Here is a 57,399-nt window from a genome sequence, read left to right as displayed (position 1 = left end):
GCGGGCGCTTCGCGGACACGCTCGCGGTCGGCGGGCTGACGCTGCGCCACGAGCCGGTGCCGGGGGGCGCCCCCGGCGAGGTCGCGGGCCACCTCCACCCGGTCGGCAAGGTGGCGATGCGCGGGCGCGCCGTGCGCCGCCGTTGCTTCGTCGGCGATGCGGGCCGCCTCGTGATGCCGGCCTTCGGCGCCTACACGGGTGGCCTCAACGTGCGCAGCCCGGCCTTCGACGCGCTGTTCCCGGACGGGCTGACCGCCCATCTCCTCGGCGACGGTCGCCTGTTCGCGATCGGGCGCGCGATGCTGGCGCGGGATTAGGACCTCGGTCCGGGCGCAGGCGTCTTGTCCGGATAGCGGCACAGATCCGCGATCACGCAGCGCCAGCATTCGGGCTTGCGCGCCTTGCAGACGTAGCGGCCGTGCAGGATCAGCCAGTGGTGGGCGTTGAGCCGGTAGGGTTCCGGCACGACCGTCTCCAGGCCCGCCTGCACCGCGTCGGTGGTGCGGCCGGGGGCGAGCGGGATGCGGTTCGAGACCCGGAAGATGTGGGTGTCGACCGCGATGGTCGGCTCGCCGAACGCGACGTTGAGCACCACGCTCGCGGTCTTGCGGCCGACGCCGGGCAGCACCTCGAGGTGCGCGCGCTCGCGCGGCACTTCGCCGCCGTGATCCGCGATCAGGAGGCGCGAGAGCGCGATGACGTTCTTCGCCTTGGTGTTGAACAGCCCGATGGTGCGGATGTGGTGGCGCACCACCTCCTCGCCGAGCGCCAGCATCGCGGCCGGGTGGTCGGCCTTGGCGAAGAGGTCGCGCGTCGCGAGGTTCACGCTCCGGTCGGTCGCCTGCGCGGACAGGACAACGGCGACGAGCAGCGTGTAGGGGTTGATGTACTCCAGGTCCGAGCGCGGCGCCGGGTTGGCGGCGGACAGCCGCGCGAAGATCTCGGCGAGCGTCGCCGGATCGACCGGGTCGGGAATCGGCTGCACCGTGCTCGGACGCAGGGGCGCGACGAGCGAGCCCCCGGCCTTGGTCTTCACGTTCGCGGGAGCTGCCGGCTTACGTTGCTTCATGCAGGCCTTATATTGTGCGCATGCAGAGCGACAAGGCACCGGACGACCGTCCCGCACGCCATCCCTACGGGCGCGATCCCGATGCCATCGAGCGCCCGGTCTTCTCGGCGGTGATCCGGCCGCATTGCTCGCTCGGCCGCACCGGCTTCCGGGTGGTGATGGGCCTGTGCTGCCTCGTCTCGCTGGTGACGAGCCTCGTCTTCCTCCAGAAGGGTTTCTGGCCGGTCGCCGGCTTCTTCGGCCTCGACATGCTGGCGCTGTGGCTGGCGCTGCGGGTCAGCTTCCGGCGCGGGCGCTCCTTCGAGGAGGTGATGATCAGCCAGATCGAGATCCTGCTGGCCCGCGTGAGCCCGACGGGCCAGCGTGCGGAATGGCGCTTCAACCCGCTCTGGAGCCGCCTGCACAAGGTCGAGGACGACGAGTACGGCCTGCAATCGCTGGCCATCGTCTCCCGCGGTCAGCGTGTGCTCGTGGCGCGCGATGCCTCCCCGCCGGAGCGCCAGACCATCGCGGAGGGCATGACCCGCGCGCTGGCCGAGGTGAAGAAGGGGTTCTGAGGTCGCGCGCAGCCCGCCGCAGCCGGGATCCGGGTCTCAGGATGTGGGCGTGACGTGGTAGGTCGCCGGCGTCTCGCCACGGCGCAGGATGATCGACGCCTGATGGCCGTCGTTCAGAAAATAGATGTGGGCCGATACACCGTCCACCTCGACGCCGCCGTAGATCGGCATGCCATCGGGATAGCCGAAATCCAGTGCCCACGGCTCGAACTGCCCGATGTGCCAGTTCTTCTTGATCTCCACCGCCTCGAAATCCTTGACGTTGACCGCCTCGCCGACTTGCGCCTGGGTGAGCGTCTCGCCGTCCTCGGGCTTCTTCATGGTTACTTCCATCCGGTGTGTTCGACGTCTCGTCGAACGTGCTGAGATGATGGCGCGGCATGCCCGCGGACGGCGCGGCGCAAGGTCCAGGTCTCCTCGCACGCGGCTGCGCTACGCGTGAGCGGCGAATCCGCCTGCGAATCCGTTGAGGATGCAGACGCGGGCCATGCATCGAACCGGTGGGCAACAAGGACACGAAATCGACGCCACGTAAATAGAAATCGCAAGTCTCCGGTAAACAGTTTTCCATTTGTAACGAAGCATAAATGGCGCGATTCCTTCTGTAAATCCGGAAAACAGAGCATAAAGCCGTACCCAGATGTAGATTTTCTGCTTGATCGATCTCTTCCGTCTGGCTACGACCGCAAGCGCTGAAATCAATCGGCGCCGAATTCTGCGCATCGCCGATTAAGTCGGCAAATCATAATGTCAGAAGATCTGTCGTCTGTCGCCTCACATGCGGTCTTGTCCACGAGGAGAACGTCATGGCCGTCCTGAAGAATGCGATCAACGCCCTCGATCCCTCGCCGGATAAGAAGAAGGACATCACGCTCCTGTTGAGCCTGCTGTCCGAACTGTGTGAGCAGAAGGTCGATTCCTTCACGAAGGCGATCGAGCTGGAACTGCGCACGGCCGGCTCGGTCGAGAACAAGACGATCCCGGTCACCGAGATCCTCGCGCGACACAAGGAATACCGAGCCTACATCAAGCAGGACTCGGGCAAGATCGCCGGCGAGGTGGCGGGCGCCATCAAGAAGTTCGTGGCGGGCAGCGCCGATTCGATCATCGACGGGATCGCCTCCCTGGTCACGACGGGCGTGGAAGCGATCATCGGGGCCGGCAGCGGGACGCAGCAGGAGCTGAGCAGCTACTACATCGTCGTGCAGAAGTACGGCATCATCCGGTTCGATCTGCGCCTGTGGAGCCGGCAGATCGAGGCACAGGGCATCACCTCGCAGATCGAGCAGGCCTTCTCCATCGTCGCCTTCAAGTCGAGCGTCGACGTCTCGAAAATATCCCTGAACACGTTTCTGATCGCGTATCAGGATCAGCTCTCGAAGATCGGCATACCCGAGGACAAGTGGAACGACTACCTCACCACGGCCGAGAAATTGTACGAGAAGCTGAAGGGCCAGGGTGGAAATCCCGTGCGGGCGGAGGCGGCCTACGCCCTGAGTGGCGCGTCCGAGGTGGCCATCGTCCACGGCCCGGCGACGCTGCGAGGCACGCTGTGGGACGATCTCGGTAACCGGATCGACGTGGAGTGAGGCGAACGGCGCCCCGGCCCGGCAGACCCCGGACGCCGGGGCGCGCGGGAGGCGGCCCGACCGGGCGGGTGGCGGGACGAGCCGCACTTGGCCCCCGCTACCGGATCACGCCCTGGCTCAGCCACTCCCGCAGCTTGGTGAAGCGCGGCCGCATCGCGCCGCCGCGCACCGCGATCCCGACCGCGCGGCTCTGCGCCACCAGCACCACGAGGCGCTTGCCGCGGGTCACGCCCGTGTAGAGCAGGTTGCGCGCCAGCATCGTGTAGTGCTGGAGCGCCACCGGGATCACCACGGCCGGGTATTCCGACCCTTGCGCCTTGTGGATGGTGATGGCGTAGGCCGGCGCGAGGGCGTCGAGCTCGTCGAACGGCCACGTCACCTCGCGCCCGTCGAAGCCGGCGACCAGGGCGCCCTCCTCCGGGTCGATCCGCAGCACCACGCCGAGGTCGCCGTTGAACACCTCGCGGTCGTAGTCGTTCTGGCCCACGATCACGCGGTCGCCGGGCGCGAAGCGCCAGCCGAAGCGCTCGACCGAGGCCGCGGGCTGCGGGTTGAGCACCTGCTGGAGCGCGTGATTGAGGTTGCGGCTGCCGAGCGCCCCGCGGGTCATCGGGCAGAGCACCTGCACGTCGCGCACTGGATCGAGGCCGAAGCGGCGGGGAATGCGCCGCGTCACGATCTCCACGAGCTTCTCCGCCCCCGCATCGGGATCGTCGATCCCGACCACGAAGAAGTCGCCGGACGGGTCCGGACTGCCCTGCGGCATCCGGCCTTCCTTGATCCGGTGGGCGTTGACGATGATCCGGCTCTCGGCGGCTTGGCGAAACACCTCCGTCAGGCGGGCGACGGCCACGCGGCCGGAGGCGATGACGTCGGCGAGCACCTGCCCCGGACCGACCGAGGGCAGCTGGTCGACGTCGCCGACGAGCCAGAGCGCGGCGTGGCGCGGCAGGGCGCGCGTGAGCGCGTTCATCAGCGGCACGTCGATCATCGAGGCCTCGTCCACCACGAGGAGGTCGCAGGAGAGCGGGTTGTGCTCGCTGCGCTGGAAGCCGCCCCGCGACGGGTCGACCTCCAGCAGGCGGTGGAGCGTCTTCGCCTCGCGCCCGGTCTGCTCGCTCATCCGCTTGGCGGCCCGGCCGGTGGGTGCGGCGAGGAGCACCTGCGCCTCGACGGTGTCGAGCACCCGCAGCAGCGCGTCGAGCGTGCTGGTCTTGCCGACGCCCGGACCGCCGGTGATGACCGCGACCTTGGCGCAGAGCACCGTGTGCACGGCCTGCGCCTGCGAGGGCGACAGCGTCTTGCCGGTCTCCGCCGCGATCGCCGCCAGGGCCGGCCCGGCCGCGATCTCGCCCCAGGGCAGCGGCGCCTCGTCGAGCGCGATCAGCCGCTCGGCGATGGCTCGCTCGGCCGCGTGCAGGCCGCGCAGGAAGACATGGGTCTCGCCGCCGATCGCATCCGCCACCACCGTGTCGCCGCCGAGTTCCTCCACCAGCGCCGTGCGGGCGAGGCCCGGCTCCACGCCCAGGAGGTCGGCCGCGCGGGTCACGAGGTCGGGCACCGGCAGGGCGCAGTGGCCGTCATCCATCGCCGCCTGCAGCGCGTAGGCGATGCCCGCCCGAAGCCGCGCCGGCGCGGTCGGCGGCAGGCCGAGCTTGGTGGCGATGGCGTCGGCGGTGCGGAAGCCGATGCCGCGTACGTCGCGGGCGAGACGGTAGGGGTCCTCCGTCATCACGGCGACCGACTCCGCCCCGTAGGTCTTGTAGATGCGCACCGCCCGCGCCGTGCCGACCCCGTGCGCATGCAGGAAGATCATGATCTCGCGCACCACCCGGTGCTCGGCCCAGGCCGCCACGAGGCGCGCGGCGCGGGTCGGGCCGATACCCGGGACCTCGGTGAGCCGGTGCGGCTCGGCTTCGATCACCGCGAAGGTGTCGGCCCCGAAGGCGCGCACGAGGCGCCGGGCGATCTCCGGGCCGATGCCGCGCATCTGGCCGGAGGCGAGGTAGCGCGCGATGCCCTCCTCGCCCGTGGGCGGCGTGCAGGCGAGCGTGTCGGCGCGGAACTGCAGGCCGTGCGTGCGGTCGCTCACCCAGGCGCCCGTGGCGGTGATCCACTCGCCGGCCGCCACCGCCGGCGCGTGCCCGACCAGCGCCACGAGGTCGCGCTTGCCCCGCGCCTTGATCTTGAGGACGCAGAAGCCGGTCTCGGGACTGTGGAAGGTGACGCGTTCGACCGAGCCCGCGAGCGCTTCGCGCGGGGGCGCGCCGGGATCGCGTTCGGCGCTGCGGCGTGTCGTGGCGGCGGGCATCGGACGATACGGGAGAGATCGGGTCCCGGCCCGCCTGCCGCAAGGCCGGGCCTACCAGCCCTCGGGGATGTCCGCAGGCGGCCGCGGCGGGCCGAAGCGGGGGCGCGGCGGTCCGTCCTCGTCCGCGCCCCAGCCGGGGCCGCGCCAGCGCGGCGGGCCGTCAAGGACCGGCCCCTCGTCGCAGACTCTGACGCGTCGCACCACCTCCTCGCCGTATGGATCGATGCGTCGCTTCACGAAGACCCGGCAGGTTTCGGCGGGGCGCACGACCCGGGGCGGCACCCAGCCCGGGCGGGAGTCGAAGCGCGGCGGAGGCGGCGGCTCGTCGACATCCGCGGCGAGGACCGGCGCGGACAGGACCAGCGCCGCGGCTGCGGCGGCCGCGAGGCGAAGAGGGCGTGACATCGGTTCGAGGCTCCGGGCGGGCACCGGCCCGCCGATGAGCGATCCTCGGTCCGTCCGCTTGAACCGCGACTGAAGCCGGCGTTGCCGGGCGTACAGGTACGGCGGTCAGCCGAGTTCCGCCCGCTCCTTGGCGATCCCGAGCTCGCCCACCAGCCAGCGCGCGAAGGTGCGCAGCGGCGCGCGGGGCCGGCTGCCCGCCGGAAAGACGAGGTGGTGGCCGACATAGGTCACGTCGCGCGCGACCCCCCGCAGCGGGGCGACGAGGCGCCCGCTCGCGAGCTCGCGCTCGGCGAGCAGCGTCGATTCGAGGGCGACGCCGAGCCCGTCCGCGGCGGCCGCGATGGCGAGGAAGCTGCGGTCGAAGCGCACGCCGAGCGGCCGGGGCGCCGGCAGGTCGTTCTGCGCGAACCAGAGCGGCCAGCGCACCAGCTTGTTGTCGCTCTGGATCAGCACGTGGGCGAGGAGGTCCTCGGGTTTGCGGATGCGGGCCGCCCGGACGGGATCGCAGAGCGGCGTCACGGTCTCGGTGCAGAGGGGCACCACCACCAGCCCCTCCCCGCGCGGCGGGCCGTACACGATATCGGCGTCGAACTCGTCGGTGGTGAAGCGCGCATAGTCCATGCCGGCGGCGAGCCGCACCTCGAAGCCCGGGTGATCGGCGAGGAAGCGGGCGAGCCGCGGGGTGAGCCATTGCGCGGCGAAGCTCGGGGCGCAGTGCAGGCGCAGCAATTGCGGCCCGCGCGCCGCCACGAGGTCGAGCCCGCGGTGCAGTTCCTCGAAGGCGCGCCCGACATGCTCCAGCAGCGCCTCGCCGGCCGGGGTGAGCCCCACCCCCTGCCCGGCCCGCTCGAACAGCGCGACGCCGAGCGCCTCCTCCATCTTGCGGATGGCGTGGCTCACGGCGCTCGCGGTCAGGTTCAACTCCGCCGCCGCGGCCTTGAACGAGCGCCGCCGCGCAGCGGCCTCGAACGAGCGGACGGCGGAGAGGGGCACCCGGAGCGACATCTCCCGACGATGCCGCCGAGCGCCCCGGCTTGGCAACGGCTCCGGTCGGCGAGGGGCGGGACAAGCACGGCGGATCGCGCTATGCGGTCGGCAACGACCCGAGGAGCCCGATGAGCACAGAAGCCGCGCCCCCCGACGCCATCCGGCACGATTGGACCGTCGCCGAGATCCAGGCGATCCACGACCTGCCGCTCCTCGACCTCGTGCACCGGGCGGCGAGCGTCCACCGCGCCCACCACGACCCGGCCGACATCCAGCGCGCGAGCCTGCTCTCGATCAAGACCGGCGGCTGCCCGGAGGATTGCGCCTACTGCCCGCAATCGGCCCATCACAAGGAGGCGGGCCTCGGCCGCCAGCGCCTGATGCCGGTGGAGACCGTGCTGCGCGAGGCCGCCGCCGCCAAGGCCGCGGGCGCGACCCGCTTCTGCATGGGCGCCGCGTGGCGCCAGCCGAAGGACGGGCCCGAGTTCGACGCCGTGCTCGCGATGGTGCGGGGCGTGCGCGGGCTCGGGATGGAGGCCTGCGTCACGCTGGGCATGCTGACGCCCTCCCAGGCCGAGCGTCTCGCCGAGGCCGGGCTGACCGCCTACAACCACAACCTCGACACCGGGCCGGACTTCTACGGCGACATCATCTCGACCCGCACCTACGCGGACCGGCTCGACACCCTGCAGGCGGTGCGCGAGGCCGGGATCGGCGTGTGCTGCGGCGGCATCATCGGCATGGGTGAGGGCGTGCGCGACCGCGCCGCGATGCTGCAGGTGCTGGCCAACCACGCGCCGCATCCCGAGAGCGTGCCGATCAACGCGCTCGTGGCGGTGGAGGGCACGCCGCTCCAGGACCGCCCCCCGGTCGATCCGCTCGACCTCGTGCGCATGTGCGCCACCGCCCGCATCGTGATGCCGAAGGCCCGCGTGCGCCTGAGCGCGGGCCGCCGCGCGCTCACCCGCGAGGCGCAGGTTCTGTGCTTCCTCGCCGGCGCCAACTCGATCTTCTACGGCGAGCGCCTGCTCACCACCGCCAACAACGAGGCCGACGCGGACGCGCAGCTCCTGCGCGACATCGGCGTGCCGGTGCCCGCGGTGATCGGGCTGGCGGCGGCGGAGTAGCGCGCGTCCGCCCCCGGTGCGCTTCGGGTCTCCGCGCGTTATCGTAGCGTGGCGTTCAGGAGCGAGCAGCGGATGACCGGGCCGAGACGGGCGGGGCCGAGATTGGCAGGACCGACGATGGGACTCGTCGGAGCGCTGCTCTGCCTGGGCGCGTCGCCCGCCTCGGCGCAATGGTGGGGCGGCGACGACGGCGGCTATCAGCAGCAGCGCCGCCAGGACCCGTACGGCTACGGTAACCGCAGCCGCGGCTACGGCGAGGATCCGTACGGCCGGCAGGGCTACCGGCGCGCGCCCGCGCCTGCGCCCGAGCCGCAGCGCGGCGGGTTCCGGTGGCCCTGGGAGCAGCCCGAGCCGCAGGCCCAGCCGGCGCCCGCCCCGAGCTACGGCGGGGGGTACCGCACGCCCCGGCCGCGGCTGCGCGAGGCGCCCGTCCGCGAGACGCATCGCAGCCACGAAGGGCGCTCGGTGCAGCGGCCGAAGCCCCGCCCCGCGCCCCCTGTGGCGGTCGCGCCCGCCGCCAAGCCCAAGACCAACCCGACGACGCAGATCGCGGTGTTCGGCGATTCGCTGGCCGAGCTCCTCGGCAAGGGGCTGGAATCGGCCTACGAGGCGAACGGCGACGTGCTGGTGATCCGCCGCGCCCGCGGCGACAGCGGCCTCGTGCGCAAGGACGTGGTCGACTGGCCGAAGGCCGCCGAGGAATACCTGGCCGCCAACCCCAAGCTGACCTACGCGGTGGTGATGGTCGGCGCCAACGACCGGCAGGCCCTGCGCGACGGCGACCAGTCGCTGGAGGCGCTCGGCGACCGCTGGCGCACGCTCTACCGCGACCGGGTCGATGCGCTCCTGAAGGTGTTCACGGACGCCAAGGTGCCGGTGATCTGGGTCGGCGTGCCGCCGATGAAGAGCGACACCTTCTCGGCCGACCTCAGCTCGATCAACGAGATCTACCGCGACCGGGTGCAGCGCGCGGGCGGCATCTACGTCGACATCTGGCCGGCCTTCTCGGACGAGCAGAACCGCTACGCGGCGACCGGACCGGATCTGGAAGGCCAGACGGCGCGCCTGCGCACCGCCGACGGCGTGCACTTCACCCAGGCCGGCGCCCGCAAGGCGGCCCACTTCGCGGATGTGGAGATCAAGCGGCTGATGGAGGCGCGCGGCGTCCTGCCGAGCGTTCCGGACGCGGTGGCGGCCACCCCGCCGCCCGCCTCCGTCGAACCCGGACAGGCGCCCCGCCTCGACGACGAGGCGGCCATCGACCGGCTCATCACCGCGATGTTGCCGAGCCTGCCGGAGCCCCCCGGCATCCCGGCGCTGCCGGTCAAGCCCGCGGCCGGTCCCGTGGTGCCGCTCACCCGCAACGAGGTGTCGCCGAACGGCCAGCTCCTCACTGGCCGTCCCCGGGTCGATGGGGATGCGGGATACACCGTGGAGCGCAGCCTCACCCGGGGCGCGCCCGCCACTCCGCAGCCGGGCCGGGCCGACGATTTCCGCTGGCCGCGGAGCTGAGGCGCCGGACGCCCTGAGGCGCCGGACGCCGCCTCAGAGCGGCAGCGTGGTCGCCCCCATCAGCGCCTCGTCGATGGCGCGCGCCGCCTGACGCCCCTCGCGGATGGCCCAGACGACGAGCGACTGGCCGCGGCGCATGTCGCCCGCCACCCAGACCTTGTCGTTCGAGGTGCGGTAGGAGACCTCGTCCGCCTGGACGTTGCCGCGGCGGTCGCGCGCGACGCCCGATTCCTCCAGCAGGCCCTGCGAGACCGGGCCGGAAAAGCCGATCGCCATGAAGACGAGGTCGGCCGGGAGCAGGAACTCGGTGCCGGGCAGCGGCTGGCGCTTCTCGTCCACCCGGGCGCAGACCACGCCCTTCACCTTGCCCTTCTTGCCCTCGATGCGGAGGGTGGCGGCCTGGAACTCGCGCTCGGCGCCTTCCGCCTGGCTCGACGACACCCGCATCTTGGTCGCCCAGTAGGGCCACACGGCGAGCTTGTCCTCCCGCTCCGGCGGGCGCGGCCGGATGTCGAGCTGCGTCACCGAGAGGGCGCCCTGCCGGAAGGCGGTGCCGATGCAATCGGAGGCGGTATCGCCGCCGCCGATCACCACAACGTTCTTGCCGGCGGCCAGGATCGGCGTCTCGACGGCGAGGAGGTCGTCCTCGGAGCCGACCCGCCGGTTCGACTGCACGAGATAGGGCATGGCGTAGTGCACGCCCTCCAGATCCTGGCCCGGCAGCTGCGGGTTGCGCGGCTCCTCGGCGCCGCCGGCGAACAATACCGCGTCGAACTCGTTGTGCAGGCTCGCGAAGGAGCGGGTGACGCCGACATTCACCCCGTAGTGGAACTGCACGCCCTCCGCCTCCATCTGCCGCACGCGGCGGTCGATGTGGCGCTTCTCCATCTTGAAGTCGGGGATGCCGTAGCGGAGCAGGCCGCCGGCCTTCGGCTCGCGCTCGAAGACGTGGACGTCGTGGCCGACCCGGGCGAGCTGCTGGGCGGCGGCGAGGCCCGCCGGCCCGGAGCCGATGATCGCCACGGTCTTGCCGGTCTTGGCCTGGGGCGGCTCGGGGACGACCCAGCCCATGCTCCAGGCCTTGTCGGCGATCGCCTGCTCGATGGTCTTGATGGTGACGGGCTGGTTCTCGAGGTTGAGCGTGCAGGCTTCCTCGCAGGGCGCCGGACAGATGCGTCCGGTGAACTCCGGGAAGTTGTTCGTGGAATGGAGGTTGCGCGACGCCTCCTCCCAATCCGCGTTGAAGACGAGGTCGTTCCAGTCCGGGATCTGGTTGTGGACCGGGCAGCCGGTCGGCCCGTGGCAGAACGGGATGCCGCAATCCATGCAGCGCGCCGCCTGCTTCTTCAGGTCGTGCTCGTCGAGCGGCAGCGTGAATTCGAGGAAGTGCCGCACACGATCGCCGGCGAGCTGATACTTCTGCTCCTGGCGGTCGTATTCGAGGAAGCCTGTGACCTTGCCCATCGGAAGAACTCGGAGGTTGGAACGAAGAACGGGCCGGTGCGAACGTTCGGTCAGCCCGGTACGGCGATTGACGTCGCGCCCGGCAGGCCGAGGGCCTGGATGCAACGTGTGAGCCAGCTCCGCACGGCCGGCCTCGTGTCGAGGCTGAATCCGCCCTCGTCGGCGAATTGCGTATAGGCGAACAGGGCCACGTCCGCGATGGTGATCGCGTCCCCCACGAACCAATCCGCGGCGACCAAGCGTCGCTCCATCAGGTCGAGGGCCGCCTCTCCGCCCGCCACCTTCCGCGGATCGCGGGTCTCGGCGGGCTCGCCCCGGTAGCGCATGTGGAACCGGCAGACCGCGATCGTCGGCTCGTGGTTGTACTGCTCCCAGAACAGCCACTCGTCGATCTTGGCCTGCTGCCAAGGATCCTCGGGCAGGAGCGCACTGCCGCGGGCGAGGTGGCGGATGATCGCGTTCGATTGCGACAGGCAGCGCCCGTCCGCGAATTCCACGCCCGGGACCTGCCCGACGGGAAAGCGGGCGAGGAACTCGGGCGTGCGGGTCTCGCCCTTCATGATGTCGACGGGGATCCACGCGTAGGGGACGCCGAGGTGATCGGCGACGTAACGAACCTTCAGGCAGTTGCCCGACTTGTCGTCCCCGAAGATCTTCACCGCTGCGCCCCCTCAGTGAAATGCGGTCCGCTCCATGGAAAGCCGCGGATTCCCCCTTCCGTGCGAGGGAGGGAATCCGGGCACCGGCCCTTGTCGGAGCCTACTCCGCCGCCACCGGCATCCTGGCCCGCTCCATCTCGCGCAGGGCCCGCCGGTACTCGACCGGCATCACCTTCACGAACTTGGTGCGGTAGATGTCCCAGTTGTCGATGATCGCCTTGGCGCGCACCGAGCCGGTGTACTTGAGGTGGTTGTTGATCAGGCCGACGAGGCGCTCCTCGTCGTGCCCCGACATGTTGGCCAGGATGTCGATGCGCCCCTTGGTTTCCAGGTCGCCGTCCTGGTGGAAGCGGCGCATGAACTCATCCTCCTCCTCGACGGGTTCGAGATCGACCATCGACAGGTTGCAGCGCTTGGCGAACGTGCCGTCCTCGTCGAGCACGTAGGCGATGCCGCCCGACATGCCGGCCGCGAAGTTGCGCCCGGTCTCGCCAATCGACACCACGACGCCCCCGGTCATGTACTCGCAGCCGTGGTCGCCCATGCCCTCGACCACCGCGATGGCGCCGGAATTGCGCACCGCGAAGCGCTCGCCCGCGGCGCCCCGGATGTAGGCCTCGCCCGCGATCGCGCCGTACAGCACGGTGTTGCCCACCATGATGGTGCGCTCGGCCGGCGAGCCCAGGGCCTCGGAGGGCCGCAGGATCAGCTTGCCGCCCGACAGGCCCTTGCCGACGTAGTCGTTGCCGTGGCCTTCGAGGATGAGCGTCACGCCCGCGGCGAGCCACGCGCCGAAGCTCTGGCCGGCGGTGCCGGTGAGGTGCACCGTGAGCGTGTCGTCGGGAAGACCCTCGTGCCCGTGCGCCTTGGCGACCTCGCCCGACAGCATCGCGCCCGCGGCCCGGTCGGAGTTGCGGATCACGTCCGAGACGCTGGCCGGTTCGCCCGAGGCGATGGCGTCCTTGAGTGCCGCGATCAGGCGGCGGTCGAGGACGGTGTCGATCGGGTGCTGCTGCGTCTCCACGTGGCGGATCGCGACGTGCGCGGGCACCTCGGGCTTGTGGAACAGCTTGGTGAAGTCGAGGCCCTTGGCCTTCCAGTGCGAGATGGCCGCGAGCTTGTCGAGGTAGTCCGAGCGCCCGATCAGGTCGTCGATCCGCGTCACGCCCATCTCGGCCATCAGCTCGCGGACCTCCTCGGCCACGAAGAAGAAGTAGTTGATGACGTGCTCGGGCGTGCCCTTGAAGCGCTTGCGCAGCACCGGGTCCTGGGTGGCGACGCCGACCGGGCAGGTGTTGAGGTGGCACTTGCGCATCATGATGCAGCCCGCCGCGATGAGCGGCGCGGTCGAGAAGCCGAACTGGTCGGCCCCGAGCAGGGCGGCGATCAGCACGTCCCGGCCCGTGCGGATGCCGCCATCCGCCTGCAGGGCTACGCGGCCGCGCAGGTGGTTGAGGACGAGGGTCTGCTGCGTCTCGGCGAGACCCGTCTCCCAGGGACCGCCCGCGTGCTTGATCGAGGTGAGCGGCGCCGCCCCGGTGCCGCCGTCGTAGCCCGAGATCGTGATGTGGTCGGCGCGCGCCTTGGCGACGCCGGCCGCCACCGTGCCGACGCCGACCTCCGAGACGAGCTTCACCGAGACCTCGGCGGCCGGGTTCACGTTCTTGAGGTCGAAGATCAGCTGGGCCAGATCCTCGATCGAGTAGATGTCGTGGTGGGGCGGCGGCGAGATCAGGCCGACGCCGGGCGTCGAGTGCCGCACCTTCGCGATCTTGGCGTCGACCTTGTGGCCGGGCAGCTGGCCGCCCTCGCCGGGCTTGGCGCCCTGCGCCACCTTGATCTGCATCATGTCGGCGTTGACGAGGTACTCGGTGGTCACGCCGAAGCGGCCGGAGGCCACCTGCTTGATCGCCGAGCGGCGCGAGCGGCCGTCCGGCAGCGGGCGGTAGCGCTCGCGCTCCTCGCCGCCCTCCCCCGAGTTCGAGCGCCCGCCGAAGGAGTTGAGGGCGATCGCCAGCGTCTCGTGCGCCTCCTTCGAGATCGAGCCGTACGACATCGCGCCCGTGGCGAAGCGCCTGACGATCTCGGCGGCCGGCTCGACGGCATCGATGTCCACCGGCGCGCGGCCGATCTCGGCCGCGCTCTTGATCCGGAACAGGCCCCGGATGGTCTTGAGGTGGTTCTCCTGCTCGTTCACGAGGCGCGCGAACTCGCGGTAGCGCTCGGGCAGCTTCAGGCGCACCGCGTGCTGGAGCGTCGCCACCGTGTCGGGCGTCCAGGTATGGGCCTCGCCGCGCAGGCGGTAGGCGTATTCGCCGCCGACATCGAGGGCGCTGCGGTACACCGGCGCGTCGCCGAAGGCGTCCTGATGGCGGCGGATCGTCTCCTCCGCCACTTCGGCCATGCCGATGCCCTCGATCGTCGTCGCCGTACCGAAGAAGTCGCGCTCGACGAAGGACGAGTTGAGGCCGACCGCGTCGAAGATCTGCGCGCCGCAATAGGACTGGTAGGTGGAGATGCCCATCTTGGACATCACCTTGAGCAGCCCCTTGTCGATCGACTTGATGTAGCGGGTGACGATCTCGTCCTCGGAGACGTCCGGCGGCAGCTCGTCCTTCATGGCGAGCAGGGTCTCGAAGGCGAGGTAGGGGTTGATCGCCTCGGCGCCGTATCCGGCCAGACACGCGAAGTGATGCACCTCGCGCGGCTCGCCCGATTCGATCACGAGGCCGACCGACGTGCGCAGGCCCTTGCGGATCAGGTAGTTGTGCACGGAGGCGGTGGCCAGCAGCGCCGGGATCGGCACCCGGTCCGGCCCGACCGCGCGGTCGGAGAGCACGATGATGTTGTAGCCGCCGCGCACCGCCGCCTCGGCGCGGTCGCAGAGCCGGTCCACCGCCCCGTCCATGCCGGCGGCGCCGAGTTCGGACGGATAGGTGATGTCGAGGGTCTTGGTGTCGAAGCGATCCTCGAAGTGCCCGATGCAGCGGATCTTCTCGAGGTCCGCGTTGGTCAGGATCGGCTGGCGCACCTCCAGGCGCTTCTTGCGCGAGGTGCCCTCGAGGTCGAGGATGTTCGGCCGCGGCCCGATGAACGAGACGAGGCTCATCACGGCCTCCTCGCGGATCGGATCGATCGGCGGGTTCGTCACCTGCGCGAAGTTCTGCTTGAAGTAGGTGTAGAGGAGCTTGGGCTTGTCGGAGAGCGCCGAGAGCGGCGTGTCCGAGCCCATCGAGCCCACCGCCTCCTGGCCGGTGACGGCCATCGGCTGCATCAGGAGCTTCAGGTCCTCCTGCGTGTAGCCGAAGGCCTGCTGGCGATCGAGGAGCGAGACGTCGGTGCGCGATTCGCGCGGCTGCACCGGGCGCAGGTCCTCCAGCACGATCTGGGTCCGCTTCAGCCAATCCTTGTAGGGGTTGGCGGCGGCGAGTTCGCTCTTGATCTCCTCGTCGGAGACGATCCGGCCCTTCTCGAGGTCGATGAGCAGCATCCGGCCCGGCTGCAGGCGCCAGGATTCGACGATGTCCTCGTCGCGGATCGGCAGCACGCCCATCTCGGAGGCGAGCACCACGAGGCCGTCGCGGGTCACGACGTAGCGCGCCGGCCGCAGGCCGTTGCGGTCCAGGGTCGCGCCGATCTGGCGGCCGTCCGTGAAGGCAACCGCGGCGGGCCCGTCCCACGGCTCCATCAGGGCGGCGTGGTACTCGTAGAAGGCGCGCCGCTCCTCGCTCATCAGCGGGTTGCCGGCCCAGGCCTCGGGGATCAGCATCATCATCGCGTGCGCGAGCGGGTAGCCGCCCTGCACGAGGAACTCGAGGGCGTTGTCGAAGCAGGCGGTGTCGGACTGGCCCTCGTAGGAGATCGGCCAGAGCTTCGAGATGTCGTTGCCGAACAGCTCCGAATCGACGCTCGCCTGGCGCGCCGCCATCCAGTTGACGTTGCCGCGCAGCGTGTTGATCTCGCCGTTATGCGCCACCATCCGGTAGGGGTGCGACAGGCGCCAGGTCGGGAAGGTGTTGGTGGCGAAGCGCTGGTGCACCAGGGCGAGGGCCGAGGCGAAGCGCTCGTCCTTCAGGTCGAGGTAGTACTCGCCGAGCTGATGCACCAGCACCATGCCCTTGTAGACGATGGTGCGCGAGGACAGCGAGACCGGGTAGAACTCCTTGAGCTTGGGATCCTTCAGGTCGTAGGCCGAGTTCGAGATGACCTTGCGGCAGAGATAGAGCCTGCGGTCGAAGCTGTCCTGATCGGGGCTCGACGCGGGCCGGCCGATGAAGACCTGCCGGTGGCGCGGCTCGCTCGCCCGCACGCTCTCGCCGAGGTCGCTGCCGTCCACCGGGACGTCGCGCCAGCCGAGCAGCGTCAGGCCCTCGTCGCCGATTACCTTCTCGACGATGCCGACGACCTGTTCGAAGCCCGCCTCGTCGCGCGGCATGTAGAGCTGGCCGACGCCGTACTGGCCGGCCTCCGGCAGGTCGATGCCGAGCCGCGCGGCTTCCGCGGCGAAGAACTCGTGCGGGATCTGCACGAGGATGCCGCAGCCGTCGCCCATCTTGGGATCGGCGCCCACCGCCCCGCGGTGGTCGAGGTTCTTCAGGATCTGCAGGCCCTGCTGTACGATGGCGTGGCTGCGGCGGTTGTGCATGTCGGCGACGAAACCGACGCCGCAGGCGTCCTTCTCGCGGGCCGGGTCGTACAGGCCCTGCGCCGCCGGCAGCGCCGGGTCGCGCACGACGAGGGCCGGCGCTGCCTGGCCGCGGGGCGAGTGCTGGGTCTTGTCCAGGCCGCTCATCGTCTCATGTCTCCTTCAGGCCCGCAGGCGGGCTTGCGCCCGCTTCGGGCTTGTGCCCGCAGACGCGCGCTCGATGGCAACGCCTCCGCCCGTCCGGGCGTGCCGCTGGTCCGGTGATCCGCCGAAGCCCGGCGGGGCCGGGAGGCGGGCAGGTACGGCCGGACCCGGGCGGGTCTGCCGTCTCGTCTCTTGTCTGGAGGTCCGGTCGCGTCTCGCGTCAGGGAGCGCCCGCACCTCGCGGGCACCCGGCGGCCTTGTCAGCCGGCGCGCACCCGCATCGCCTTGCCGGCGATGCATGTCGTATCTCGTTTGGCCGTCGTGCAAGCCACAAGCCAGCGCCCTTCGCGATCCGGATGCGGGGATCCGGAAAATGGGACAGCCCTGCTGTCCTAAGTCTGGAAGCTGCCAGATTTCAATCGCTCCAGCAAGAGCCGAGCGGCCCGCGGATTGTGCTTTTCTTGCGCATTGCGGCGCGGCGCCGCAACGAACGACCACGGCGGCGCGGCCCGGCGCAGCATTCGCCTCCTCACGCATGGCCGCCATGATTCCGCCGCCGGGTCGTGACCGCACCGGCCTGCCATGACCTGACCGGACCTGCCATGACGACGATCCGACGCCACGGCCCGAGAGGGAGAGTGCATGAACTTCGCGAGCGACAACGTGACCGGCGCGAGCGCCCCCATCCTCGATGCGCTGGTGCAGGCGAATGCGGGCGCGATGCCCGCCTACGGCGAGGATCCGCTGACGGCGAGCCTCACGGCCCGTTTCCGCGAGGTGTTCGAGCATCCCGAACTCGCGGTGTATCCCGTCGCCACCGGCACGGCGGCCAATGCGCTCGCCCTCGCCGCGATGGTGCCGCCCTACGGGCTCTGCCTCTGTCACGCGCAGGCGCATGTCACCACCGACGAGTGCGGCGCGCCGGAATTCTTCACCCACGGCGCCAAGCTCGCCCACCTGCCCGGCACGGGCGCTCGGATCGACCCCGGGGCGCTCGAAGCCGCACTCGCGCGCCTGCCCCGCTCGGTGCACCGGATGCCGGCCCACGCCCTCTCGCTGTCGCAGGCCAGCGAGGCCGGCCTCGTCTACGCGCCGGAGGCGGTGGCGCGCCTGTCCGGCATCGCCCGCCGGCACGGCCTGACGGTGCACATGGATGGGGCACGCCTCGCCAACGCCGTCGCGAGGCTCGGCTGCCGCCCGGCCGAGATCACGTGGCGGGCGGGCGTCGACGTCCTGTCCTTCGGGGCGAGCAAGAACGGGGCGCTCGCCGCCGAGGCGATCGTGGTCTTCCGGCCGGACCTCGCGGATTCGATCGCCTATCGCCGCAAACGCGCCGGGCACCTGCTGTCGAAGGGACGGCTCCTCGCCGCCCAGCTCCACGCCTACCTGGCGGACGATCACTGGCTCGCCAACGCCAGCCACGCCAACCGCCTGGCGGACCGCCTCGCCCGCGGCCTGCGGGCGGTCGCCGGGGTGCGGCTCGCCTGGCCCGTGGAGGCGAACGAGGTGTTCCCGATCCTGCCCGTGCGCCTCGCGCGCGGGCTGCGGGCGGGGGGCGCCGTCTTTTACGACTGGCCCACGGAGAGCCTGGCCCCCGGGGAGAGCGTGGGGGAGGACGAGGTGCTGGTGCGCCTGATCACCGCGTTCTCGACGCCCGAGGCGGAGGTGGACGCCCTCCTGGCGCTGGCCCGGGACAGCGCCTGAATCTCGCTCTGGCGCGCGCCGCAGGGGCGTGCGGTCCTGCGGCAGTCCGTAGCGCGCGACGGTCGCGTCCGGAACCCGCATCAGCCGAACCGACGAGGCCTCCCGAAAGCGGCACCCGTCGCAGATCCCCGCATTCCCGCCCCATTCCGCGGGTCTAACTCGCCCGTCCGAGCACAAGGGGAATGCGGGGATAACCCGTCGACCCCGAAACCAAGGGAATGCGGGACATGATCGCTCTGCGGTCTACTCGGAGCGCGGCCCTCGCGGCCGCGCTCGCCTTCACGGGTCTCCTGAACGCCCTCGGCGCCGCGACTTCGGTCCGCGCGCAGGGGTTCTACGGGGTCGAGGAGGTCGACGCCGTGCTCGCGCCGCGCGCCGTGCTCGGGCGCCTCAGCCGCGACGGCTACCGGGCCTTCTCGCATCCCCGTTTCGACGGCGAGGTCTACACGCTCGACGCCGACAGCCCCTGGGGCAACCGGGTGCGGCTGGTGGTGGATGCCCGCAGCGGCCGGCTGCTCGACCGCGAGCGCATCGAGGCGCCGCTCTTGCCCCCGGGGGTGATCCCAGGCGGCCGCCGTCCCGGCTACGGCTGGACCGAGGCGGATGTGCGCGTGCCGCCCGCCTCCGAGCCGATCCGGGACCCCGCGCTGCGCTCGCCCTATCGGGGCGACATGACCTACGGCCGCGAGGTGCCCATGGAGGAGCGGCGCGTCGCGACCCGGCCGGGTCTGCTGCCGTCCGACCGGCCGGACGTGTCGCGCGTCGCTCCCGCGCCTCCCTCCGCGCCCGCGGCCCCGTCTGGGCAGGGCGCCAATCCGCTCGGCCTGAACCCGGACAGCCCCGAGGCGCGCGGCGCCCGCCGTCCGGAGACGCCGCGCAAGGTCGCCAAGCCGGCCAAGCCCGTCGAGAGCCCGGCCGCCCTGATCGAGCCGAAGCCCGCCGCCCCGGCGCCGGAGCCCAACCCCGCGCCGAAGCCTGCCGAGGCCGTCGCGGCCGCGAGCCCGCCCCCGGCCGCCAAGCCGGTGGATGCGGGCTGGAAGTCGCCCCCCGACGGCAACCGTCCGGTGCGCGTCATCGGCGGCATCACCCCGGTCCCGGGCAAGGACGAGGCGAAGTAGCCGGGTCGCCGGCGGCGACGCCGCTGGCCTCTCCGGGCACTCCCGACGGACCCGTTGGGAGTCAGGCTCCGGACGGGGCCCGCGGAGGGCTCGTGCTGGTCGCGCGCATCAGGCGCGGGCGCTCAGGCGTAAGAACCGTCAGACGAAGCGACCGGTTCGCGGCTTCCCCAGCGTAGAAGCGGCGGCACCGCCGAACTTCCCAAAGCACCTCCCGGCGGCGACCGGGCGCCGAGGCGCTTGTCATCCCCATCCCTCTAGATCTAAAGACGCGCTCGACAAGGGCGGGCGGCTTGGGTTTCATCCGCCGCTCCTAGGCCGATCCATGCGGGTCGGCAGAAGAAACGATCTCGGAGGAGACACCGATGCGATTGCCCTTCACCGCCCTTGCGGCGGCGCTCGTCTGTGCGACCGCGCTCGCCGGCAGCGCCCAGGCGGCCGACCCGATCAAGATCGGCGTGTCCGGCCCGTTCACCGGCGGTTCGTCCTCGATGGGCGTGTCGATGCGCGACGGCGTGCGCCTCGCGGTGGCGGAGATCAACAAGAAGGGCGGCGTTCTGGGCCGTCAGCTCCAGATCGTCGAGCGTGACGACGAGGCGAAGAACGAGGTCGGCGCCCAGGTCGCGCAGGAGCTGATCAACAAGGAGAAGGTCGTCGCGACCCTCGGCTTCATCAACACCGGCGTGGCGCTTGCCGCCCAGCGCTTCTACCAGGAAGCCGAGATCCCGGTGATCAACAACGTGGCCACCGGCACGATCATCACCAATCAGTTCAATCCGCCGGACTACGACGCCAACTACGTCTTCCGCACCTCGGCCTACGACGTGCTGCAGGCCGGGATGATGGCCGACGAGGCGATCGCCCGCGGCTTCAAGAAGATCGCCATCCTGGCGGATTCGACCAATTACGGCCAGCTCGGCCGTGAGGACCTCGAGAAGTACCTCAAGGCCAAGGGCGTGACCCCGGTCGCGGTCGAGAAGTTCAACATCAAGGACGTCGACATGACGGCCCAGCTGTTGAAGTCGCAGGCGGCGGGTGCGGACGTGATCCTGGCCTACGGCATCGGGCCGGAACTCGGACAGATCGCCAACGGCATGGCCAAGCTCGGCTGGAAGGTGCCGATGATCACCTCGTGGCCGGCCTCGATGCAGAGCTTCATCGATATCGCGGGCGCCAACGGCAACGGCGTGACGATGCCCCAGACCTTCATCGAGGACCAGACCCTGCCCCGGCGCAAGGCGTTCCTCGAAGGCTACTACTCGACCTTCAAGGTCAACAAGATCCCGACCCCGGTGGCCGGCGCGCAGGGCTACGACTCGGTCTACCTCCTGGCGGCGGCGATCCAGCAGGCCGGCAGCACCAGCGGGCCGAAGATCCGCGCGGCGCTCGAAGACCTCAAGGAGAAGGTCGAAGGCGTGGTGACGACCTACGACAAGCCCTTCACCAAGACCGACCACAACGCCATCACCCGCAACATGGTGGTGTTCGGCAAGGTGCAGGACGGCCGGATCGTCTACGCCAAGGAAGAGGACGCCAAGAATGCCGGCGTCATCCGCGTGAAGGAGAAGGCGTCGAACTGACGCCTCGCGCCCGGGCCCGCGGCCCGGGTTCCCTGCCTGAGCCCGAAGCCCGCGCGGCCCCCGCGCGGGCCTTGTCCCATCCACGGCCGCCCCCTGGGTCCCCTCGATGACCATCTTCCTGCAACTCGTGGCGAGCGGCGTCGCGGTCGGCATGATCTATGCCGCCATCGCGTTCGGCTACCAGCTCACCTTCGCCACCTCGAAGACCCTGAATTTCGGACAGGGCGAGGCGCTGGCGCTCGGCGCGCTGTTCGGCCTCACGCTGGTGCCCTTCACCGGCTACTGGCTGATGCTGCCGCTGGTGCTGATCTTCGGCTTCGCCCTCGGCGCGGTGGTCGAGCGGCTCGGCGTGCGCCCGGCAGTGAAGATCAAGTCCGAGTACGGGTGGATCATGGCCACCATCGCGCTCGGCATCATCTTCCGCAACGTCGCCGAGAACATCTGGGGCCGTGACGACCTCAAGTTCCCCTCGCCGCTGCCCGAGACCGCCCTGAGCTTCGAGGGCATCCGCGTGCTGCCGATGGAGCTCTTGATCGTCGCCGGCGCGCTCCTGATGATGCTCGCGGTCGAGCTCTTCAACCGCAAGTCGATCTGGGGCAAAGCGGTGGTCGCCACCTCGAACGACATCGACGCGGCCGGCCTGATGGGCATCAACACCCGCAAGGTCATCACCCTGTCCTACTCGATCAGCGCCATGACGGCGGCCTTCGCGGGCGTGCTGGTCGCCCCCGTGACGCTCACGGGCGCCACGATGGGCGCCGTGCTGGCGCTGAAGGCCTTCGCGGTGGCGATCATCGGCGGCCTCGAATCGGGCCTCGGCGTCATCGTGGGCGGCCTGATCCTCGGCATCGTCGAGACGCTGACCGGCTTCTACATCTCGACCGGCTACAAGGACGTGCCGGGGCTGATCCTGCTCCTCCTCGTTCTCGCGGTCAGGCCGGTGGGCCTGTTCGGCAAGGCCGTGATCAAGAAGGTCTGATGGGGGCCACGCGCCCTCGTCCCGCTCCACTCTGCCTCAGGGTTTCCTCATCATGGCGCAGTCCGCCCAAGCGCTCGCCCGCGAGACCGTCCCGCCCGCCGCCCCGGCGGCGGCCGGGCTCGGTCGCTTCACCGGCCTGATCGGCGCGGCCCTCCTGGTCCTGTTCCTGGCGGCGTTCCCCCTCGTCGTCACGAGCCAGTACTACGTCCACCTCCTGATGGTGATCGCGATCTACGCGATCCTGATCCTCGGCCTCGACATCGTGGTCGGCTATACGGGCCAGGTGAGCCTCGGGCATGCGGGCCTGTTCGGGGTCGGCGCCTACTCGGCGGCGGTGCTGTTCCTGCATTTCAAGCTCGGCCTGTGGTGGGGCATCCTGGCCGGCATCGGCGTCACGGCGGGCTTCGGCCTGCTCCTCGCCATCCCGGCGCTGCGGGTGAGCGGCCCGTACCTCGCGATGGTGACGCTCGCCTTCGGCACGATCATCCAGATCTTCATCAACGAGATGACGCCGCTGACGAACGGCCCGCTCGGCATCACCCTGCCGCCGGCCCGGGTCATCGACTTCTCCCTCCTCGGCATGCAGGCCCCCTGGGGCGCGGCGGGGCGCAAGCTCGAATTCTACTATCTCGTCTGCCTCTGCCTGCTGCTCACCATCGTGGTGGTGAACCGGATCGTGCGCTCGCCGTTCGGGCGCGCCTTCGAGGCGCTGCGCGACTCGCCCATCGCCTGCGACTGCATGGGCGTCAGCGTCTACCGCTACAAGGTCTACGCCTTCGTGGTCTCGGCTGCCCTCGCGGGCCTCGCGGGTGCGCTGTTCGCGTGGTCGGAGCGCTACGTCGCCCCGAACTCCTACGGCTTCGAACTCACGGTGCTGTTCCTGCTCGCCGTCACGATGGGCGGGCGCAAGTCGCGCGCCGGCCCGCTGATCGGGGCGGCCATCATCGTGATGATGCCGAACATCCTGGCCGACATCGCGCTCGTGCGCATCATGGCGGGAATCATCGCGGCGGTGGCGCTGGTGATCCTGGCGGCGGCCTTCCTGCGCCGGCAGGAGAACCGCACCGCCATCCTGATCCCGGCGCTGCTCTGCATCGCCTTCTTCCCGGCGACGCTGGCCATGCAGTCGGTGACGGATTTCCGTCTCACCGTCTTCGGGCTGATGATCCTGTTCGTGGTCTACTACCTGCCGGAGGGCATCGTCGGTTACATCCGCGAGAAGCTGCCCTTCCTGCGCCCGGCTCATACGGGCGAGGGCACGGCGCTGTCCTCCTCGGGCGAGGCGCTGATCCAGCAGGGCGGGCGCGCGGGCGCCGATCCGCTCCTCAAGGTCGAGGGCGCGGTGATGCAGTTCGGCGGCCTCAAGGCGCTGGCGGGCGTGAACCTCGACGTGCGCCCGGGCACGATCCACGGCCTGATCGGGCCGAACGGCTCGGGCAAGAGCACGATGATGAACGTACTCACGGGCATCTACAAACCCACCGACGGCGGCGTGACGCTCGCGGCGGGGGCAGGCTCCGGCAAGCGCCTCGATGGCCTCACCCCCTCCGACATCGCGCTCTCGGGCGTGGCCCGCACCTTCCAGAACGTGCAGCTCTTCCGGGAGATGACCGCGCTGGAGAACGTGCTCGTCGGGCTCCACCACGCCTTCCACGGCACGATCTTCGACGCGATCCTCGGCACGCCGCGGCGGCGGCGCGAGGAGCGCGAGGCCCGCGCCCGCGCCATGGCGATCCTCGACTTCGTGGGCCTCGGCAGCCTCGCGCAGGTCGAGGCGCGCAACCTGCCCTACGGCAAGCAGCGCCTGCTGGAGATCGGCCGCGCGCTCGCGCTCGACCCGGTGCTCCTGCTCCTCGACGAGCCGGCGGCGGGCCTCACCGCCCCCGACATCGCGGAGCTCATCACCATCATCCGCAAGATCCGGGATGCGGGCATCACCGTCATCCTGATCGAGCACCACATGGACGTGGTGATGGGGCTGTGCGATCGCGTCAGCGTGCTCGATTTCGGCCACAAGATCGCGGAGGGCAGCGCCCGCGAGGTCCAGGCCGACCCCAAGGTCATCGAAGCCTATCTCGGCAGCCCGGTTGCCGACGCCGCGGAGTAGCCCGATGCTCGACGTCACCGGATTGGCCGCCGGCTACGGCCAGGTCGAGGTGCTGCACGGCCTCACCTTCGCGGTGCCGAAGGGGCAGGTCGTCACCCTGATCGGCTCGAACGGCGCCGGCAAAACCACGACGATGCGGGCGCTCTCGGGGATGATCAAGCCGAAGGCCGGCTCGATCCGCCTCAACGGCCGCGAGATCGCCGGTCTCGACAGCCACGAGGTCGCCCGCACCGGGCTCGCCCACTCGCCCGAGGGGCGCCGGGTGTTTCCGACGCTCACCGTCGAGGACAACCTGACGCTCGGCGCCTTCCCGCGGCTCACCGGCTCGCGCCCCAAGGGCGACGTCTCGGCCGACCGCGAGCGCGTCTACGAACTCTTCCCGCGCCTCAAGGAGCGGCGTGCGCAGCTCGCCGGCACCCTCTCGGGCGGCGAGCAGCAGATGCTGGCGATGGGCCGTGCGCTGATGCTGCGTCCGGAGATCCTGCTCCTCGACGAACCCTCGATGGGGCTCGCGCCGAAGCTGGTGGAGGAGGTCTTCCGCACCATCCGCCGGCTGAAGGAGGAGGCGGTGACGATGCTGCTCGTCGAGCAGTTCGCCATGGCGGCCCTCGGCGTCGCCGACCACGCCTACGTGCTGGAGAACGGCCGCATCCGCTTCCAGGGCCCGGCCGCCCAGCTGCGCAACGATCCGGCGGTGCGCGCGGCCTATCTCGGCGGCAGCCACTGATGCGCGCGCCGGCGTCCGATCGCGTGACGATCGGACGCCGCTCCCGGCCTTGGTCGCGGCCGGGCGTCAGCGCAGCCGCCGCCAGCCGATCACGACCCCGGACACCGAGATGATCAGGCCGGCGGCCGACAGGAGCCAGACCACCGCGTCCCAGGCCGGTCGCCGCTGTAGCAGAAACAGGAAGTCGAAGCTGTGCTGCGCGTGGAACAGCCACCGGTAGGCGCGTGAGGAGCGATCCACCCGCCCGAGGATCTCTCCGGTGGCGGGATCGACGTGGAACCACGTCGCGTCGGGATCGTCGAACGTCACGCGCAGCACCGGAAGGCGGCGCTGCTGGTGATGCGAGTACCAGTAGGCGTCCTCCCCGGTCAGCAGCACCGCCCTGGTGAGCGCCGCCTCCGGCAGCAGCCGTCGTGCCGCTTCCACGATCCTGCCCCCCTCCCCGTCCGGCGCACAGCAGACCACTGGGGGTCCCTCCCGGCAGGTGAGGATCGCGCGCGGCTCCCCCGCCAGCCAGCTGAAGCGCACCTCGGTCGGGTCGGCGCAAGCGGCGGCGCGGATGCGATCGAGATCCAGGCCGGAGCGGGGCTCGACCACCCCCGCGTAGCGCTCCAGCATCGCCTGCGTGGGCGCGCGCGGGCCGAACCATTGATTCGGGTTCATCGACAGCCAGCCGCTGGCGATGAAGGTCACGAGCGTCAGGCCGCCCACCAGCCCGCCGAGATGATGCCATGCGGCCCAGCCGCGGTAGGGAGAGATCGACCCCGACGCGTAGCGCCGGCGCACCCGCACCCGCAGCAGCCCGACCCACAATCCGGTGAGCGCCCCGACAGCGGCGAACCCGGAGACCCAGAGCACCACGTCCCGCCACAAAGCCGCCTGCGCCCGCAGCGGCGTGAGGTAGATCCAGTGCGGGATGGCGCCGAGCCAGTTCCAGAACCGCTCCGTCGCGGAGGTGTCGAGGGCGATCTGGCCCGTCCGCGCGGACACGTAGAGCCGCGTCCCGTCCCGGTCGCCCAAGGCCACGAGGTGGAACGGCCGCAGCCGGTCGTAGCGCGCCGTCACCGACCATTGGTCGCGCTCGATCGTGCCGAGACCCCGGGGCTGCACCGCCCGGGGATCCCGTGCGGCGACGGCGAGCGCCGTCGTCGCGTCGACGCCATCGATCGGCCGGCCATCGGCCGCCGAGATGGTGTGCTGGCCGCCGTTCCAGGCCACGATCCGGTAGACCGGTTCCCGGTCGAGCATCGAGAGGCGCAGCTCTCGCGGAAAGCGGTGCTGCCCGGCCGCGCCGAGCGCTGCCTCGGGAGAGAGGGTGACACGCTCCCAGGCGAGCCCCGGCAGAGCTGCGCGCCGCTCCGCCTCCGTCAGGCTCGGGAAGCCGACATACATCATCACCACGCCGGAGACGAACCAGATCACGAACAGCAGGCAGGTCGCGATCCCGAGCCAGCGGTGGCCGAGATACAGCCACCGCCTCAGGCGCTTCACGAGCGGGCGCATCGCGGCTCAGAACGCGGTGGTGTAGGCCACCTCGACCGAGCGAGGGCGGCCCAGCAGCCAGTAGGTGGACCCGCCCGTCACCGGGTAGACCCTGTCGAGCAGGTTGTAGACCCGGACGCTGAAGCGCGAGGTCTCGGTGACGCGGTAGTCGAGGCTCGCGTTCACCACCTCGTAGGACGGACGCCGCACGGTGTTGGCGAAGTCGCTGTAGGTCTCACCGACGAACTGCACGCCGACTCGGGCCTCCCAGCGCGGTGCGAAGGCCCAGGACAGCCAGAGATTGGCCACGCGCTCCGGCACGTTGATCGGCTGCTTGCCCGCGAAGTTGACGGCGACGCCGCCGACGGCCTGCTGGAAGTCGTCGTACTGCGCGTGCAGCAGGGCGAGGTTGCCCTCGATGCGCCAGTCCTCCCACAGACCGAGCGAGACGAAGGCCTCGACCCCGTGCGAGGACTGGCTGCCGACCTGGATCGCCACGGTCGGGCGCTGCGGATCGACGGTGAGCAGGTTGTCCTTCCGGATCCGGTAGCCGGCGAGCGTGAACTCACCCCGGCCGCCCCAGAACACCTGCTTGTAGCCGACCTCGACCTGCTCGCCGGTCGAGAGTTCGAAGTCCTTCTGCGCCAGCGACAGCGTGATCAGCGAGTTCACCGGATCGACCGCCGTGGCGTAGCTCGCGTAGAGCGACGTGTCTGGCGTCGGGTTGAAGACGGCCCCGAAGCGGTAGCTGACCGCGCTGAAGTCCTTGGTGAAGCTGTTGGCCGGATTGCGCAGATCCTCCCGGCGGACGGTCGGCGCATCGTAGCGCACGCCCGCGATGAGCGAGAGCTGATCCGTGACGATCAGCCGGTCCTCCGCGAACAGCGAGTACTGGTCGGAGGTCGTGGCGTAGCCGGGGCTGGTTCCGTTCACCCGCAGGAAGTTGCCGGGCAAGAAGACGTAGGGATCGACGGTGCTGACGCCGCCGTAAGGCGAATTGTTGGTGTGCAGGAAGTCGATATGGTTGACGTCGAAGCCAACCACGAACTCGTCCCTGAACCCGAATAGGCTGCCCTGGACCGTCGCATCGAGGCGATTGCCGATCTGCTCCTGGTCGTGGAAGATCTCGACGTAGTCGGAGCGCCGGATCAGGCCGGTTGCCGGCACGAAGGCATAGGTCTCGGCGTTGCGCCAGCGGCGGTTCGAGGTGAGACGATAGGCGGTGTTGCGGAGGGTGACGTCCGCGCTGGGGGTCCACTCGGTCTTGAGCTGGGTCCAGTTGTCCCTGAAGATGATCCGGCTGTCGTCGACGGTATAGTTGTTGAACCGGGTGCCCGGATCGATGCGCCCGCCGATCAGCGGCGTGCCGAAGTAGCGCAGCGGCTCCTGGTAGCCGTAATCGTGCGACAGTGTGAAGGCGAGGTCGGGCGTGGCCTGAAACAGCAGCGCGCCGGAGATCGCGAGGTTCGAGAACCCGCCGTTCTGCCGCAGCCAGCCGTCGGCTTGGTTGCCGCTCACGTTGAGGCGGTAGAACAGGCTTTCGCCGATCGGACCGCCCGAGTCGAAGGCGAGGCGCTTGATGCCGTCCGAGCCCAGCGCGGCGCGGGCCGCATTGACTGGCACGAGGGTCGGCTTCTTGGGCACCACGTTGATGATGCCGCCGATGGCACCGTCACCGTAGAGCACGGAGGCCGGACCGCGCAGCACCTCGATGCGATCGACGTTCCAGGTGTCGAACGGATAGGTGATGGTGCCGGCCCCGACATAGAGCCGGGTGCCGTCGTAGAGTTGCATCACCGAGTTGACGCCGGCAAAGCCGCGGGAGGTGTAGGAGCCAAAGCCGTTGCCGGGTGCACCGAGCGTGGTGATGCCGGTGGCGTTCTGGGTGATGGCCTCCTGGACCGTCTCCTGCCCGCGCTCGCGGATCTTCTGCCCGGAGATGATCTCGATGCTGGCCGGTGTTTCGAGCGACGAGAGGTCGAGGCGGCTGCCGCTGCGGTTCGGGGTGGCGAGATTGAGCCCGGTCGGCGCGGCCGTGTAGGGGGTGGGCGCCAGCAGGTTCACGCCCGACCCCCGGCCCGCGACGGTGATCTGGTCGAGGGCCATCACGCTCCCGCCGGATGCGGCTGCCTGCTCCTGGGCCTGTGCACGCAGGGGCACGAGCATCGCCGCGGCGGTCGACAGGAGCAGCGCGGCCGTCACGCCTGAGCGGAATGGGTCAACAATCTGGGGGGAGAGCGAGAACACGGATGAGTCTCGGGCAACGGCAGTGGCACGTCACCGCGAGCAAGGTCGGGCGGGCGCAATGGCCCGCTTCGACACCCGTCAGGACACCCCGCCCGACGCGTTTCGCGTGTGACCACGGCTGACGGCAGGTCTCCTGGCTCACGGGTCAGGGCCCGCCACCGTCTTCCCGGGTGAGGCACCCAGTGACATCGGTGGTGGAGGGCTCGCCGCTTACAGTTGCGGGGGCAGCCGCGGCCTCGGGCCTCAAGCCCTCACCGCGTTCCCTTTTGATCCCCGAGGGGAACCGTCACAGCTTGTGTTGCAGGCCTCTGTTCAAGGGTCAAGGCGCGCGGCCCAGGAACCGTGACCAGTGTCGGGTGAAGCACAGGCCATCCACATCGTCCATCCGCCGCGCGGCCGGCGGGGATAAATCAAACCGGGACGGCGGAACAAGGCCGTCTGCATCGCGCAAAAGACCAGGACAGTAAAAGTTTGCTGTCTTGTCTGCTGCCCGAGTGCAGCGAGGTAAGCGTCGGGATTGTGGCGCAAGCGGGTGCGGGCGGCGCGGGCCTGCCGCCGTTAACCGGCGCGCGCCGCCAAGCCCGGCATCGCCAGCCCGTCGTCGAGATCGGCTCCCGCGCGGCCGCCGGCCTCGCCGACCGCCTGCAGTCTGCGGCTCTCGGCGAGGGCGTGAACCGTCATGATTCCGCTGCGGCCCCGCAGGCGTTGCGGCCCGAGCGCTTCGGCCTCGATGCCCTCGGGCAGGGCGGGCAGGCGAGACAGCACCGCATCCGAGATCAGCACGGACCGCCCAGCCTCACGGCACAGGCCTTCCAGTCGGGCCGTGGCGTTAATGACGTCGCCGAAATACGCGATCTTATGCCGGTCGACGCCGACTTCCGCCGTGACCACGCTGCCGCCGTGCAGGGCGGCGCGCACCTCCGGCACGAGGCCGAAGCGCGCGATCCACGCCCTGCGGTCGCGGATGAGCGTCTGGCGGATGGCGAAGACGCAGGCGACGCAGCGGGCCTGCTCGACACCTCGCGCGAGCGGCCAGGAGATGATCACTTGGTCGCCGACGTAATCGTCCACCTGCCCGCGATGCCGGCGAACCGGCTCGGCGATCGCCGCGAAGACCGCTTTCAGCAGGTCCTGCGCGGCCAGGTCGCCGTGCCTCTCCGCATAGGCGGTCGAGCCGACGAGATCGAGGAACAGGAACACCCGCTCCTCGCTGACCGGGCGGTGGTAGCGCCCGAGAACGAGGTTGATGAAGGTCTCACCGCCGATCAGGTCGCGGACGCGCAGGGCGGCGATGATCAGCGCCGACACCACCATCGCGTACGGGATGGAGGACCATTTGGGCGTCACGGCCTCCGTCAGGGTCTTCTCGCTGACGCCGAGCGTCCACATCACCGCGCCGGTCACGAGTTTTGCGGCGAGGATCACGACCAGCAGGCTGGTCTCGGCGGCGGCGAAGTAGGCCAGGGTCGGCAAGCGTCGCAGCCGCTCGCGGTAGCCGGCGAAGCAGACGCCGCGTTCATACGCGATCGCGAGAACGCCGATGCAGCCGCCATAGATCATGCCGATGACCGACGGCCCGTCCTGGAACAGGAACCCGTGCAGGGCGCCGAAGCCCGCGCAGACGGCGCCGATGATGATCCAGAAGGTCACGGAACCGTTCGCCATCAGCTTCCTGGGGCTCGGGAGCGCCACGGATCAGTTGACGGGGCAATCAGGGCGGCAGGATGACCGGGCGGGCTTCGAGAGCGAAGCCTCGGCTGCGGCCCGGCGCTCGGCCAAAAAAAAGGCCGTTCGCGAGGAACGGCCCGAAGTCTAGGGAGGAAACGCCCAAGGAGGGCAGCGAGACCGCGACGCCATCGCGATCTCGCAATGCACAATTTAAGGCGCAGTGCACAAACCGCAAGTAGAATTTAACGCGGGGCCCCGCGCAGCGCGCATGCCACCGTCACGCCCCGCGCATCAGCTCGGCAATTTCACGCTTCAGGTCGTCGCGCAGGTCGTCGCGCTCCAGCGCGTAGGCGAGGTTGGCGACGAGGAAGCCGAGCTTCGAGCCGGTGTCGTAGGTCTTGCCGCGGTAGCGCATACCGTAGAAGGACTGCGTGTCGGCCAGCCGCTTCATCGCGTCGGTGAGCTGGATCTCGCCGCCCGCGCCCTTCTCGCCCTTCTCCAGGATCGCGAAGACCTCGGGCTGCAGGATGTAGCGGCCGGAGATGATGAAGTTCGACGGCGCGGTGCCTTTCGGCGGCTTCTCGACCATCCCGGTGATCTGGAACGTGTCGCCGTACTCCTCGCCGACGCTGACGATGCCGTACTGGTGGGTCTGGTCGGGGGCGACCTCCTCCACCGCGATGATGTTGCCGCCGTGGCGCTCGTAGGCGGCCAGCATCTGCGTCATGCTGCCCCGGCTCAGCATGTCGGGCAGGATCACCGCGAAGGGCTCGTCGCCGACGATCTCGCGCGCGCACCACACCGCGTGGCCGAGTCCGAGCGGCGCCTGCTGGCGGGTGAAGCTGGTCTGCCCGGCCTGCGGCAGGTCGCGCTTCAGCTCCTCGTAGGCCGCCTGCTTGCCGCGCTCCTGAAGCGTGCGGTCGAGCTCGTAGGCGATGTCGAAATGGTCCTCGATCACGCCCTTGCCGCGGCCGGTGACGAAGATGAAGTGCTCGATGCCGGCCTCCCGGGCCTCGTCGACCACGTGCTGCACCACCGGCCGGTCCACGACCGTCAGCATCTCCTTGGGCACCGCCTTGGTGGCCGGGAGGAAGCGGGTGCCAAGGCCCGCGACAGGCAGGACGGCTTTGCGAATCGGCTTCATCGTGCGTGATCCGGTGGAACGAGTGGGGGAACGGGATGACCCGGCACTGCGCCAGCCATACCCCGGCGCGGCGCAGCGGGACAGGTCATTGACGCCGAAGCGAGGCCGGCTAGTGATCGAAGCGCACAAGCGCGGGAGCGGGGCATGGCGGTACTGGTGACGGGTGGGGCCGGGTACATCGGCAGCCACATGGTTCTGGCGCTGCTCGATGCCGGCCAGGACGAGGTGGTGGTGATCGACGATCTCTCCACCGGCTTCGCCTGGGCGCTGCCGCCGGAGGTCACCCTGGTGCAGGGCGACATGGGCGACCAAGCCCTCGTCGCCGAGACGATCCGCCGCCACAAGGTCGACGCCATCGCCCATTTCGCGGCCAAGATCGTGGTGCCGGACTCGGTCACCGACCCGCTCGGCTACTACCTCAACAACACCGTCAAGTCGCGCGCGCTCATCGAGACCGCGGTGCGCGAGGGCGTGCGGCACGTGATCTTCTCCTCCACCGCCGCGGTCTACGGCGAGCCCGCCGTGGTGCCGGTGCCCGAGGATCTGCCGACGAACCCGATCAACCCCTACGGCCGCTCCAAGCTGATGACCGAGTGGATGCTGGCCGATGCGGCGCGCGCGCACGGTCTCGCCACCGTGGTGCTGCGCTACTTCAACGTCGCGGGCGCCGATCCGCGCGGGCGCTCCGGCCAGTCCACCCCGAACGCCACGCATCTCATCAAGGTGGCGACGCAGGCCGCGCTCGGCACCCGCAGCCACATGGAGGTGTTCGGCACCGACTATCCGACCCCGGACGGCTCGTGCCTGCGCGATTACATCCAGGTCTCGGACCTCGCCGATGCCCATCTGGTCGCCCTCAACCACCTGCGCGGCGGCGGGGAGAGCCTGACGCTCAACTGCGGCTACGGCCAGGGCTATTCGGTGCTGGAGGTGATCCAGGTGGTCAAGGAGGTGTCGGGCCGCGATTTCGAGGTGCGCCTCTCGCCGCGCCGCCCCGGCGATCCGTCGCGGATCGTGGCCGAGGCGGAGCGCATCCGGGGCCTCGGCTGGACGCCCAGGCACGACGACCTGCGCGCCATCGTCTCGCAGGCGCTCGCCTGGGAAGGCTCGCTCGCCACGCGCAACCAGCGCTGAGGCGATGCGCCGGCTCCTGCTCGCGCCGCTCCTGCTGCTCGCCGCGCTCTCAGGGGCGGCCGCGCAGCCGGACGGGTTCCGGGCCTGGATCGAGGGGCTGTGGCCGCTGGCGCGCGAGCGCGGCGTGTCGCGCGCGACCTTCGACGCGGCCTTCCGGGACGTGCCGGGTCCCGATCCCGCCGTGCTCGCGCGGATCCGCCGCCAGGGCGAGTTCGGCCGGCCGGTCTGGGACTATCTCGCGGGCGCCGTCTCGGCCGGGCGGATCGCCCGCGGCCGGGCCGAGGCGGCGCGCCGGGCCGAGACGCTCGCGGCCATCGAGGCGACCTACGGGGTGCCCGCGTCCGTGCTCCTGGCCTTCTGGGGCATGGAATCCGATTTCGGCGGCGGAACCGGCGGCACTTCGGTCGTCCGGGCGCTGGCGACCCTCGCGCAAGCCGGGCACCGCGGCACCCTGTTTCGCGACGAACTCCTTTCCGCGCTCACCATCCTGGAGCGGGGGGAGGCCAGTCCCGACACGCTGCGCGGCTCCTGGGCCGGCGCGATGGGCCAGACGCAGTTCCTGCCCTCCGCCTACCTGCGGGCGGCGGTGGATTTCGACCGCGACGGACGGCGCGACATCTGGACCTCGGTGCCCGACGCCCTCGCCTCGATCGCCAGCTTCCTGCGGCAGGCGGGCTGGCAGCCGGGATTGCCCTGGGGCGCGGAGGTGCGCCTGCCGGCGGGTTTCGACCTGTCGCGCTACCGCGGCCCCTTCCCGGATTTCGCCGCCCGCGGGGTGGTGCGGACGGACGGCACCGCCCTCCCGCGGACCGGCGAGGCGAGCCTGTTCCTGCCCGGCGGCGCAGGCGGGCCGGTCTTCCTGATCGGCGACAACTTCGAGGCGATCCGCGCTTACAACACCTCGGACGCCTACGCGCTGGCGGTCGGCCATCTCGCCGACCGCATCGCGGGCGCCCCGGCCCTGTCCGCCCCCTGGCCGGTGACGGCGCCCCGTCTCGACCAGGCGGGCGTCAAGGCGCTGCAGCAGGGCCTCGCGGCGCACGGCCACTATGCCGGCCCCTTCGACGGCCGGGCGGGGCCGAAGCTGCGCGAGGCGGTGCGCCGCTACCAGATCGCCGCCGGCCTGCCGGCGGACGGCTACGCGACGCCCGCGCTGCTGCGGCGCCTGCAGGGCGCGGCAGAGTAGCCGCCCCTCACAGCAGCCTGTCGAGGGTGATCGGGAACTGCCGCACCCGCACGCCGGTGGCGTGCCAGACGGCATTGGCGATGGCGCCCGCCGTGCCCGTGACGCCGATCTCGCCCACGCCCTTGATGCCGAGCGCGTTGACGTGGGGGTCCTCCTCCTCGACCAGGATCGCGTCGAGGGAGGGCACGTCGGCGTTCACCGGCACGTGGTACTCGGCGAGGTTGGCGTTCATGATCCGGCCCGAGCGCGGGTCGGTCACCGCCTGCTCGTGCAGCGCGAAGGACACGCCCCAGATCATGCCGCCGTAATACTGGCTGCGCACGAGGCGCGGATTGATGATCCGCCCGGCCGCGAAGGCGCCGACGAGGCGGGTGCAGCGGATCTGCCCGAGATCGGGGTCCACCTTCACCTCGGCGAAGACCGCCCCGTGGGCGTGCATGGCGTAGGAATCCCGCAGCCCGGGATCCCCCGCCCCGGTGCCTCTTCCCTCGATGCTGTCGAGGTCCGCGCGGGCGAGGATGTCGGTGAAGGCCTCGCCGCGGCTCTCGTCGTCGCGGCGCAGCAGCCGCCCGCCGCGGGCCACCACCCCGGCATTGCCCGCGCCGTAGAGCGGCGAGCGCTCATCGCCGGTGGCGAGCGCGGCCAGCTTGGCCAGCACGTCCGATCCGGCCGCGTGGATCGCCGCCCCGGCGGTGGCGGTGTGGGCCGAGCCGCCCGCGATGCCGGCATTCGGCAGGCGGGAATCGCCCATGCGGAACTCCACCGCGTCGAGGTCGAGGCCGAGCGCGTCGGTGGCGATCTGGGCGAGCGCCGTCCAGGCCCCCTGCCCCATGTCGTGCGCGCCGATCTCCACCGCGCCGCCGCCGTCGCGGCGCAGCACCGCCCTCGCCTCGGCCTGGAACATCAGCGCCGGGAAGGTCGCGGTGCCGACGCCCCAGCCGACGAGCAGCCCGTCCGCGTCGCGCATCCGGCGCGGTTCCAGCGGCCGATCCCTCCAGCCGAACCGCTCCGCCCCTTGCGCGTAGCAGGCGCGCAGGGCCTTCGATGAGAAGGGCCGGCCAGTGAGCGGCTCGGTGTCGGCGTAGTTGCGCAGGCGGAACTCCAGCGGATCGAGGCCGCAGGCGAGCGCGAGCTCGTCGATCGCGCTCTCCAGCGCCGCGCTGCCAGACGCCTCCCCGGGCGCGCGCATGAACAGCGGCGTGCCGGTGTCGAGCCGCACCGCCTCGTGCGTGGTCGAGAGGGCCGGCGCGGCGTAGAGCGTGTGGGAGACGCCGCCCGCCGGCTCGAAGAAGTCGTCGAACGTGCTCGACGCCGTGAGGGTGTGGTGGTCGAGGGCGGTGAGCCGCCCGTCGCTGTCGGCGCCGAGCCGCAGGGTCTGGCGCGTCGGGGCGCGGTGGCCGACCGGGCCGTACATCTGCTCGCGGCGCAGCACGAGCTTCACCGGCCGCCCGACGAGGCGGGCCGCCATCGCGCCGAGCACCTGCGGCCCGGAGATCAGGCCCTTCGAGCCGAAGCCGCCGCCGAGGAACGGGCTGCGGATATGGATCTGGTCCGGCGCGATGCCGAACAGGCCGGCGAGCCGCCCCTGCGCGATGGCCATCCCCTGACTCGGCGTATCGAGCGTGAGCGCGTCGCCGTCCCAGGCGGCCACGACGGCATGCGGCTCCATGGCGTTGTGGTACTGGGCGGGCGTCTCGTAGGTGGCCTCGATCCGCTCGGCGGCCTGCGCGAGGCCCGCCGCGACGTCGCCGCGGGACACCGCCGCGGGATCGCCGACGCCGATCGCCTCGGGCACGAAGGGCGCCGCGGCATCGAGCCCGACCCGGGCCGGCTCCGCCTCGTAGGCGGGAGCCAGCAGGGCCGCGCCCTCGGTGGCCGCCTCCAGCGTCTCGGCGATCACCACGGCGATCGGCTGGCCGGGATAGCGCACCCGGTCGTCCTGCAGCAGGTCGAGGCGGAAGGTGAAGGGCTCGCGCTTCTCGTCGGGATGCCGGGCGAGCGCGGGCGCGTTCTGCGGCGTCATCACGGCGACCACGCCCGGATGGGCCTCTGCCGCCGCGACGTCGAGGCGCGCGACGCGGCCGCGCGCCGCCGTGCTCGTCGCGACGACCGCGTGCAGCAGGCCTTCCGGATGGGCGTCGGCGGCGAAGCGGGCGGCGCCCGTGACCTTCAGGCGGCCCTCGCGCCGGGTGAGCGGCTGGCCGGTATTCGACCCGTGGCGGACGCGGACGACCTCAGACATGGGCGGGCGCTCCTGCGATGTGGGCGGGGAAGACCGAGGCCGGCAGCGCGGGCAGGCGCGACGGCCGGCCCTCAGCGGCGCGGGCGAGCGTGCGGGCGACGAGACGGGCGGCGAGGGTGATCTTGTGGGCGTTGTCGCCCGACGGCGCGGCGGCGGCCATCGCGGCCTCGCCGGCCCTGCGGAAGAGCGCCGGGTCGATGTCCGCGCCCGCGAGCAGCGCCTCCGCCTCGCGGGCGCGCCAGGGCTTGTGCGCGACGCCGCCGAGGGCGATGCGCGCCTCCGCGATCCGCTCGCCCTCGACGCGAAGCCCCGCGCAGACCGAGACCACCGCAAAGGCATAGGACGTCCGCTCGCGCACCTTCAGGTAGCGGGACTGCGCTGCGAAGCCTGCCGCCTCGGGCGGCAGGCGCAGCGCCACGATCAGGTCGCCCGGCTCCAGCACGGTCTCGCGGTCGGGGTGCTCCCCGGGCAGGCGGTGGAAGCCGTCGAGCGCCACCTCGCGCCGCCCGCCTCGCCCCTCGATCTCCACCACGGCGTCGAGGGCCGCCAGCGCCACGCAGAAATCGGACGGGTGCGTGGCGATGCAGCGCTCGCTCCAGCCGAGCACCGCGTGCTGGCGCGTCTCGCCGCCGCGCGCGTCGCAGCCGGCGCCGGGATTACGCTTGTTGCAGGCGCTCGCCGGGTCGGCGAAGTAGGCGCAGCGCGTGCGCTGCAGGACGTTGCCGGCCGCGGTGGCGGCGTTGCGCAGCTGGGCCGAGGCCCCGGAGAGCAGCGCCTCGGCCAGCGCCGGATAGGTCGCAGCCACGTGCGGGTCGTGCGCGAGATCAGCGTTGCGCACCAGGGCGCCGATGCGCAGGCCACCGTCCGGCAGCCGCTCGATCCGGTCGAGGCCCGGCAGGCGGGTCAGGTCCACGAGGCGGGAGGGGCGCACGACGCCGCCCTTCATCAGGTCGACGAGGTTGGTGCCGCCCGCCAGGAAGACCGTGCCGGCCTCGGCGCCCGCCGCGACCGCCTCGGCGACCGTGCCGGCGCGCAGGTAGTCGAACCGGTTCATGCCGCCTCTCCCTGGCTCTGCTGGCGCAGGCGGGCCTGCGCGTCGAGGACGGCCTCGGTGATGCCCGCATAGGCGGCGCAGCGGCAGAGATTGCCGCTCATGCCCTCCCGCACGCGCTCGGGATCGTCGCCGGCCTGTCCCTCGCGGATCAGCCCGACCGCCGACATGATCTGCCCGGGCGTGCAGAAGCCGCACTGAAAGGCGTCGTGGGCCACGAACGCCTCCTGGACCGGATGCAGGGCGCCGCCCTCCGCCAGCCCCTCGATGGTGAGCACCTGCGCCCCGTCAAGGCTGACCGCGAGGGCCAGACAGGCATTCACCCGCCGGCCGTCGACCAGCACCGTGCAGGCGCCGCATTGCCCGCGGTCGCAGCCCTTCTTGGCACCCGTGAGGTGGAGACGTTCGCGCAGGAGGTCGAGGAGCGTCACGCGCGCGTCCTCCAGCATCACCGTACGGGAGGTGCCGTTGACGGTGAGGGTGATCGGGATGGTCATGCCGCCCAGTTCCCTGACTGAAACGCCGGGCAGGTAGGTTCTTGCTGCCGAACGACCAGTCTTGCGGGCGGAAGCGCCCCTGCGTTGCACCGCCGCATGGGCGGCGGCTGCCCTAGAGCACCGTCCGAGGACGCAGCGACCGCTCCGCCGCAGAAGATGCGGGCACATCACCTGCTGAGAGCAGCATCCGGCCCGGTGGAACCGGTTGCTGCTCCGGAATAGCATCGGTCGGTGATCGCGCCTCAGGCCGCGGGCTTGCCGGAGGGGATCGCCCCCTTGGTGGCCGCGTAGCTCGTCATCAGGTTGCGGTAGTCGGGGATGTGGTTCGACAGGAGCGTCGCCAGCCCCTCGACGTCGCGGCGCCAGTCGCGGTGGAGTTCGCAGGCCACCGCGAACCACGTCATCATCTGCACGCCCGCCGCCGCGATCCGGTTCCAGGCCGCGTCCCGCACCACCTCGTTGAAGGTGCCGGAGGCGTCCGTGACCGCGAAGACCTCGAAGCCTTCCTCGATCGCCGACAGGGCCGGGAAGGCGACGCAGACCTCCGTGACCACGCCCGCGATGATGAGCTGACGGCGGCCGGTGGCCTTCACGGCGGCGACGAAGTCGGGGTTGTCCCAGGCGTTGATCTGGCCGGGACGGGCGATGTAGGGCGCCTCGGGAAATTTCTCCTTCAGCTCCGGTATCAGCGGCCCGTTCGGCCCCTCCTCGAAGCTTGTCGTCAGGATGGTCGGAAGCTGGAAGTAGGCCGCGAGGTCGGCCACCGCCAGCACGTTGTTTCGGAACCGGTCCGGATCGAAATCCCGCACCAGAGACAGCAGGCCGGCCTGGTGATCGACCAGGAGAACCGCAGCGTTGTTGATGTCGAGGCGGCTGTAGGGCTTGCTCATCTGTCGTCTCCGTCCAAGAACCGGGGCCTCGGCGAGGCGGTCCGTTCCGTTCACGAGAAAGAACTTAGATCCGGGACGATCGTGGCGATAGATGCGCAAGCTTGCTCTCAGCGTTCCATTGGTGAGACGATGCGCCGATGCAGGACCTGAACGACCTCTATTTCTTCGCCCGCGTGGTCGAGCTCGGCGGCTTCGCGGCGGCCGGGCGGGCGCTCGGGATGCCGAAATCGACGCTGAGCCGGCGCATCGCCCTGCTGGAGGAGCGCCTCGGCCTGCGGCTGATCCAGCGCTCGTCCCGCCGCTTCGCCGTGACGGAGATCGGTCAGGAGTACCACCGGCACTGCCTCGCGGTGCTGGTGGAGGCGGAGGCCGCGCAGGAGGCGATCGAGCGGACGCGCTCGGCCCCGCAAGGACTCGTGCGGATGAGCTGTCCGGTCGCGCTCATGCACTTCACCGTCGCCGACATGCTCGCCGGCTTCATGGCGCGGCATGCGCAGGTGCGCCTGCAGGTCGAGAGCACCAACCGGCGCGTCGACGTGATCCAGGAGGGGTTCGACGTGGCGGTGCGGGTGCGCTTCCCGCCGATCGAGGAGAGCGACCTCGTGATGCGCAAGCTGGCGGATTCGCCTCAGCGGCTGGTGGCGAGCCCTGTGCTGGCGGGGCCTCGCGGCCTCGCCGATCCCGCGCGGCTCGCCGGCCTCCCGAGCCTCGAATGGCGCAGCACCCAGGCGCCGCGCTGGATCCTCGAAGGCCCGCAGGGCGCCACCGTCACGGTCGCGCACGCGCCACGCCTCGTCACCGACGACATGGCGGCCCTGCGCGCCGCCGCCCTGCAGGGCGTGGGCGTCGTCCAGTTGCCGACCATGATGGTGAGCGGCGATCTCGCGGCGGGCGCGCTCGTCGACGCCCTGCCGGGCTGGACGCCACGCAGCGCCGTGATCCACGCGGTGTTCCCCTCCCGCCGCGGCCTGCTGCCCTCGGTGCGGGCGCTGATCGACTGGCTGGCGGCCGAGTTCGCGCGCCTCAGCGCGGCGGAGGCCGCCTCTCTCGGGCGGTAGCTGTTCAGCGGACCCGCGGTCCGAGCAGGATCACGGCGGTGCCGAGCAGGCAGAGCGCCGAGCCGCCGAGGTCCCAGCGGTCCGGCCGCTGGCCCTCGGCCGCCCACAGCCAGAGCAGCGAGGCCGCGATGTAGACCCCGCCATAGGCCGCGAAGGCCCGGCCGGCCGCCTCGCTCTCGACGCGCGTCAGCAGCACCGCGAACAGCACGAGGCTGCCGAGGCCCGGCAGCAGCCAGAGAGGCGAGCGGCCGAGGCGCAGCCACGCCCAGAAGGCGAAGCAGCCGGCGATCTCCGCGAGCGCCGCGGCCGCATAGGCGAGGAGCGTCGTCATCCTGCGCGTCCCGCGCGGGCCGGGCGGCCCGGCGCGGTCACACGCCGGTGCCGGCGGGCTTGGCGGCGCTGCGTGCCGGCTCAGGGCGGCGCTGCGCCCCTGCCGGAGGCGGCGCGCCGATGAGCGACATCGGACCGGCGGCCTGCGCGGTGCTCTCGGGCCGCGGCGGCGGCGGCTCGTTCACGGCCGGGTCGGCGGATTTCGGCTTCCAGGCCTCCGCCCCGGCCTTGGCGGCCGCGAGGTCCTTGGGCGAGAGCTTGCCGGCGACCTCGTCGCGCTTGCGGCCGGCATCCTCGTCGCCCTGGGCGGCCGCGGCGGCGAACCAGCCGTAGGACTGGACCAGATCCTGCGAGGCGCCGAGCCCGCGGGCGAGCAGCACCGCGAGGTTGTACTGGCTGTCGCGGATGCCGAACTCGGCCGCACGGCGGAACCACTGCGCGGCGGCGGCATAATCGGGCTTGCCGCCCGCAGCCCCCGATTCGGCCAGCATCACCGCGAGATTGTGCATCGCGCGCACGTGGCCCTGATCGGCGGCGCGGCCGTACCAGACGCGGGCCTGGCCGGCATCGCGGGTGACGCCCATCCCCTTCTCGTATTGGCTGCCGAGGCGGTACTGGGCCGGCGCGTAGCCGGCATTCGACAGCCGCTCGAACAGCTTGGCGGAGAGCGCGAGGTCCCGGGTCATGCCGCGCCCGTCGCCGGCGCGGCTGGCGATCTCGTAGAGGGCCGCGCCATCGCCCTCCAGCGCGGCTTGGCGCAGGGGCGCGAAGCTGGCCGGGAGCCCGGCGAGGTCGCCGCCGAGCGCGGCGCCCGCGATCCGGGGCACGATGGAGGTCCTCTCGGCAGCCGGCTTGTCGGCGCCCGGCTTCTCGGCGGAGGGGGGCGAGACGGCTGGGGGCGCGGCGCCAGAGGGCGCGGCCGCCGGCGGAGGAGCGGGCGGTAGGGGCTTTGCCGCCGGCTCGGCGAGCGCCTGCGTGGTCGGCGGGTCGATCGGCTTGGCCGGGGGCGACACGATCGGCGCCTGGGCCACGGTCGGGACGGAGGCCGGCGGCTCACTGCCGCCGAACAGGCCGTTCACGGCCTGGAGGGTGCCCAGCGCGAGGACGATGGCCGCGAGGCCGAGGAGCAGCGGCCGGCGGCGGCGCTCCAGGGTGGCGCGCAGCTGCCCGACCAAGCCCGGCGCGGCCGCCGGGACCGCACCCGGACCACCCGAGCGTGGGGCCTCGGAGCCGGGACCGCCCGCGGCGGCCTCAGCGGCGGCGGCCTGAGCCGCCCGGCGCGCCGCCGCGATGAAATTGGCCTTGATGTCGCCGGCCGGGAGTTCGGGCGCCGCGTCCACCGCGGGCGCGGGTGCCGGCCGGGGCACGCGCGGGCGGATGGCGCCCGGCTCCAGCATCTCCTCGGAGGGGCGCAGCGGGGCGGCCTGGGCGGGGGCGGCGGGACGCGGCTCGCGGCGGCGCTGGGGCATCTCGGGCCCGGCCTCGTCGGAGCGCGCACGCTCGCCCTCCATCTGGCTCAGCCGCGCGACGAGACGCTCGAGGGCGGTGTGCACGCCCTCCATCGTGGCCTGCATGCGCCGCTCGGACGCGTCCTGCTGCGCCTTGAGGTCGGCGAGCGTGGCGTGCAGCGAGCCGAGCTGGTCCGCGCCGGGCCCGGTCCCGGAGGGCAGGCCGGAGCCGATCGTGTCGGCGACCGCGTGCCGGGCCGCGCGCTCCACCGCCGCCTGGATCGGCGCCTCGTCGCGCAGCATCGCCACCTGGGCGAGCAGGTCGCCCATCGTGCGCTCCAGCCCCGCCAGGGCCGGATCGCTGCCGCGGGTGTCGATGCGCTTGGCGAGCGCCAGCACCTGCTTCTCCAGCCCGTCGAGGGCGTCGCTGCCTGCGCCCTGCCCGACCCGGTCGAGCTTCTCGGCGAGCCCGCGCAGCATGCCGTGGATCGACGCGAGATCGCCCCCCGGGAGGGCCGGGCTGCGCAGCGAATCGCCGATCTGCTCCAGGCGCTCGATGACGTCGCCGACCGGACCGGCGGCCGCCATCGTGTCGACCTTGGCCGACAGGGCATCGATGCGCCCGAGGATGTCGTCCGTCGCGGCCTCCGGGAGCTCCCGGGCGGCGGTCTGGGCGCGCAGCTCGTCGATCTTGCGGTCGAGGCCGGCGATGCTCCGGGTCAGGTCGGGCGACGCGGTCTCGACGGGCGCGCGCAGGCCGCTGCGGATCTCCTCCAGCAGGGGCCGCAACTCGGCGACGACGGGACCCTCCTCCCCGGCACCGCCGCGCGAGGCCGCGATCTGGAGGCTCAGCTCCTCCACGGTCCGGGCGAGGCTCTGGATCCGCTCGGGCTCGGCGAGCGCCGCCACGTGGCGGCGGATGGCGTCGATTTCGCGAAACAGGTTGGAGATCGCGTCGCGGTTGGCGAGGCTGTTGACGTCGCTGGCGTTCAGCGCGCCGTCGACGCGCCGGGCGAGCCGCTCCACATCCTGCGTCACGCGGGCGTGGACGTTGGCGGCGACGTCGTCGGCGAGTCTGGCAACCTGCACGCGCATGAGGTCGATCGGCCCGACGATGGCCGCGAGGTCCTCGGGCTGGCGCGCCCGCTGCACCTCGGCGGTCATCGTGCGCACGGCCTGCTCCAGCGCGCCAAGATCGCGGCCCGTGGCGAGGCCGGTGACCGACTCGCGCAGACGCGAGGTCTCGGCCTGAAGGTTCGCGATGGCCGGCGACAGGGTCTCGGCGGCGGCCTCGGTGGAGTCTGCCACCCGCGCGAGGTCGCGGCGCATCGCCGTCACGAGATCGACCGCATCCTCCTCGCCGTCGTCCAGCTGCTGCTGGCGCTGGCGGATCTCCGCCACGGCGGCGCGCAGCTCGTCCTGCACCGGCAGGCCGCGCCGGCCGATCGGCCGCTGCCCACTGGCCGCGATCCGCTCCCCGAGGGCGGCGATGCGCTGCTCGAACTCCGCGAGCATGGCCTGGAGGCCGGCCGATCCGTCGGCACCGCGGGCGGCCCGCAGCGCCTCGCTGAGCCGGCCCTCGATGCCCTCCACGGCGCGCACGATCGCTTGGTCGATCGACTCGCGGTTCTCGGAGAGCCGCCGGTCGAGTTCGCTCGCCACCAGGGATTCGAGGCGGCGCGGGTCCGTCTCGCCCGTGCGGTCGCGCAGCAGGGTGAGCACCCGCCCCTCGATGTCGCCGACCACGCGTTCCACGCTGCGGTGGGCCGAGGCGGCGCTCGCGTCGAGGCGGCGGTCGATCTCGTCGAGGCGCTGCGTCATCGCCGCGAAGGCGGCGGCAAGCCCCGGAGCGGCCTCGGGCCTCGCCTCAGTCGCGTCCCGTCCGCGCATCGGTTCGGCCGGGCGCGGCGCCTCACGCTCGCCCGAAGACCGTCCGGGCCACCTCTTGGCGGACCGTCGCGACGGCGGTCGCTCGGCCTCCCGCTCGACGGGCGGCCGCGCCACGCCACGGGAGGTATCCCGCGAGATCGCGACGGCCAGCCACTCGTCCAGCGACAGGCCTGCCCGCCGCGCTGCTTCGCGCGCCGCCTCCCGCACGTCGGGGTCGAAGGCATCGAAGCTCGGGGGTGCGTTCCGTCTCATGGGCGGCTCTGGACTCGCGGGAGGCGGTGCCGGGTCCGCGGTGCGATCGCGGCCGGTCCGATGCAGACCTGAATTCCTGGTCAACGACAGAGAGCCGTATGGCCTCCCCGCCACCATTCTTCGGATAGGGTAAACAAGCTGTTAAGCCGGATCCCGGGCCGCGACTCCGGCAGGCGGGGCTTGACCGTAGCGGACGTTTGCGTGCTTTCTGCTCACAACCCCTGGGAGTGGCTGCGCGCGCGCATGGCGCCTCCTGCGGGATCGCGTTGGATTGTAGGCTGCGTTACGGTAATCATTTTTTGGACCTAACGCTTTGATTCGGTGGCGGTTTAACCGTATGTAACACACGCTCAAGTTGACTTAACCTTTCCCTAAGGTAGCTCAAGTGAGCTTGTATGTGTCACAGTGCGTCACGAGGCGGCATGGGCCGCCCTGGCCTTGAAGTCCAACCGGGGGGTTGATGGCATGGCATACGAACGACAGAGCGACGCAGCACGGGCCGCAGGTGCGCGCTCTGGAACGGCAGTGCGGACCGGACGGGGCGCCGCGGCGCGCTCGGCGGCGCCCGCGACACTCACCATCGGCGATCTCGCCGAGGAGTTCGGCGTGACGCTGCGGGCCCTGCGCTTCTACGAGGCGAAGGGCCTGCTTCACCCGCAGCGCCGCGGCACCACGCGCCTCTACACGGAGGACGACCGCACCCGGCTCGCCACCATCCTGCGCGGCAAGGAGCTCGGCTTCACCCTTCGGGAGATCGCCGCGATGGTGGACGGCGAGGAGATCGGCGAGCCCGGCGGGCAGCCCTCGCTCGCCCTCTCGCCCGCCCAGGTCGAGGAGCAGATCGCGCATCTGGAGAACCAGAAGGCCGAGATCGAGCGGGCGCTCGTGGCTCTGCGCAATTACGGCAAGCCCAAGACCAGCGCCTGACACCCGGCGCCTGAGACGAGGTGGCCCCGGCAGCGTGCGCCGGGGCCGCCCGCCATGGCTCGGATTCCCCCTTCCGTTCCGCGTCCAGATAGTTTACATGTGAACTATCTCGTGGCGGCACAGCCGCGGACCAGGGTGGGAGAAGGGGTTCCATGCCGAGCTACAAGGCACCCGTGGAGGACGTCCTGTTCCTCCTCAACGACGTGTTCGGGTTCGAGCGGTACAACAACCTGCCGGGCTTCGCGGACGCGTCGCCCGACGTCGTCGGGGCGATCCTCGAGGAGGGCGCCAAGCTCTGCGAGGAGGTGCTGGCGCCCCTGAATCTTTCGGGCGACCAGGAGGGCTGCACGCGCCGCGAGGACGGCACGGTGGTCACCCCCAAGGGCTTCAAGGCCGCCTACGACGCCTATGCGGGCGGCGGCTGGATGGGCCTGTCGATGCCGGCCGAGTATGGCGGCCAGGGCCTGCCCCACACCCTCAACAGCGTGATGCAGGAATTCACCTCGGCGGCGAACCTCGCCTTCGGGATGTATCCGGGCCTGACCCAGGGGGCGATGGCCGCCCTCCTCGTCCACGGCTCGGAGGAGCAGAAGCGGACCTACCTGCCCCGGATGGTCGAGGGCGCCTGGACCGGGACCATGAACCTGACCGAGCCGCATTGCGGCACGGATCTCGGCCTGCTCAAGACCCGCGCGGTGCCGAATCCGGACGGCTCCTACAGCCTCACCGGCACGAAGATCTTCATCTCCGCCGGCGAGCACGACCTCGCGCAGAACATCATCCACCTCGTGCTCGCCCGCATCGAGGGCGCGCCGGCCGGCACCAAGGGCATCTCGCTGTTCGTGGTGCCGAAGTTCCTGGTGAACCCGGACGGCAGCCCGGGCGAGCGCAACGGCGTGTCCTGCGGCTCGATCGAGCACAAGATGGGCATCCACGCCAACGCCACCTGCGTGATGAACTACGACGGGGCGACGGGCTGGCTCGTCGGCGAGGCCAACCGCGGCCTCAACGCCATGTTCGTGATGATGAACGAGGCGCGCCTCGCGGTCGGCATCCAGGGCCTCGGCCAGTCCGAGGTCGCCTACCAGAACGCCGTCGCCTACGCCAAGGACCGGCTGCAGGGCCGCGCCCTCACGGGCGCCAAGGCCGCCGACAAGCCGGCCGACCCGATCATCGTGCATCCCGACGTGCGCCGCACGCTGATGTCGATCCGCGCCTTCAACGAGGCAGCCCGCGCGCTGGTGCTGTGGACCGCGCTCCAGGCCGACATCGCCCACCGCTCCGACGATCCGGCCGAGCGGCAGGCCGCCGAGGACCACATGGGCCTGATGACCCCGGTGGTGAAGGGCGTGCTCACCGACAAGGGCTTCGACAACGCGGTGGCGGCCCAGCAGATGTTCGGCGGGCACGGCTACATCGAGGAATGGGGCATGTCGCAGTTCGTGCGAGACGCCCGCATCACCCAGATCTACGAGGGCGCCAACGGCATCCAGGCGATGGACCTCGTCGGCCGCAAGTTGCCGCGCGACGGCGGCCGGGCGATGATGCGCTTCCTCCAGGAGATCGAGGCCTTCAGCAAGGAGAACGCGGGCGAGACGGCGCTGAAGCCCTTCCTCGGGCCGCTCGCCGCCTCGGTCGGCGACTTGCAGAAGGCGACGATGTGGCTGATGCAGAACGCGATGGCCAAGCCCGACAATGCGGGCGCGGCGGCGACCGACTACATGCACCTGATGGGCCTCGTCGCGCTCGGCTACATGTGGGCGCGCATCGCCAAGTCGGCGGTGGCGGCCAAGGCCGAGGGCAACGGCACGGCCGCCCGCCTGGACGCCAAGCTCGCCACCGGACGCTTCTTCATGGAGCGGATGATCCCCGAGACGGCGACTCGGCTCGCGCGCATCTCGGCCGGCGCCGAGACCGTCATGGCGCTCCCGGCCGAGATGTTCTGAGGCGGCATGCGGCGGGAGCGCCGCTGCCCGCCCCCCGTGACCCGTGCTCCCGCGCGGCCGCCGCGCCGGAGCGCTCGATCAGCACGATCCGATCCGCCGGGACCGGCCCGCGACATCCAGGGAAGAAGCCCCCATGCCCGACGCCTACATCTACGACCACGTCCGCACGCCGCGCGGCCGCGGCAAGCCCGACGGCTCGCTCCACGAGGTCACGGCCCTGCGTCTCGCCGAGACGGCGCTGCGCGCCCTCAAGGAGCGCAACGGCCTCGACAGGGCCACGGTCGACGACGTGGTCCTGGGCTGCGTCGATCCGGTGGGCGAGGCGGGCGGCGACATCGCCCGGGCGGCCGCCCTCGTGGCCGATTACGGCGAGCAGGTGCCGGGCGTGCAGCTCAACCGCTTCTGCGCCTCCGGCCTCGACGCGGTCAACTTCGCGGCCGCCCAGGTGATGAGCGGCCAGCACGACCTCACGGTCGGCGGCGGCGTCGAGTCGATGAGCCGCATCGGGCTCGGCGCCTCGGGCGGCGCTTGGCCGGTCGATCCGGCCATCGCGGTGAAGTCCTACTTCATGCCTCAGGGCGTGTCGGCGGACCTCATCGCCACCAAGTACGGCTTCTCGCGCGACGCCTGCGACGCCTACGCGGTGGAGTCGCAGAAGCGGGCCGCCCGCGCGTGGCAGGAGGGCCGCTTCGCGAACGCGGTGGTGCCGGTGCGCGACGTGAACGGCCTGACGCTGCTCGCCACCGACGAGCACATGCGGCCGGCCACCGACATGCAGACGCTGGGCGCCCTCAAGCCCTCCTTCGCCCAGATGGCGCAGATGGGCGGTTTCGAGGCGGTGGCGATCGCCGCCCATCCGGAGGTCGAGGCCCTCGACCACGTCCATCACCCGGGCAATTCCTCTGGCATCGTCGACGGCGCGGCCGCGGTGCTGATCGGCTCGCGGGAGGCTGGCACGGCGGCGGGCCTGACGCCCCGCGCGCGCATCCGCGCCTTCGCCAATATCGGCTCCGACCCGGCGCTGATGCTCACAGGACCGGTCGACGTCACCCGCAAGGTGCTCCAGCGCGCCGGCATGACGCTCGACGACATCGACCTGTTCGAGGTCAACGAGGCCTTCGCCTCGGTGGTCCTGCGCTTCCAGCAGGCCTTCGACCTCGACCCGGCCAAGGTCAACGTCAACGGCGGCGCCATCGCGATGGGCCATCCGCTCGGGGCCACGGGCGCGATGATCCTCGGCACGGTGCTGGACGAACTGGAGCGCACCGGACGCGCCACCGCCCTCGTCACGCTCTGCATCGGCGCGGGCATGGGCACCGCGACGATCATCGAGCGGGTGTGAGGCCGCAGGGCGGGCGTGTGCCCGCCGGGGCGGACACGGCAACGTGTCCGAAGGGGGTGCTTGACGATGTCCGGGCGAGCGGGCCTTCCCGTCGGCGGCGTCGAACCCCCAACGAGGAAACGTTCATGACGAAGACCTTCCCCCTGCTCGGCCTCGCTCTCGGCCTCGCGGTCGGCCTTGATCTCGGCACGGTCGCGCGGGCGGACGACCGCGTGGCGCTGGCCCGCGGCATCGTCGAGGCGACCGTGACCAAGAACCTCGGCACCGCCTTCCTGCAGGCGCGGGAGCGCTCGCTTGCCTCCCTCTCGCCCGAGCAGGCCGACCGCCTGCGCCCGGAACTGGACAAGGGCTTCGCCGACGAGCGCGCCAAGCTCCTGGACGAGCTCTCCAGGGAATACGCCCAGAAGTTCAGCGCGGACGAACTCAAGCAGATCGCCAGGATCTACGAAGACCCGGTCTACCAGAAGTTCCAGGCCGTCAACGCCGATCCGAACTCCCTGGCCTCGACCATCACCAAGACCGCCGTGACCAGGATGATGAACATGCTGGCGATGGCGACGATGGCGCAGCAACAGCCGGGCGCCGGCCCGGTCCCCCCGAAACAGTGACGGCGGACGGCCCGCGGCGCGCCTCGGCCGCCGCGGGCCTCCCGCCGTCCGGAACCGCCTGACGAGGACGCCCCGATGGACCTCACCCATTTCCGCTTCGAGATCGATTCCGACGGCATCGCGCTCGCGACCTGGGACATGCCCGGCCGCTCGATGAACGTCATCACGCCGGAGGTGATGGCGGAACTCGACCGCATAGTCGACGCGGTGGCGGGCGATGCGGCCGTGAAGGGCTGCGTGATCACCTCGGGCAAGGACACCTTCTCGGGCGGCGCCGACCTGACGATGCTCCAGGGCCTCGGGGCCGAGTACGCGCGGCTCGCGCGCGCGCGCGGCCAGGAGGAGGCGATGCGCTTCTTCTTCGAGGAATCGCGCCGGCTGACGCTGCTCTACCGCAGGGTCGAGACCTGCGGGAAACCGTTCGCGGCGGCGGTGCACGGCACCTGCCTCGGCGGCGCGTTCGAACTCGCCCTCGCCTGTCACTTCCGGATCCTCTCGGACGACGACCGGACCCGCGTCGGCCTGCCGGAGATCAAGGTCGGGCTGTTTCCCGGCGCGGGCGGCACCCAGCGCGTGGCGCGGCTGATGCAGACCGGCGACGCCCTGCAGATGCTGTTCAAGGGCGAGCAGATCCGCCCGCTCATGGCCCGCAACATGGGTCTCGTCCATGCGGTCGCCAAGCGGGATGACATCGTCGCGCAGGCCAAGGACTGGATCCGCAACGGCGGATCGGCGGTCGCGCCCTGGGACCAGCCGAAGTTCAAGGCGCCCTCCGGCAAGGTCTATTCGCCCGCCGGCATGATGACCTGGCCGCCCGCCAACGCGATCTACCGCCGCGAGACGCACGACAACTACCCGGCCGCGAAGGCGATCCTGCAATCCGTCTACGAGGGCCTGCAGCTGCCGATGGACCTCGCGCTCAAGGTCGAGAGCCGGTACTTCGCGAACATCCTGCGTTCGCCGCAGGCCGCCGCGATGATCCGCTCGCTGTTCGTGTCGATGGGCGAACTCAACAAGGGGGCGCGGCGCCCCGAGGGCGTGGGACCGACCGCGATCCGGCGGGTCGGCGTGGTCGGCGCGGGCTTCATGGGGGCGGGCATCGCCTACGTCACGGCCCAGGCTGGCATGGAGGTGGTGCTGGTGGACCAGTCGGCCGAGGCGGCCGAGAAGGGCAAGGCCTACGCCCACAAGCTCGTCTCCGACCAGATCATGAAGGGCCGCGCCAAGACGGCGGACCGCGACGCCCTGCTCGCGCGCATCACCACCACGGCCGAGTACGGGGAGCTGGCCGGATGCGACCTCGTGATCGAGGCCGTGTTCGAGGACCCCAAGGTCAAGGCCGAGGTGATCGCCAAGGTCGAGGCCGCGATCGGCCCCGAGGCGATCTTCGCGTCCAACACCTCGACTCTGCCGATCACCGGGCTCGCCCGCTCCTCCGGCCGGCCGGACCAGTTCATCGGCATCCACTTCTTCTCGCCGGTCGAGAAGATGCTGCTGGTCGAGATCATCATGGGTCGGGAGACCGGCGAGCGGGCGCTGGCGACCGCCCTCGACTACGTGCGGGCGATCAAGAAGACGCCGATCGTGGTCAACGACGCGCGGGGCTTCTTCGCCAACCGCTGCGTCGGCGCCTACATCCTCGAAGGCCACCTGATGCTGGCCGAGGGCGTACCGGCGGCGATGATCGAGAATGCGGGCCGCCAAGCCGGCATGCCGGTGGGGCCGCTCTCGCTCAACGACGAGGTCGGGGTCGATCTCGGCCTCAAGATCCTCAAGGCCACGAAGGCGCAGCTCGGCGAGGGCGCGGTCAATCCGGTGCAGGAGCACCTGCTGACCACGCTGGTGGAGAAGGAGGGCCGGCTCGGCCGCAAGAACCGCAAGGGCTTCTACGACTACCCGGCCGAGAAGGGGCCCAAGCGGCTCTGGCCCGGCCTCGCGGCGCTCGCGGGCGCGCGGCTCGATCCCGAGGCGATCGACTTCGCTGAGCTGAAGCAGCGGTTCCTGGTGGCCCAGGCGGCGGAGGCGGCGCGCGTCTACGGCGAGGGAGTGGTCACCGATCCGCGCGAGGCCGATGTCGGCTCGATCCTCGGCTTCGGTTTCGCGCCCTTCACGGGCGGCGTCCTGTCCTACATCGACGGCATGGGCGCGCGCCGCTTCGTGGAGCTGTGCCGGGCGCTGGAGGCCAAGCATGGCGCCCGCTTCGCGCCGCCGCAGAGCCTCGTGGCGATGGCCGAGAGCGGCGGGCGCTTCTACGGCAAGGCCGAGAAGCAGGCGGCCTGACGTTGAGGTCCAGCCTCCAGGATCGCAGGACCGCCATGCGTCACGCACGGCGGTCCTGTGGTATCGAGACACTATCGTTCGTTGCAGTCGACGAAACCTACTTGGATCTGTTGCGGCCTGGATTTCTGGACGCACGAGACGCAGTTTCTTAATCAATCGGCACTTATTCAGGGCGCGCGTCTCGTGGGCGGGTGTTTGTCGATGCGGTCCTCCCTGAAAGCCAAGCTGATCGGTCTGTTCGCGCTCCTGGCCACGATTACGGTCGTTCAGGGGAGCGTGACGCTCTACAGGCTGGACCAGATCGGAGGCCGCATCCGCGAAGTCACGCAGGACGCCCTCCCCTCTGTCGACGCGATGCACAGCATCAACGCCCTGGTGATCCGCTCCCGCCTCTGGCAGTTCCGCTACCTGATGGCCGATGACGAGGCGGAGCGCGGGCGCAGCGCAACGCAATGGGCGGAGGTGGTCCGCGACCTCGAAGCCGCACGCGCGCGCTACCTGCCCCTGGTGCAGAATCCCGAGGAACGTGCGGCCTACGACGACTTCTCGCGCAAATGGGCGACCATGAAGGCCGGCTGGGAACGCCTGCTCACGCTCGATCCGAGCCGGCGCGAGGAGATCCTGGCGCTGTTTCGCGGCCCGATGAACGCGGAGTACCGCGCCGTCAGCACGGCGATCGAGGCGGGGCTCGAACTCAGCCGCCGCGCCGGCCGGCAGGCCAGCGCCGCGGCGCAGGAGGCGCAGACCGCGACCCGATCGGTCTCCGTCGTCGTCCTCGTGCTCGCGGTGCTCGCGGCGCTCGCCGCGTCCCTGTTCGCCCTGCGCGGGGTGGCCCGGCCCATCGAGCACATGACGCGGGCGATGCGTCGGCTCGCCGAGGGGGATGCGGAGGTGACGATTCCCGGCGTCGGTCGCCGCGACGAGATCGGCGCAATGGCCGCCACGGTGGCGGTGTTTCGCGACACCCTCCTGCACGGCCGGGCCCTGGAGGAGGAGACCGCGCTCGCGCGCGCCGGAGCCGAGGCGCAGCGCCGGGCGACGATGCGCGAGATGGCCGATTCGTTCGAGCTCGCCGTGGGCGGCGTCCTCGGCGCCGTGACGGCCGCCGCCACGGAACTCGAAGCCACGGCGCGCAGCATGAGCGCCATCGCGGCGCAGGCCGCCGGGCAGTCGACCGCCGTGGCGGCCGCCGCCGAGATGGCGAGCGGCAACGTGACCATGGTGGCGGGCGCCGCCGAGGAGCTGGGGGCCTCCGTGCGGGAGATCGGCCGGCAGGTGTCCGGCTCGGCCGAACTCGCCCAGGTGGCGGTGGACGAAGCCGGGCAGACCGGGGGCCTCGTGGCCGACCTGCGCGACGCGGCGGGCCAGATCGGCGACGTGGTGCGGATGATCTCGGAGATCGCCGCGCAGACCAACCTTCTCGCGCTCAACGCCACCATCGAGGCGGCGCGCGCTGGCGAGGCGGGACGCGGCTTCGCGGTGGTCGCCGCCGAGGTCAAGGAACTCGCCAATCAGACGACGCGCGCCACCGAGGACGTGACGAAGCAGATCACCCGCATCCGCGGCTCCACAGATCAGGCGGTGGCGGCCATCGACGCCATCACCGGGCGGGTGCGCGAGATCAGCGGGGTCGCGACCTCGATCGCCGCCGCGGTGGAGGAGCAGGGCGCCGCCACGGGCGAGATCGTGCGCAACGTCGCCGAGGCGGCCACCGGCACGGGCGAGGTGACGACGACGATCGCGCGCCTCGCCGGCACCGCGCAGGAGACCGGCACGGCAGCGGGTCAAGTCCTTTCGGCCGCCTCCGAGCTGTCGCGGCAGGCCGAGCAGCTCGGCGGCGAGATGCAGCGCTTCCTGGCCACCATTCGGGCCGCCTGACGCGGCCGGGGTGACCACATGGGCGACGGGTCCACCCTTCCGCCATCTGCCTGAGATGATCCCCTGACAGGATCCGTCCGGCGATTGGGCCGGGAGGATGGTGATGGACGGAGTGGCGGGCGAGGCCCGGATTCGCATCGTCGCGCTCGTCACGAATGCCGCGTCCGGCTCTCTCGCCGAGCGTGGGCTCGATCCGGCCGCGCCGGCCGCCGCGCTGGCGGCCGTCGGCCTCGCGGTGCGCGCGGAGCCCGATCCCACGCTTCCGCTGGACGCCCGCCTGCGCGCCGCCGCGTCCCTCCCGGGCATCGATGCGCTCGTGGTCGCCGGGGGCGACGGGACGCTCGCCTGTGCGGCGCAGGTGCTGGCGGGCGGCGACGTGGCGCTCGGGATCCTGCCGGCCGGGACGATGAACCTGCTCGCGCGCGACCTCGGCATCCCCCTTGCCCTGGAAGCGGCGGCCGCGGTGATCGCGGACGGGCGCGCCCGCGCCATCGACCTCGGCGAGGTCAACGGACACGTCTTCGCGATCAACTCGGTTCTCGGCATGCCGGCCCGGATGGCCCGGTACCGCGAGGCCGAGCGCGGCCGCCCCAGCCTCGCCGGGCTCGCGCGGTTCCTCGCCGCGCTGCTGCGCAATCTCGATCCCGCCCCGCGGATCACCGCGCGCCTGACGCGCGGGGGCACGAGCGAGCGCGTCCGCTTCCACACCTTCGCGGCGGTGGTCGGCGATTACCGGGAGGAGGTCGGGGAGGTGCTGAGCCGCGCAGAGGTCGACCGGGGCCGGTTCACGCTCTACCTCCTCGCGCGGCTGTCGGCGCGGCGCCTGCTGCGGCTCGGCCTGGGCTTCGCCGCCGGGGCGTGGCGCGCCCTGCCGGATCTCGACCGGCTCGAGGCGACAAGCTTCGCGCTCCACACCCGGCGCCGGAGCCTGCGGGTGATGAACGACGGAGAAGTGATCCTGCTGCGGACGCCCCTGAACTACCGCATCCGGCCCGGCGCCCTCCGGGTGCTCGTGCCCGCCGACGAGGCCCGCGCGTGAGACGCATCGCCCACATCTCCGACCTGCATTTCCGGCGGGTCGATCCGGCGGTGGTCGAGGGGCTGCTGGCGGAGCTCGATCACGACCGGCCCGACCTCGTGATCGCGTCGGGCGACTTCACCATGCGGGCCCGCACCCGGGAATACGAGGAGGCCCGGGCCTTCCTGGCGCGGGTCACGGCGCCGGTCCTCGCGGTGCCGGGCAACCACGACATCTCGCCCTACCGGCTCTGGCAGCGGTTCTTCACCCCGTTCCGGCGCTACCGCCGCTACATCGCGCCCGAGACCGAGCCGGTGTTCCAGGACGAGGAGATCGCGGTGATCGGCCTCAACACCGTGCGCACCTGGGCGCCGGAGCGGGACTGGTCGCAGGGCAAGATCACCCGGGCGCAGATCCGCCGGACCGAGCGGGTGCTCGCCGCCCTCCCTCCGCACCTCTTCCGCATCATCGTGGGCCACCACCCCTTCATCCCGCCGCCCTGGGACGCCGAGGCCCGCCTGGTCGGGCGGGCCGACGAGGCGCTGGCGGCGTTTCAGCGCCACCATGTCGGGCTCGCGCTCGCGGGGCACCTGCACCGGGGCTATTCGCGCTTCGTGATGCCCACGCCCTCGGGCGCGGCGCGGGCCGAGATCGACCGCAGCGAGGCGCAGACCACCGCGACCCGGCTCCTCGCCGTGCAGGCGGGCTCGGCGACCTCGACGCGCCTGCGCGGCAACGAGCCCAACGCCTACAACCGGATCACGGTGGAGGGCGGCGTCGCCACCGTGCAGGTGCGGCTCTGGACCGGCAGCGGCTGGTGCGACGCGGCCGCGGCGGGCTCGGCGCGCTGCGCCTCCGACGAGGCGGACGTCACCGGGCCGCCAGCGCCGCCGTGACCTCGATCTCGACCTTCATCTCAGGCCGCAGCAGGCCCGCCACGACCACCAGCGTCGCGGCGGGCCGGATCGCTCCCATCACCCGCCCGCCGACGGCGAGCACCGCCTCCGCCTCCGCCCGGTCCGTGACGTAGGTGGTCGTTCGCACCACCTGCTCCAGGGACGAGCCGGCCTCGGCGAGCACGGCCGCGATCGTGCGCCAGCACGCCTCCGCCTGCGCGGCGACGTCCGCCGGCATGGTCATCGTGGCGTAGTCGTAGCCGGTAGTGCCGGCCACGAACACGAACCCGTCCTGCACCACAGCCCGGGAATAGCCGTAGGCCGCCTCGAAGGGCGAGCCGCCGTCGATCCGCCTGCGCATGTCCCCTCCCCGCGTTGCCGGCCGCGTCGCCGGACCGCCACCCGATCAGGGCTTGAGCAGTCGCGCCAGGGCGACGATCGCGCCGAGGATGACGACCGTCTGGCACCCGACCGCGCCGACGACCCACTTGATGACATCGGACTTGCCCTCGGCGACCTGTGCCTTGATCTCGGCCTTGAGGGAGGCCTCGGTCGCCTTGAGATCGTTGGCGACGCTCTTGATCTCGGCCCGAAGCGTCGTCTCCACGCCCTTGATCTCGGTCCTCAGCTCGTTCTCGATGCCTTCCATTTCGGCACGAAGTCTTGTCTCCACGCCCTTGATCTCGGCCCGCAACTCGCTTTCCACGCGGGCGATCTCGGACCCGAGATGGGTCTCCGAGGCCTTCATGTCAGCCCGCAGCGCGACCTCGGTGGCCTTCAGGTCGGCCTTGGTCGCGAGGTCGGCCTGGACTGCGTCGGAGATGGCTTCGGCGAAGCCCTCCGCCTGCTCGGGCGACAGCTTGGCCTTGTCGCGCAGGGTCCGGGCGAGCTTCAGCGTGTCGAAGGCGACGGCACTCATCCGGGGACCCTGCGCACCGGGACGGCGGCGAGCGGATGATAGCAGCCGGACCGGACCCGGGCCAGGATGACGTAACGGAAAACCCGCTCGACCGCCGCGTCCGCGCGCCAGCCCGCCGCGCTCCGGCCCGAGAAGCCCGCGAGCGGCTCCTGGTCGTAGGCTGTCATCAGATCCCGCGACCGCGAACGCCTCAGTGAGCACGGCATGGCGATGCAGGCCTGCTCCGGGCGAGCGCGGCGCCAGCGTCATGGCGTAGATGCCGAGCGCGTCGTCGGTGGCGTCGCTGCGGGCGAGGTAACGCACCTGCATCCGGCCGATCGTGACGCCCTCGCGGGAGGCGGGAGGCGTGGCCAGGCGCGCGTCTGCGGTATGCAGACGAGTTCCGCCCGCCGACGGCTGCCTGATCAGAGAGCACCCGGCCCGCCGCCGGCCATTCCGGCGCAACGAAAAGCCCCGCCCGGAGGGCTCCGGGCGGGGCTGGTCGCGTACAGGGCGGCGGAGCGTTACTCGGCCGCGACCTGATGGGCGGGCGAGCCGTCCGTGTAGGTCTCGGTCGCGAGGCGCTTGCCCGGCGCGGCGCGGCCCGGCAGCGGCGGCAGGGCCTTGGCCTTCTCCAGGTCGATGCCCGCACCCTCGGCGACGCGGCGGCCGTAATCCTCGTCCGCATGCCAGAAGTGCCAGACCATCCGCAGCTGGATCGGCTCCGGGCACTGCTTCATGTCGGCGACGAGGTTGGCGATCAGGTCCTCGCGCTCCCAGTCCTGGAAGGAGCGGTAGCGGGCGCCGGCCTGGGTGTAGTCGTCCTCGGTGCGCGAGGTCTGGTAGCGGCCGAGGTTGCCCTGGACCGGCTGGTGGTATTCGCGCGCGGGCTTGTCCGCCTCGCGCAGGCCTTCCGCCAGCGTGCTCGGCTCGTAGTTGATGTGCTTGTTCGGGCCGGTGCCGTCGACGGCGTACGTCATCTGCCCGTCGCGCTGGTTCGAGTAGACCTTCACGCCGGGCTGCGGCGCGTTGATCGGCAGCTGCAGGTAGTTCGGGCCGACGCGATAGCGCTGGGTGTCCGAGTAGGACAGGGTCCGGCCCTGTAGCATCTTGTCGTCCGAGAAGTCGATGCCGTCGACGAGCACGCCGGTGCCGAAGGCCGACTGCTCCACCTCGGCGAAGAAGTTGTCCGGCACGCGGTCGAGCACCATCCGGCCGCACTTCAGCAGCGGGAACTGGTCCTCGGGCCAGCGCTTCGTGTCGTCGAGGGGATCGAACGACAGGTGCTCGTTCGGGCCGTCCGGCATGATCTGCACGGCGAATTCCCACTCGGGGAAGTTGCCCTTGGAGATGTTGTCGTAGAGGTCGCGGGTCGCGTGCCCGACGTCCTTGGCCTGGATCTCCGAGGCCTGCTGGCTCGTCAGGTTGCGCACGCCCTGCTTGGGGATCCAGTGGAACTTGCAGAGCACCGCCTCGCCCTGGTCGTTGACCAGCTTGTAGGTGTTGACGCCCGAGCCTTCCATCTCGCGGTAGTTGGCCGGGATGCCCCAGGGCGACTTCAGCCACGTCACCATGTGAATCGACTCGGGGTGCTGCGCCACGAAGTCGAAGAAGCGCCACGCCTCCTGCCGGTTCGTCACCGGGTCCGGCTTGAACGCGTGGATCATGTCGGGGAACTTCACCGCATCGCGGATGAAGAAGACCTTGAGGTTGTTGCCGACGAGATCCCAGTTGCCCTCGACGGTCTTGAACTTCACCGCGAAGCCGCGCGGGTCGCGCTCGGTCTCGGGGCTCTCCTTGGCGCCGGCCACGGTGGAGAAGCGCACGAAGACCGGCGTCTTCACGCCGGTCTCAGTGAGGACGCGGGCGCGGGTGTACTTGGAGGCCGGCTCGTCGCCGATCTTGCCGTAGGCCTCGAAATAACCGTGGGCGCCGGCGCCGCGGGCATGCACCACGCGCTCGGGGATCCGCTCGCGGTCGAAATGCGTGATCTTCTCGATGAACTGGTAGTTCTCGAGCGTCGCCGGCCCCCGCTCGCCGACCGTGCGCAGGCTCTGGTTGTCGCGGACCGGGTGGCCCTGGCGGGTGGTCAGGATCGGGCGTTGGTCGCTCATGCTCACTCCTGTTCACGTGGGGCGCAGCCCGGGCAGCCGGGTTACGCCGCGACACGGGAGATAGGGTCGGCCATTTCCCGACCCAAGGACCCTGGAACTGGTCTGGTTCCGGGTTATGGCCCGCGGGCGACCAGTTGACAAATGCATCGTTGCGAACCCTGTGATAGATGCCATCTATGAACGTCGCCGGCCTGTCCCTTCGCGATCTCGAATATGTTGTTGCCGTGGCTGAGGAAAGCCATTTCGGCCGGGCGGCGGAGCGCTGCAACGTCAGCCAGCCCACCCTGAGCGT

At 71.3% G+C, this 57,399-nt stretch carries 45 protein-coding genes and 1 riboswitch (1 of these 46 only partly in view); of the genes, 24 read left to right on the top strand and 21 right to left on the bottom strand.

The genetic code is table 11. The annotated features are described in order from the left end of the window. Positions 1-317, top strand: the final stretch of a protein-coding gene (gene pdeM / locus MFF61_RS11330; RefSeq protein ID WP_238235228.1) for a ligase-associated DNA damage response endonuclease PdeM. 436 nt of this gene lie to the left of the window's left edge; 317 of the gene's 753 nt are visible here — the last part of the coding sequence; its start codon lies beyond the left edge, outside the window; it ends in the stop codon at positions 315-317. On the opposite strand, the gene nth is transcribed toward pdeM, so the two are convergent. Continuing rightward, entirely contained in the window at positions 314-1,069 is a 756-nt protein-coding gene (nth, locus tag MFF61_RS11325; RefSeq protein ID WP_238235227.1) for an endonuclease III, read from the bottom strand. The two genes, pdeM and nth, sit on opposite strands and share 4 nt — an antisense overlap. Positions 1,070-1,089: 20 nt before the next feature. On the opposite strand from nth, the gene MFF61_RS11320 reads away from it, so the two are divergent. Beyond that, on the top strand, positions 1,090-1,626 hold the full coding sequence (locus tag MFF61_RS11320; protein WP_238235226.1) for a DUF2244 domain-containing protein: 537 nt from the start codon (positions 1,090-1,092) through the stop codon (positions 1,624-1,626). A 36-nt stretch (positions 1,627-1,662) separates the two neighbouring features. Here MFF61_RS11320 and MFF61_RS11315 read toward each other — a convergent pair whose 3' ends face one another. Beyond that, complete coding sequence (locus tag MFF61_RS11315) at positions 1,663-1,947, bottom strand: hypothetical protein (protein WP_238235225.1); 285 nt, start codon at positions 1,945-1,947, stop codon at positions 1,663-1,665. Positions 1,948-2,432: 485 nt separating this feature from the next. Between MFF61_RS11315 and MFF61_RS11310 the strand changes: the two genes are divergently transcribed. Continuing rightward, positions 2,433-3,215 carry a hypothetical protein gene (locus MFF61_RS11310; RefSeq protein WP_238235224.1) on the top strand — a complete coding sequence of 261 codons (783 nt, stop codon included), beginning with the start codon at positions 2,433-2,435 and terminating at the stop codon, positions 3,213-3,215. Between the two features lie 97 nt (positions 3,216-3,312). Here the strand turns inward: MFF61_RS11310 and recD2 are convergent, their stop codons facing one another. From recD2 to MFF61_RS11295, 3 genes are all read right to left on the bottom strand, one after another. Then, positions 3,313-5,526: an SF1B family DNA helicase RecD2 gene (gene recD2 / locus MFF61_RS11305; protein ID WP_238235223.1), complete on the bottom strand. Its 2,214-nt coding sequence runs from the start codon at positions 5,524-5,526 to the stop codon at positions 3,313-3,315. A 51-nt stretch (positions 5,527-5,577) separates the two neighbouring features. Continuing rightward, entirely contained in the window at positions 5,578-5,931 is a 354-nt protein-coding gene (locus MFF61_RS11300) for a hypothetical protein (RefSeq protein WP_238235222.1), read from the bottom strand. A gap of 105 nt (positions 5,932-6,036) precedes the next feature. Continuing rightward, entirely contained in the window at positions 6,037-6,936 is a 900-nt protein-coding gene (locus MFF61_RS11295; RefSeq protein WP_238235221.1) for a LysR substrate-binding domain-containing protein, read from the bottom strand. A 110-nt stretch (positions 6,937-7,046) separates the two neighbouring features. Here MFF61_RS11295 and bioB point away from each other — a divergent pair, with 110 nt between their 5' ends. Both bioB and MFF61_RS11285 read left to right on the top strand, forming a co-directional pair. Then, positions 7,047-8,045, top strand: a complete 999-nt coding sequence (gene bioB, locus MFF61_RS11290) for a biotin synthase BioB (protein ID WP_238235220.1) — start codon at positions 7,047-7,049, stop codon at positions 8,043-8,045. 117 nt (positions 8,046-8,162) lie between these two features. Next, positions 8,163-9,557 carry an SGNH/GDSL hydrolase family protein gene (locus tag MFF61_RS11285; protein ID WP_238235219.1) on the top strand — a complete coding sequence of 465 codons (1,395 nt, stop codon included), beginning with the start codon at positions 8,163-8,165 and terminating at the stop codon, positions 9,555-9,557. A gap of 33 nt (positions 9,558-9,590) precedes the next feature. Here MFF61_RS11285 and MFF61_RS11280 read toward each other — a convergent pair whose 3' ends face one another. From MFF61_RS11280 to gltB, 3 genes are all read right to left on the bottom strand, one after another. Continuing rightward, a complete protein-coding gene (locus MFF61_RS11280) occupies positions 9,591-11,021 on the bottom strand; it encodes a glutamate synthase subunit beta (protein WP_238235218.1) in 1,431 nt (476 codons plus the stop codon). A 50-nt stretch (positions 11,022-11,071) separates the two neighbouring features. After that, positions 11,072-11,680, bottom strand: a complete 609-nt coding sequence (locus tag MFF61_RS11275; RefSeq protein ID WP_238235217.1) for a glutathione S-transferase family protein — start codon at positions 11,678-11,680, stop codon at positions 11,072-11,074. A 100-nt stretch (positions 11,681-11,780) separates the two neighbouring features. Next, positions 11,781-16,472 carry a glutamate synthase large subunit gene (gltB, locus tag MFF61_RS11270; RefSeq protein ID WP_238235216.1) on the bottom strand — a complete coding sequence of 1,564 codons (4,692 nt, stop codon included), beginning with the start codon at positions 16,470-16,472 and terminating at the stop codon, positions 11,781-11,783. A gap of 639 nt (positions 16,473-17,111) precedes the next feature. Between gltB and MFF61_RS11265 the strand changes: the two genes are divergently transcribed. The 6 genes from MFF61_RS11265 to MFF61_RS11240 all read left to right on the top strand — a co-directional run bounded on the left by MFF61_RS11265 (position 17,112) and on the right by MFF61_RS11240 (position 24,681). Then, positions 17,112-18,173, top strand: a complete 1,062-nt coding sequence (locus MFF61_RS11265; protein ID WP_238235215.1) for a threonine aldolase family protein — start codon at positions 17,112-17,114, stop codon at positions 18,171-18,173. A 227-nt stretch (positions 18,174-18,400) separates the two neighbouring features. After that, the gene (locus tag MFF61_RS11260; protein ID WP_238235214.1) at positions 18,401-19,291 is read left to right on the top strand and encodes a hypothetical protein; all 891 of its coding nucleotides are present in this window, start codon (positions 18,401-18,403) and stop codon (positions 19,289-19,291) included. 362 nt (positions 19,292-19,653) lie between these two features. Then, the gene (locus MFF61_RS11255) at positions 19,654-20,868 is read left to right on the top strand and encodes an ABC transporter substrate-binding protein (RefSeq protein WP_238235213.1); all 1,215 of its coding nucleotides are present in this window, start codon (positions 19,654-19,656) and stop codon (positions 20,866-20,868) included. Between the two features lie 106 nt (positions 20,869-20,974). Further along, positions 20,975-21,847: a branched-chain amino acid ABC transporter permease gene (locus tag MFF61_RS11250; protein ID WP_238235212.1), complete on the top strand. Its 873-nt coding sequence runs from the start codon at positions 20,975-20,977 to the stop codon at positions 21,845-21,847. Between the two features lie 52 nt (positions 21,848-21,899). Then, positions 21,900-23,954 carry a branched-chain amino acid ABC transporter ATP-binding protein/permease gene (locus MFF61_RS11245; protein WP_238235211.1) on the top strand — a complete coding sequence of 685 codons (2,055 nt, stop codon included), beginning with the start codon at positions 21,900-21,902 and terminating at the stop codon, positions 23,952-23,954. A gap of 4 nt (positions 23,955-23,958) precedes the next feature. Next, positions 23,959-24,681, top strand: a complete 723-nt coding sequence (locus MFF61_RS11240; protein ID WP_238235210.1) for an ABC transporter ATP-binding protein — start codon at positions 23,959-23,961, stop codon at positions 24,679-24,681. 66 nt (positions 24,682-24,747) lie between these two features. On the opposite strand, the gene MFF61_RS11235 is transcribed toward MFF61_RS11240, so the two are convergent. From MFF61_RS11235 to MFF61_RS11225, 3 genes are all read right to left on the bottom strand, one after another. Continuing rightward, positions 24,748-26,184: a PepSY domain-containing protein gene (locus tag MFF61_RS11235; RefSeq protein ID WP_238235209.1), complete on the bottom strand. Its 1,437-nt coding sequence runs from the start codon at positions 26,182-26,184 to the stop codon at positions 24,748-24,750. Positions 26,185-26,190: 6 nt separating this feature from the next. Beyond that, positions 26,191-28,329 carry a TonB-dependent receptor gene (locus MFF61_RS11230; protein WP_238235271.1) on the bottom strand — a complete coding sequence of 713 codons (2,139 nt, stop codon included), beginning with the start codon at positions 28,327-28,329 and terminating at the stop codon, positions 26,191-26,193. A gap of 187 nt (positions 28,330-28,516) precedes the next feature. Next, positions 28,517-28,713: riboswitch (cobalamin riboswitch) on the bottom strand. Positions 28,714-28,968: 255 nt separating this feature from the next. Then, entirely contained in the window at positions 28,969-30,060 is a 1,092-nt protein-coding gene (locus tag MFF61_RS11225; protein ID WP_238235208.1) for an adenylate/guanylate cyclase domain-containing protein, read from the bottom strand. Here MFF61_RS11225 and MFF61_RS11220 point away from each other — a divergent pair. Continuing rightward, positions 30,041-30,226 carry a hypothetical protein gene (locus tag MFF61_RS11220; protein ID WP_238235207.1) on the top strand — a complete coding sequence of 62 codons (186 nt, stop codon included), beginning with the start codon at positions 30,041-30,043 and terminating at the stop codon, positions 30,224-30,226. The two genes, MFF61_RS11225 and MFF61_RS11220, sit on opposite strands and share 20 nt — an antisense overlap. 129 nt (positions 30,227-30,355) lie before the next feature. Here the strand turns inward: MFF61_RS11220 and MFF61_RS11215 are convergent, their stop codons facing one another. Next, positions 30,356-31,222: a UTP--glucose-1-phosphate uridylyltransferase gene (locus tag MFF61_RS11215; RefSeq protein ID WP_238235206.1), complete on the bottom strand. Its 867-nt coding sequence runs from the start codon at positions 31,220-31,222 to the stop codon at positions 30,356-30,358. A gap of 144 nt (positions 31,223-31,366) precedes the next feature. On the opposite strand from MFF61_RS11215, the gene galE reads away from it, so the two are divergent. Beyond that, on the top strand, positions 31,367-32,356 hold the full coding sequence (gene galE, locus MFF61_RS11210) for a UDP-glucose 4-epimerase GalE (protein WP_238235205.1): 990 nt from the start codon (positions 31,367-31,369) through the stop codon (positions 32,354-32,356). 4 nt (positions 32,357-32,360) lie between these two features. Next, positions 32,361-33,542 carry a lytic murein transglycosylase gene (locus MFF61_RS11205; protein ID WP_238235204.1) on the top strand — a complete coding sequence of 394 codons (1,182 nt, stop codon included), beginning with the start codon at positions 32,361-32,363 and terminating at the stop codon, positions 33,540-33,542. Positions 33,543-33,549: 7 nt separating this feature from the next. Here MFF61_RS11205 and MFF61_RS11200 read toward each other — a convergent pair whose 3' ends face one another. The 4 genes from MFF61_RS11200 to ycaC form a co-directional block, all read right to left on the bottom strand. Then, positions 33,550-35,784: a xanthine dehydrogenase family protein molybdopterin-binding subunit gene (locus tag MFF61_RS11200; protein ID WP_238235203.1), complete on the bottom strand. Its 2,235-nt coding sequence runs from the start codon at positions 35,782-35,784 to the stop codon at positions 33,550-33,552. Further along, the gene (locus MFF61_RS11195) at positions 35,777-36,838 is read right to left on the bottom strand and encodes an FAD binding domain-containing protein (protein WP_238235202.1); all 1,062 of its coding nucleotides are present in this window, start codon (positions 36,836-36,838) and stop codon (positions 35,777-35,779) included. The genes MFF61_RS11200 and MFF61_RS11195 overlap by 8 nt, the downstream gene beginning before the upstream one ends. Then, entirely contained in the window at positions 36,835-37,332 is a 498-nt protein-coding gene (locus MFF61_RS11190) for a (2Fe-2S)-binding protein (protein WP_238235201.1), read from the bottom strand. The genes MFF61_RS11195 and MFF61_RS11190 overlap by 4 nt, the downstream gene beginning before the upstream one ends. Before the next feature lie 242 nt (positions 37,333-37,574). Further along, positions 37,575-38,222, bottom strand: coding sequence for an isochorismate family cysteine hydrolase YcaC (ycaC, locus tag MFF61_RS11185; RefSeq protein ID WP_238235200.1), 648 nt, complete (start codon positions 38,220-38,222; stop codon positions 37,575-37,577). Between the two features lie 137 nt (positions 38,223-38,359). On the opposite strand from ycaC, the gene MFF61_RS11180 reads away from it, so the two are divergent. Then, entirely contained in the window at positions 38,360-39,280 is a 921-nt protein-coding gene (locus MFF61_RS11180; RefSeq protein ID WP_238235199.1) for a LysR family transcriptional regulator, read from the top strand. 4 nt (positions 39,281-39,284) lie between these two features. Here MFF61_RS11180 and MFF61_RS11175 read toward each other — a convergent pair whose 3' ends face one another. Together MFF61_RS11175 and MFF61_RS11170 are read right to left on the bottom strand one after the other, a co-directional pair. Next, the gene (locus tag MFF61_RS11175; RefSeq protein ID WP_238235198.1) at positions 39,285-39,611 is read right to left on the bottom strand and encodes a YnfA family protein; all 327 of its coding nucleotides are present in this window, start codon (positions 39,609-39,611) and stop codon (positions 39,285-39,287) included. A gap of 37 nt (positions 39,612-39,648) precedes the next feature. Continuing rightward, positions 39,649-43,200 (bottom strand): SEL1-like repeat protein, encoded by a 3,552-nt coding sequence (locus tag MFF61_RS11170; protein WP_238235197.1) that lies wholly within the window; start codon positions 43,198-43,200, stop codon positions 39,649-39,651. 465 nt (positions 43,201-43,665) lie between these two features. On the opposite strand from MFF61_RS11170, the gene MFF61_RS11165 reads away from it, so the two are divergent. The 8 genes from MFF61_RS11165 (at position 43,666) to MFF61_RS11130 (ending at position 54,095) form a co-directional block, all read left to right on the top strand. Beyond that, positions 43,666-44,127 (top strand): MerR family transcriptional regulator, encoded by a 462-nt coding sequence (locus tag MFF61_RS11165; protein ID WP_373324671.1) that lies wholly within the window; start codon positions 43,666-43,668, stop codon positions 44,125-44,127. 152 nt (positions 44,128-44,279) lie between these two features. Next, positions 44,280-46,073, top strand: coding sequence for an acyl-CoA dehydrogenase C-terminal domain-containing protein (locus tag MFF61_RS11160; protein ID WP_238235195.1), 1,794 nt, complete (start codon positions 44,280-44,282; stop codon positions 46,071-46,073). 133 nt (positions 46,074-46,206) lie between these two features. Further along, positions 46,207-47,415 carry an acetyl-CoA C-acetyltransferase gene (locus MFF61_RS11155; protein ID WP_238235194.1) on the top strand — a complete coding sequence of 403 codons (1,209 nt, stop codon included), beginning with the start codon at positions 46,207-46,209 and terminating at the stop codon, positions 47,413-47,415. 125 nt (positions 47,416-47,540) lie between these two features. Next, on the top strand, positions 47,541-48,023 hold the full coding sequence (locus MFF61_RS11150; RefSeq protein ID WP_238235193.1) for a DUF2059 domain-containing protein: 483 nt from the start codon (positions 47,541-47,543) through the stop codon (positions 48,021-48,023). Between the two features lie 75 nt (positions 48,024-48,098). Then, positions 48,099-50,303, top strand: a complete 2,205-nt coding sequence (locus MFF61_RS11145; RefSeq protein ID WP_238235192.1) for a 3-hydroxyacyl-CoA dehydrogenase NAD-binding domain-containing protein — start codon at positions 48,099-48,101, stop codon at positions 50,301-50,303. 201 nt (positions 50,304-50,504) lie between these two features. Further along, positions 50,505-52,181, top strand: coding sequence for a methyl-accepting chemotaxis protein (locus MFF61_RS11140; RefSeq protein WP_238235191.1), 1,677 nt, complete (start codon positions 50,505-50,507; stop codon positions 52,179-52,181). 103 nt (positions 52,182-52,284) lie between these two features. Further along, positions 52,285-53,220 (top strand): diacylglycerol/lipid kinase family protein, encoded by a 936-nt coding sequence (locus tag MFF61_RS11135; protein WP_238235190.1) that lies wholly within the window; start codon positions 52,285-52,287, stop codon positions 53,218-53,220. Further along, the gene (locus MFF61_RS11130) at positions 53,217-54,095 is read left to right on the top strand and encodes a metallophosphoesterase family protein (protein ID WP_238235189.1); all 879 of its coding nucleotides are present in this window, start codon (positions 53,217-53,219) and stop codon (positions 54,093-54,095) included. The genes MFF61_RS11135 and MFF61_RS11130 overlap by 4 nt, the downstream gene beginning before the upstream one ends. Here MFF61_RS11130 and MFF61_RS11125 read toward each other — a convergent pair. The 3 genes from MFF61_RS11125 to MFF61_RS11115 are packed head-to-tail and all read right to left on the bottom strand — an operon-like array spanning position 54,070 to position 57,107. After that, positions 54,070-54,456, bottom strand: a complete 387-nt coding sequence (locus tag MFF61_RS11125; RefSeq protein ID WP_238235188.1) for a RidA family protein — start codon at positions 54,454-54,456, stop codon at positions 54,070-54,072. The genes MFF61_RS11130 and MFF61_RS11125 overlap by 26 nt on opposite strands. Before the next feature lie 45 nt (positions 54,457-54,501). Further along, complete coding sequence (locus MFF61_RS11120) at positions 54,502-55,458, bottom strand: coiled-coil domain-containing protein (protein ID WP_238235187.1); 957 nt, start codon at positions 55,456-55,458, stop codon at positions 54,502-54,504. Between the two features lie 59 nt (positions 55,459-55,517). Continuing rightward, positions 55,518-57,107, bottom strand: a complete 1,590-nt coding sequence (locus MFF61_RS11115) for a catalase (protein ID WP_238235186.1) — start codon at positions 57,105-57,107, stop codon at positions 55,518-55,520. A 176-nt stretch (positions 57,108-57,283) separates the two neighbouring features. Here MFF61_RS11115 and MFF61_RS11110 point away from each other — a divergent pair. Continuing rightward, positions 57,284-57,399, top strand: a 116-nt coding sequence (locus MFF61_RS11110) for a LysR family transcriptional regulator (protein ID WP_283205990.1), incomplete at its 3' end; no start/stop codon positions are given.

Source organism: Methylobacterium isbiliense (genome assembly GCF_022179325.1).
GTDB classification, from domain to species: domain Bacteria; phylum Pseudomonadota; class Alphaproteobacteria; order Rhizobiales; family Beijerinckiaceae; genus Methylobacterium; species Methylobacterium isbiliense.
This window is presented reverse-complemented; position numbering and strand designations above follow the sequence as displayed.

Coding starts and splice junctions, on each gene's coding strand:
- nth (WP_238235227.1), bottom strand. CDS start 1,069: ATGAAGCAACGTAAGCCGGCAGCTCCCGCGAACGTGAAGACCAAGGCC.
- MFF61_RS11320 (WP_238235226.1), top strand. CDS start 1,090: ATGCAGAGCGACAAGGCACCGGACGACCGTCCCGCACGCCATCCCTAC.
- MFF61_RS11315 (WP_238235225.1), bottom strand. CDS start 1,947: ATGAAGAAGCCCGAGGACGGCGAGACGCTCACCCAGGCGCAAGTCGGC.
- MFF61_RS11310 (WP_238235224.1), top strand. CDS start 2,433: ATGGCCGTCCTGAAGAATGCGATCAACGCCCTCGATCCCTCGCCGGAT.
- recD2 (WP_238235223.1), bottom strand. CDS start 5,526: ATGCCCGCCGCCACGACACGCCGCAGCGCCGAACGCGATCCCGGCGCG.
- MFF61_RS11300 (WP_238235222.1), bottom strand. CDS start 5,931: ATGTCACGCCCTCTTCGCCTCGCGGCCGCCGCAGCCGCGGCGCTGGTC.
- MFF61_RS11295 (WP_238235221.1), bottom strand. CDS start 6,936: ATGTCGCTCCGGGTGCCCCTCTCCGCCGTCCGCTCGTTCGAGGCCGCT.
- bioB (WP_238235220.1), top strand. CDS start 7,047: ATGAGCACAGAAGCCGCGCCCCCCGACGCCATCCGGCACGATTGGACC.
- MFF61_RS11285 (WP_238235219.1), top strand. CDS start 8,163: ATGGGACTCGTCGGAGCGCTGCTCTGCCTGGGCGCGTCGCCCGCCTCG.
- MFF61_RS11280 (WP_238235218.1), bottom strand. CDS start 11,021: ATGGGCAAGGTCACAGGCTTCCTCGAATACGACCGCCAGGAGCAGAAG.
- gltB (WP_238235216.1), bottom strand. CDS start 16,472: ATGAGCGGCCTGGACAAGACCCAGCACTCGCCCCGCGGCCAGGCAGCG.
- MFF61_RS11265 (WP_238235215.1), top strand. CDS start 17,112: ATGAACTTCGCGAGCGACAACGTGACCGGCGCGAGCGCCCCCATCCTC.
- MFF61_RS11260 (WP_238235214.1), top strand. CDS start 18,401: ATGATCGCTCTGCGGTCTACTCGGAGCGCGGCCCTCGCGGCCGCGCTC.
- MFF61_RS11255 (WP_238235213.1), top strand. CDS start 19,654: ATGCGATTGCCCTTCACCGCCCTTGCGGCGGCGCTCGTCTGTGCGACC.
- MFF61_RS11250 (WP_238235212.1), top strand. CDS start 20,975: ATGACCATCTTCCTGCAACTCGTGGCGAGCGGCGTCGCGGTCGGCATG.
- MFF61_RS11245 (WP_238235211.1), top strand. CDS start 21,900: ATGGCGCAGTCCGCCCAAGCGCTCGCCCGCGAGACCGTCCCGCCCGCC.
- MFF61_RS11240 (WP_238235210.1), top strand. CDS start 23,959: ATGCTCGACGTCACCGGATTGGCCGCCGGCTACGGCCAGGTCGAGGTG.
- MFF61_RS11235 (WP_238235209.1), bottom strand. CDS start 26,184: ATGCGCCCGCTCGTGAAGCGCCTGAGGCGGTGGCTGTATCTCGGCCAC.
- MFF61_RS11230 (WP_238235271.1), bottom strand. CDS start 28,329: ATGCTCGTGCCCCTGCGTGCACAGGCCCAGGAGCAGGCAGCCGCATCC.
- MFF61_RS11220 (WP_238235207.1), top strand. CDS start 30,041: ATGATGATCCAGAAGGTCACGGAACCGTTCGCCATCAGCTTCCTGGGG.
- MFF61_RS11215 (WP_238235206.1), bottom strand. CDS start 31,222: ATGAAGCCGATTCGCAAAGCCGTCCTGCCTGTCGCGGGCCTTGGCACC.
- galE (WP_238235205.1), top strand. CDS start 31,367: ATGGCGGTACTGGTGACGGGTGGGGCCGGGTACATCGGCAGCCACATG.
- MFF61_RS11205 (WP_238235204.1), top strand. CDS start 32,361: ATGCGCCGGCTCCTGCTCGCGCCGCTCCTGCTGCTCGCCGCGCTCTCA.
- MFF61_RS11200 (WP_238235203.1), bottom strand. CDS start 35,784: ATGTCTGAGGTCGTCCGCGTCCGCCACGGGTCGAATACCGGCCAGCCG.
- MFF61_RS11195 (WP_238235202.1), bottom strand. CDS start 36,838: ATGAACCGGTTCGACTACCTGCGCGCCGGCACGGTCGCCGAGGCGGTC.
- MFF61_RS11190 (WP_238235201.1), bottom strand. CDS start 37,332: ATGACCATCCCGATCACCCTCACCGTCAACGGCACCTCCCGTACGGTG.
- ycaC (WP_238235200.1), bottom strand. CDS start 38,222: ATGAGCAAGCCCTACAGCCGCCTCGACATCAACAACGCTGCGGTTCTC.
- MFF61_RS11180 (WP_238235199.1), top strand. CDS start 38,360: ATGCAGGACCTGAACGACCTCTATTTCTTCGCCCGCGTGGTCGAGCTC.
- MFF61_RS11175 (WP_238235198.1), bottom strand. CDS start 39,611: ATGACGACGCTCCTCGCCTATGCGGCCGCGGCGCTCGCGGAGATCGCC.
- MFF61_RS11170 (WP_238235197.1), bottom strand. CDS start 43,200: ATGAGACGGAACGCACCCCCGAGCTTCGATGCCTTCGACCCCGACGTG.
- MFF61_RS11165 (WP_373324671.1), top strand. CDS start 43,666: ATGGCATACGAACGACAGAGCGACGCAGCACGGGCCGCAGGTGCGCGC.
- MFF61_RS11160 (WP_238235195.1), top strand. CDS start 44,280: ATGCCGAGCTACAAGGCACCCGTGGAGGACGTCCTGTTCCTCCTCAAC.
- MFF61_RS11155 (WP_238235194.1), top strand. CDS start 46,207: ATGCCCGACGCCTACATCTACGACCACGTCCGCACGCCGCGCGGCCGC.
- MFF61_RS11150 (WP_238235193.1), top strand. CDS start 47,541: ATGACGAAGACCTTCCCCCTGCTCGGCCTCGCTCTCGGCCTCGCGGTC.
- MFF61_RS11145 (WP_238235192.1), top strand. CDS start 48,099: ATGGACCTCACCCATTTCCGCTTCGAGATCGATTCCGACGGCATCGCG.
- MFF61_RS11140 (WP_238235191.1), top strand. CDS start 50,505: ATGCGGTCCTCCCTGAAAGCCAAGCTGATCGGTCTGTTCGCGCTCCTG.
- MFF61_RS11135 (WP_238235190.1), top strand. CDS start 52,285: ATGGACGGAGTGGCGGGCGAGGCCCGGATTCGCATCGTCGCGCTCGTC.
- MFF61_RS11125 (WP_238235188.1), bottom strand. CDS start 54,456: ATGCGCAGGCGGATCGACGGCGGCTCGCCCTTCGAGGCGGCCTACGGC.
- MFF61_RS11115 (WP_238235186.1), bottom strand. CDS start 57,107: ATGAGCGACCAACGCCCGATCCTGACCACCCGCCAGGGCCACCCGGTC.